Here is a 55,066-nt window from a genome sequence, read left to right on the forward strand (position 1 = left end):
TCCGCCCGACGGCGATATCGGCGCTTTCGTCGATCGGTTCGAGCCCGGTTTCCCCTCGGCTCCGCAGTCCGAGGGTGCGCTGTGCAGGCTGGCCCGCTGGTTCTATGGGAGGGGGCTTCGCGTCACCGGATCCGTTGTCCGTCAGCTGGAGCCCTGAGGGCCTCCGGCGGAGAGGCTGACGAGATTGACATTCTCGAACGAGGGCGACGGTGCCACCGTCGCCCTCGTTCGAGAATGTCTGTTTGGACGGCTCCTGTGCGGGCGGTGCGGTCCTCGCTTCATGTGCGGCCGTCGTCTCGCAGTTGCGCTTGGCAAAAAAATAGATATCATTTTGCTAGCCAACAAGGAGGCCCGCATGTCCACCAGCTCCACTGCTGCTAGTAATTCCAACGCGCCCGCGCTCTCGGACCCGGCGTCCAACGCGCCGGAGCGCTCTTCCGGCCGCGTCGACATCACAGAGAGGCCCGCGCGCGCCGCTGGCTCCGCAGTCGCCTTCCTCGCCCTCATCATCCTGCTGGCGGCCATAGCGGGCTCGGTCGTCCTCATCGGCACTGGCGCCCAGGCCGCCGACGCGGGCGAGCCGGGGGCGGCGGCCCGGATCATCGGCGGAGCCGCAGGAGTCGTGTTCGTGACCATACTGCTGTCCAGCTCCTTGGTGATCGTCGTCCCCGGCCAGACCAGCGTCCGCCAGTTCTTCGGCCAGTACATCGGCACCGTGCGCCGTACGGGGGTCGCCCTCGTCCCTCCGCTGACCACCGGCAAGAAGGTCTCCGTCAAGGTCCACAACTTCGAGACCAATGAGCTCAAGGTCAACGACCTGGAGGGCAACCCCGTCAACATCGCCGCCATCGTCGTGTGGCAGGTGGCCGACACCGCCCGCGCCGTGTTCGCCGTCGAGGCCTACGAGGACTTCATCAAGGCGCAGGCCGAGTCCGCGCTGCGCCACGTCGCCACCACCCACCCCTACGACGAGCCCGGCCCCGGCGAGACCTCCCTGCGCGGTGGCACCGACGTCGTCTCCGCCGAGCTGGCCGCCGAGGTCGCCGCCCGGGTCGCGCTGGCCGGCCTGGAGATCGTCGAGGTCCGCATCTCCTCGCTCGCCTACGCCCCCGAGATCGCCCAGGCCATGCTCCAGCGCCAGCAGGCCGGCGCCGTCATCGCCGCCCGCGAGCAGATCGTCGAAGGCGCCGTCACCATGGTCGACCAGGCCCTCAGGCGCCTGGAGGAGGGCGACATCGTCGCCATGGACGACGAGCGCCGCGCGCAGATGGTCTCCAACCTGCTCGTCGTCCTGTGCTCCGACCAGCGCACCCAGCCCGTCGTCAACACCGGCTCCCTCTACGCCTGAGCCGAGCCTGTGGCGGGGAAGGGGCGCAAGCAGGTCCTGCTGAGGCTGGACCCCGCCGTCCACGCGGCCATCGCCAAGTGGGCGGCGGACGACCTGCGCTCGGTCAACGCCCAGATCGAGGTCGTCCTGCGCCACGCTCTCGACGAGGCCGGCCGGGGCGTGCACGCGGCGCCCATGCGCGGGCGGGGGAGGCCCCGCAAGGAGGAGTCAGGGGAGTCTGAGGAGTCTGAGAAGTCGGGGGACGACGGCGGGGCCGGTTGAGTGGGCCGTCCGCACCATCGCTTTACTACCCTTTACTACGCTCCTTTCCCCCTTAGTGTACGGGGGCGAGGAGCGTAGTAAGGGGTGAACAGGCGTAGTAAGGCGGTAGCGCGGCGCGTGGGCGGGCGAGCGCGCGGGTGGGCGGCTGAAAGGAAGCGCGGTGGCTCAGGCGGCCGGTTGCGATCAGGAGCTCGCCGCAGCCGAGCTGCTTGCGGCCAGGACTGCGATCAGGGCCCCATTCGTCGCGTCCACCGCCCGGGAGACGGCGCTGCCCGCCGGGTTGGCCCGGGCGATCTCCTTGATTCGGCGTTTGAGGGCGCTCCTGCTCAGTCCGGTCTGCGCCCGGGGCAGGACGCGCGTTGCGACGCTGAGTCCCTGGAGGATGGACAGGATGGTGCCGTCGGCCTCCGAGATGATCTGCTCGCCGCGCAGCACCGCGTAAAGGTGGTTGCGCAGTTGCTGCTCGGGGACGGGGTCGACCGTGGGATACCGTGGTGAGAAAGAGCCGAGGAGACCACCGGTGTCCACCGCAATGATCCCCGCTGCGGACAGCGAGGTCACGATGTCCCTGGTGGGGTTGAGTTTGCCCCAGGGCACGAGCGAGGAGAAGCGCTTCCCGTTCTTGGCCGGGAGGATCTGCAGGGCTCGATCCAGGACCGGATGGCCGGTGGGGGCGGGGTTGACGATGTTGATTCGCGGATTGCGGTCCTCGTTCAACGCGACGCGACCGGCCAGGAGGAGGTCGACCAGCAGGGCGCCATTCAAGCCGTAGGCCGCGTCGGCCAGGCGGCTCTCGGGCGACCCGGAGTCCTTGGTCAGCAGCAGGAAGAGCTTCTCGCAGATGAGCATCTCTGTCATGCGACCAGTCAACCGCCTCGTTACCGATATGTGATCCCTCTGTGGGGCGAATTCGGATCCCCCTGGAGGAGGAGTCGGGCAAGGAGTCGGACGGTCGGCCGCTGGGCTCCGGACAATGCTGCCGGTGTGCTCCCCCGCGGAGGGGGCCTGCGCCGCGCACGTGTGGGCGCCACTGGGAACCCTGGCCGTGCTTCCCTGGGTGAGCAGCTGGACCGATATCGGATTCGGCGGTCGGGTTCATCGGCTCGGGTTTCCCGATGGAAGGGGCCGGATCCCCGTTGCCGGAGTTCCGCCTTCCGGATGCCGACCCGACACCGCCTGTGCAGGCTCTGCGGGGCGGTCGAGAGCGGTGGCTGTGAGAGGCTGATGCGGGCTGCGGGCTGCAGGCTGCAGGCTGCATGCAGTGCGGAAGTCGGGTGCGAGCCGTGTGCAAGTCGGGCGCAGGACGACGGGACGATCAGGAAGGCGGGTGACGGCATGAGCGCGCGGACGGCCAGAAGCGGGGAGCCCGCTGAGCCGGCACGGACCGAGTCGGTTGGGCCTGCTGAGCCGGCAGGGTCGGCTGGAGCGCCTGAGTCGTTGGGGCCGCCTGGACCGGTCGAGCCGGCGGAATCGGTCGAGCCGACAGGACCGTCCGGGGCCGCGCTGAAGGGCTTCGCTCCCGCGACCCGGGCCTGGTTCGCCTCCGCCTTCCCGGATGGCCCGACGTCGGTCCAGGCGCGCGCCTGGACCGCGATCCGCCGCGGCGAGAACGCGCTCGTCATCGCGCCCACCGGGTCGGGCAAGACGCTGGCCGCCTTCCTGTCGGCCATCGACCGGCTCATCCAGACCCCCGCCGCCGAGCGCGGAAGGCCCCGCGACAATGCGGCACAGCGCCCGGCCAAGACCGCGAGCGCCGACAGGGTGCGCCCGCAGCGAGCACGAACGGCCCCACGCGGTGTGCGCATCCTCTACATCTCCCCGCTCAAGGCCCTGGGAGTCGACGTCGAGCGCAACCTGCGACGGCCCCTGGCCGGAATCGCCGAGGCCGCCCTCGGCCTTGAGAAGCCGATCGCCCCGGTGAGCGTGGGCGTGCGCTCGGGCGACACCCCCGCCGCCGAGCGCCGCCGTCTGCGCACTCGCCCGCCCGACATCCTCATCACCACCCCCGAATCGCTCTACCTCATGCTCACCAGTACCGTGCGCGAGACGCTGCGCACCGTGGAGACCGTCATCGTCGATGAGATCCACTCCTTCGCCGGCGAGAAGCGCGGCACCCACCTGGCCCTCTCCCTGGAGCGCCTGGACGACCTCCTGGAGCGTCCCGCTCAGCGCATCGGCCTGTCCGCGACCGTCGCCCCGCCCGGGGAGATCGCCCGGTTCCTCGGCGGCACCCGGCCCGTCACAGTCGTCGCCGACCAGGGGCGCACGACGCCGGCGGTGAGTGTGGCCGTGCCCGTGGCCGACATGACCCGTGTGCCCGCCGTCGCCGACCGGCGCACCCGCATGGAGCGGGCCCGGGGCGGCTCACTCCGCAGAGACAACCGAGGTGATCGGGGACGCGCCGGCCGTCCCGGGCGGGGCGATCATGCGCAGGCCTGGCGTTCCGACCGCGCCCTGCGGCAGGCGATGGCGGGGGAGACTGGGGCCGCCGGACCCGCTGGGCCCGTGGGCCGTAGCGGGGTCGGGCAGATGACCGCCTCGATCTGGCCTCACATCGAGAACGCGATCCTCGACCGGGTGCTCTCCCACCGCACCACACTCGTCTTCGTCAACTCGCGCGGCGCCTGCGAGCGGCTGACCGCCCACCTCAACGAGGCCTACGCCATGCGCATGGCCGCACTCGGCGTCGACCGTGACGGGCACGTCCCCGCCGTCGTCGAGCCCGAGCCCGCCCGCCACCGCGAGTCCTGGGAGATGGGGGAGACCAAGCGCGCTCAGGGTCTCCCGGAGGAGGCTCCGGTCATCGCCAAGGCCCACCACGGCTCCGTCTCCAAGGAGCAGCGCCTGGCCGTCGAACGCGAACTGAAATCCGGTGAGCTGCGCTGCGTGGTCGCCACCGCCTCCCTCGAGCTCGGCATCGACATGGGCGCCATCGACCTCGTCCTCCAGGTCGCGCCGCCGCCCTCGGTCGCCTCCGGCCTGCAGCGCGTGGGGCGGGCCGAGCACCGCGTCGGCGGGCGTCCGCGCGGGACCATCTACCCGATCGAGCGCACCCAGCTCATCGACGCCGCCGTCACCGCCGAGGGCATGCGCGCCAGCGCCATCGAGTCCACCGCGCTGGTCGCCAATGCCCTGGACGTCCTCGCCCAGCAGACCGTGGCGGCGGCAAGCGTCGACGACCTGGACGCCGACGCCTGGTACGCCACGGTGCGCCGTGCCGCTCCCTACCGGGGGCTGTCGCGGGCCGCCTTCGACTCGGTCCTGGAGCTGCTCGACGGCGGCTTCGCCTCCGCGGACCTGGCCGACTTCGCTCCGCGCCTGACATGGGACCGCCGGGCGGGCGCGCTGACCGCCCGCCCCGGCGCTCAGCGCTCGGCCGTCACCGCCTCGGGGACCATCCCCGACCGCGGCGCCTTCCCCGTCGTCCTGCCGGAGGGCGAGACTGGTTCCGGACGGCGGCGCGTGGGCGAGCTCGACGAGGAGATGGTCAACGAGACCGCCGTCGGCGACATCATCACCCTGGGCACCACGAGCTGGCGGGTGCGTGAGATCGGCGCCGACCGCGTCGTCGTGGATCCCGCCCCCGGCCGCAGCTCCCGCCTGCCCTTCTGGAAGGGCGACGGACCCGGACGCCCCGCCGCCACCGGGGCCGCACGGGGCGCCTTCCTGCGCGAGGTCGCTGCGGAGTTGACGGAGGCGGGGTCGGCGGGGACCGGCGGACCGCCCGCCGGTCCCGGCGCGACGCCCGCCCTCCTGGAGCGCCTGACCGCTGCTGGCCTCGACGAGAGCGCCCGGGCCAACCTCATTGCTCTGCTGCACGAGCAGCGAGCCGTCACCGGCGTCGTCCCCAGCGACACCGCCCTGGTGCTGGAGCGCTACGAGGACGAGTCCGGCAGTCAGCGGCTCATCCTCCACAGCCCCTACGGGCGGCGCGTCCACGAGCCGTGGGCCATGGCGATACGCGAGCGCGTGCAGCAGCGGCTGGGCCTGGCCCCGCAGGTCGTCGTGGCCGATGACGGGATCGTCCTCCAGCTTCCCGCGGCGTCCACCGCGGCCGAAGGCGGACGGGACGGCCTGTCCGGCGGCGCTGAGCTCGTCGTCTTCGATGCCGAGGAACTGACCCGGCTCGTGCGCTCCCGGATCGATCAGACGGCCCTGTTCGCCGCCCGCTTCCGCGAATGCGCCGCCCGCGCCCTGCTCATGCCGGGGGCGGCCCCCGGGAGGCGCACGCCCCTGTGGCTCCAGCGCATCAAGTCCGGTCAGCTCCTGGAGGCCGCCCGTCAGTTCCGCGACTTCCCCGTGCTGGTGGAGGCGGCGCGCGAATGCCTCCAGGATGTCTACGACATGCCTGCCCTCGCCGCCCTCATGGAGCGGATCGCCGCGGGGTCGGTGCGCGTTGTCGAGGCGAGCGTCCCGGAGCCCTCCCCCTTCGCCCACCCGCTTCTCTTCGGGTATACGGCCGCCCTGCTCTACCAGGAGGATCTGCCCCATGCCGAGCGTCGCGCCCACCTGCTGTCCCTGGACCCGGATGCCATTGCGGCGCTGCTCGGAGACGACGGCGCGGCCGACCTGCTCGACGAGGCGGTCCTGGCGCAGGTGGAGGCCGAACTGCAGCGGCTCGCTCCGGGACGGCGGGCGCGCCCCGACGCCGAGGGGGTCGCCGACCTGCTGCGCGAGCTTGGGCCGCTGACGGCCGCGGAGGTGGCGCAGCGACTGGCATGGCCCGACGGCGAGGGCGATGACCCGGACCCGTGCGGCGCGGCGGCCTCTACGGCTGTCTCCTGGAGTTCCCCGAGCCCGTGCGGCGAGGCGGGAGGAGCCGAGTCGGCGGTCCGTGCGGCAGGCGCCGTCGGGCCGGGCGCCGGAGGGGCGGCCGAGTCGGCGGTCCGTGCGGCGCGGGGCTTCCTCGACTCGCTCGTGGAGGCTCGCCGGGCGGTGCCCCTGCGGATCGCGGGTCGTGAGTTGTGGGCGGATGCGGCCGACGCCGTCGGCCTCCGGAGCGTTCTCGGCGTCGAGGTTCCGGACTGGGCCGGAGGCGTGGCCTCGGATGCCGGAGCCCCGGGAGTCCGACGCGCCGAGGGCGCTCGCGGCCCGCTGGCCGAACTCGTCCTGCGCTGGGCGCGCTCGCGCAGCGCAGTCACCGCGGCGGGGCTCGCGGAGCGCTTCGGAATGGGCGCGGGGCTCCTGGAGGAGGCGCTGGAGGAATTGCGGGCGCGGGACGAGGTTCTGCGCCTCGGTGACGCGCCGGCGGACTCGATGGATCCGGAGGACCCGGCTCACGCCATCTGGATGGCGACGGTCGTCTTCCGCCGTGTGCGCCGTCGTTCACTCGATGCCGCCCGCCAGGCCGTCCGACCAGTGTCCGGTGATGCCCTTCAGCGTCTCGTGCTGGAACGGGCGGGGCTGGTAGGCGCGCAGGCGAATCGTGCTGAGCAGGATCCGCTCGGCGCCCTGGCCGAGGCCCTCGCCGTACTGGAGGGTGTACCCCTGCCGGCTGCCGCCTGGGAGGGGTATGTTCTGCCCGCCCGGGTGCCCGGGTACCGGCCGGGCATGCTCGACGAGCTCCTCGCCGATGGGGATGTTCTGTGGCGGGTCGTGCCCGAGAGGGCGGGGGAGCAGGTCGGTTCCGCGAACGGTGCGGGTGCTGAGGATAGGGCGGGCGGTGAGGCGATGGACCGCGGGCCGTCATATGGCGGCGCTCCGGCTCGAACGACGGCGGGCGGTGGTGCCTCGGGTCGGGGTGCTGCGGCTCGTGGCGCTTCGGGAAGTGGGGCGGCGCCCGTCGGCCTCATCGCCTTCTACCCCTCGGATTCGCCGCTGGCCCCCGTGGTCGGTCCGGTCCTCGCCGATGGGGATATCGGGTATGCCGACACGGGGACCGCCGGTACTGAGAGCACTGGAGTCGCCGGCGACGGGGGCGCGGGGCACCTGCCCGCACACCTACCCACAGCGGTCTTGCGGGGTCTGGCCACCGCCCCGACCTTCGCGCCGGTGCGTGCGGCCCTCCGGGCGGAGACTCCCGTACGACCCCGCCGTGTCTCCAGCAGGCGCCGCCGCGGGCGCACGACCGGCCTGGCGCGAACCGCAGCGTTCCCCGTGAAAGCGGCGGCGTCGGGCGCCGGGCGGGGGAGCGCGGTGGGCGCGGTGGGCGCGATGGGCGCGCCCAAAACCGCCTGGTTCCGCCTCGACCCGCCCGAGATCGGTGACGAGGAGCGGGCCCTGGCTGAGGTCGACTCCCTTCTGGACCGGTACGGCGTGCTGAGCCGTGACGTCGCCCTCGCCGCGGGACTGCCCGGCGGGCTGGCGCCGTTGTCGCCCGTACTGCGGCGCATGGAGGACGTCGGGGCGCTGCTGCGCGGGTCCTTCGTCGAGGGTCTCGGTCCCGCTCAGTTCGCGGCAGCGGACGTCGTGGACCGTTTGCGCGCTCTCGCCTTCTCCGGGAGCGGCCCCGATGCGTCGAGGTCGACATTTTCGAACGAGACCGACGGTGGCACCGCCAACCTCGTTCGAGAATGTCTATCTCGACGCATGACAGTCGGGGCCGAGTCCGCACCGGACGCCCTCGGTCCCGGGCGGGAGGGCGCGGTTCGACGTCCGGGCGCTGGGACCGATGTTGTCGTCCTCGACGTCAAGGACCCGGCCTGCCTCATCGGAGGCCTCCTGCCCTGGCCCGGGGCCGCGCTCCCGCCCGGTCTGACGCGCGGGACGCCCGGCGAGATCGAACGGCCCGTCCGGCGGGCCGGTGCCAGCGTTGTCCTCATCGAGGGACGGCCCGTGCTCCATGCCGTCGAGAACTGGCGGACACTGACCTCTTTCACGGCGGACACCGCCGAGTTGGAGCAGGCGCTTTCGGCACTCGCCGAGGCCGAGCACGCTGCTGCGGCACGGGGGACCGGCCGGATGCCGCGCCGCGTCGTCGAGCGCCTCAACGGGATCTCGGCACTGGACCCGGATGTGAGCAGGTTCCTGGGACGCGCCGGCCTCGTGCTGGACCCGCATGGTATGCATCTGCGCCTCGACCCCTACGGACGGGGCTGAGGCGCAGCATCGGCCGGTGGAGTGGATCTCACCGGGGTCGGGCGTCCGGGCAGGAGCGGGTGCTGTTGTCACCGGCCGGTTCGCCGCATTCGCTGCGGGACGGGTGTGTTATCGCCCCGCAGCGAGTGCGGCGAAAGATGCGCCTTCCGGCCTCGCTGCCGGGCGGGGGCCAGCGCCGTCGGGCGGACGGGGAGAAGATGTTCGCCTGGTCTTGTCCCTTCTGGCGCGTGACCGAGGCGCTGCCGGGACGGAGAGGAAGACGGGTTCTGACCGGCGGCCCGCCTGTGGTCGAGGCGCTGTCGGGGCCGCGCAGGAAGGGCCCGCGCCGCGCGATTTGTTGCAAGCATTGCATTGTGCGGGCGCTGTCAGGGGCGCGCAGGCGCGCAGGAAGGGCACTGCACATGGGAGAGCGGGGTCCAGACAGAGTGGGTGCGAGTTTTCCCTGTCATGACAGGGTTCTTGAGTTTCCGTAGAAATGTGTTGATGTGCTCCCATGTGCACCGACCCCCCTCGGTGCACATGGGAGCACATCAGTATGTCGTGACGGTGTAAGTGAATTACTGGAATAACAACGAAAAATGGCAATCCGCTCGCCGGTCCCCCATCCTCCCATGTGCGTATCACCTCCACAGGGCTGCTTCGCGTCGGCGGCCGGGGGTTTCGGATTCGACCTGGCCCCATTGCGGGGCTTGTCCCCGGCCGGGACCCGGCTCGCGCCTGAGGTCAAGGCTGAGCCCCGCGCCGTGCCCGCCCCAGCCCTACGGGACCCGGCTCGCGCCCGAGGTCAAGGGACGAGGTCGGCGCGCGAGCGAGACTCAGCATCGCCTACATCGAGAGAACCGCGGGCAAATGCTGAAGGGTGGTGTGGTGGTGCGGGGAGCCGGAAGTGCGTGGGCCCCACCTTTTTCGGATGGGCTCGGATGGGCTCGATGGGCTCGGATGGGAGTAGGAGCGGATGGAAGCGGATTCGAACGGGGCGGGAGGGCGCCGGGTCCGCCTGCGATCGGCGCGCGATAATTGGGGCGATGACAGAAGCGACAGGGGCGACCGATCCGCACCCGCTCACCGGAACGGGCTTTATCTCGCCCGTCCCGCCCGGAATCGGTTGGCCCGGTGACCCGGCCGATACCACCACCCCCGTGGCGCACTCGGCCGACGGCGTGGCGCGCCTGGCCCGCTCCGCAACCGATATTCCCGCCCTTGACGCCCGGGTCAGCGTGTGTCGGGCCTGTCCGCGCCTGGTGGCGTGGCGAGAGCGGGTGGCCACGATCGGCCGCCGCGCCTCCTTCGCGCATGAGCCCTATTGGGGGCGCCCGGTGCCGAGTATCGGGCCGGCCGATGCGCGCATCTACGTCGTCGGGCTGGCTCCCGCGGCCAATGGCGCCAACCGCACCGGTCGCATGTTCACGGGGGACAGGTCCGGCGACTGGCTGTGGGCCGCCTTCCACCGTGCGGGCATGGCCACTCGTGACACTTCGCGGCACGCCGGCGATGGGCAGGCGCCGATCGGCCTGCGCATGGGTGCGGCGGTGCGCTGCGCCCCGCCCGCCAACAAGCCGACGACGGCGGAGAAGGCCGCTTGCCTGCCCTGGATCGCCCGCGAACTCGCCCTCATGCCGCAGGTGCGCGTGCTGGTGGCGCTCGGTGGGATCGCCTGGGACACGGCACTGAGAGTTGTCCGACAGGCGGGCTGGAGCGCGCCGAGACCCAAACCGCGCTTCGGGCACGGCGCCGAGGCGGTGCTTGCGCGCCCCGACGGTGATGAGGCCACTCTGCTGGGCAGCTACCACCCGAGTCAGCAGAACACCTTCACCGGCCGGCTCACCGCGGACATGCTCGACGACGTGCTCGCGCGGGCCGCCGAGCTGGCCGGGCGGCGAGTTCACGGCGTCTCCTCAATCTCCACGTGAATAAGTCAGCACTGAAATATGAGGGCGATTCGCGCAACCGACGCCGGTGGGGTGACTGTGATCGTGATTCCGACAATCGGGGGCGGTCAGCGCGCAACCGACGTCCGGGCCCGGCCGGGGGCGGACTGCGAGCCGGTGCGGTCCGCCGTCCTGGAGTCCGGAATGTGAGGTGCCCTTGGTCAACCGGAGACGCTCTGGAACGATAATGGGACATTCGTCCCTCCATCAGGAAGAAACGAGACGCCATGTCCCTCTACCTCTTCGAGATCGTCCCTGCAGCATCCGATCGCGCCTCCGCCCGGGCCCTCATCGCCGCCGTGGATGAGGCCGCCTCCTCCGTATCCGCCGCCGTCCTGGAATCCCAGGTGACCTCAGGCCATGGGCGCGTGTTCACCGTCGTCGAGCACGACGGCGACCCGGACGCCCTGGGCGCCGCCGTCCGCGAGGGCCTCAAGGCCGTCGAGACCTCCGAGATCACCGGCCCCGACGAGGTGCGCCTGGTGGGCGCCGAGATCGAGGACATCCGCGGCCTGCGCGGATCGGCCGACTACCTCGTGGAGTGGGACATCCCCGCCGAGATCGACATGGAGACCTACCTGACGCGCAAGAAGGCGAATTCGCCCAAGTACGCCCAGGTGCCCGAGGTCAGCTTCCTGCGCACCTACGTGCGCGAGGACACGGTCAAGTGCCTGTGCTTCTACGACGCCCCCGACGAGGAGACCGTGGTGAAGGCGCGCGAGGCGGTCTCCACTCCGATCGACCGCCTGCACAAGCTGTCCGACTGACGGGCCGACGGGGCCGACTCACTCGCTCACTCGCAGACCGGCCCGAGGTGGGACACGGCCGCGACGAGTGAGGGGCTAGCGCAGTGACCTGAAGCAGCTCACCGGGGCGGACCGACGCGGCCGCGACGAGGACGGACGGGTGAGGGGCTAGTTCTTGCCCGATTTCCCCGGCCTCGGCGCTCCCGGCCGCTTCTTCGCCGCTTGGTCCTGAACCAGCACCGCCACGGTGCGCGCCGGCACGCTCACCGTCCCCGTGGACCGGTCGAAGCCGGTCTGCCGCACGACGTCGTCGGCCCCCTCGGCCTGGATCGGGGAGAGGTGGAAGTCCCGCCCCGCCAGCTCGGTCAGGGATTGGGTGAGCGTCTGCCCGGAGGCGTTGAAGACCACCAGGACGCCGTCCAGGGACGGGTCCACGTCCCGCTTCCCGGCGGTGTCATCGATGAGCATGACGATGATGCCCGGCGGGGCCGCGAAGCCCGAGCCCGGGAAGCTCAGCTTGTCCCGGATGAGGCCGGCGTCCCCCAGGCTGAACAAGGGCGTGGAGGAGCGCAGTCGCAGCAGGTCCAGGGCCTGCGCCCGGGCCATCGCGATCTCGTCGGGCGAGGGGCGCAGCCACGCATCCGCCAACAATGGCCCCTGAATGTGCCAGACCCCCTCGTTCTGCCTCGCCGGGGGCAGCCCTCGGCCGAATCCGTTGCGCTGTCCCGAGAAGTCGATGGCGTTGAACCAGTCCCCGGAGTTGTAGGAGTCCCGGTCCAGGGACTTGCTGCGCAGCAGCTCGGTGCCGGCGCACCAGAAGGACGGCGACTGCCCCAACGTCACCGTGGCCAGGCAGACGGTGTTCATCCGCACCCGTTCGGACACGGGCATCCCCCGCGGCAGCTTGTAGGCCAGCAGGTCGTACAGGGTCTCGTTGTCGTGGGCGTCGACGTAGTTGACGTTCTCCTGCGGACTGGAGGTGTAGGCGGCCGGTGCGCCGTTGTGGATGAGGTCGGCGCCCCGGCGCACTGAGCCGTCCGAGACCGTCATGACGTAGTCGGTCAGATTGCCCACCAGCCCCAGTCTCACCAGGTCGGTGCGGTGAGCCAGATCCGCCGACTGGTAGTCCCAGCTGCGCTTGTCGAGCCCGCTGGGCTGGGTGAGCAGGCCCGTGCCGAAGCCCTGGAAGATGCGGTGGTCGGCGTCGAAGGGCGCCCCGCCGTGGACGGCATCGCGCAGGCGGTCGTTGAAGACGCCGATGCCGGTGCCGTTCAGCTGCCCCTGGGTCGCCTGGACGAACAGGGCGTTGTTCGCGACCTCCCCGAAGTTCCAGCCCTCCCCGTACAGGTAGATCGAGGAGCCGTCGACGCCGTCGGCCTCCACGGTGAGCCGGTCCAGGGCGGTGCGCAGGCGCTCCATGACGGCGCGCGGGTGATGCCCCATGAGGTCGAAGCGGAAGCCGTCCACCCGGTAGCACCTGGCCCAGCGCACCACCGAGTCGATCATGAGGCGCTCGCACATGGCGTGCTCGGTGGCGGTGTTGGCGCAACAGGTCGAGTTCGTCACCTTCCCGACGGCGTCGAGCCGGTGGTAGTAGCCGGGCACCACCCTGTCCAGAACGCTGAGACGGTCCTGCCCGCAGGCCGCCATGTGGTTGTAGACCTGGTCGAGCACCACCTGGTAGCCCAGGGCGTGCAGGGCGCCGACCATCTGCCGGAACTCGACGATGCGCGCCCCGCCGTCCTGGTGGCCATCGGTGGCGTAGGAGCCCTCGGGGGCGCCCCAGTGGAAGGGGTCGTAACCCCAGTTGTAGGCGTCGCGGTCGGCCACGGCCGACACCGCCGCCTGCTGCTCGGTGGAGGCCGGCCCCAGCCCCTTGGGGATCTCCGGGGAGTGCTGACCGGCCCGGTCCTCCGGGATCGTGGCGATGTCGAAGGTGGGCAGCAGGTGGATGGTGTTCATCCCGGCACCCGCCAATTCCGCCAGGTGGCGCACACCGGTGGAGTCCTCCATGGTGAAGGCCCGGTAGGTGCCGCGCAGCTCGGCCGGGACGGTCTCGTCGGCGGCCGAGAAGTCGCGCACGTGCAGCTCGTAGATGCTGCGGGCGGAGTCGTTGCGAACCGGCGGGGCGGGGACGGCGGCCCACTGGTCGGGCGCCAGGCGCGCATCGGCGAGGTCGACGGCGACCGAGCGGGTGGAGTCGGTCGTCAGCGCCGTCGAGTAGGGGTCGGTGACGATGTTGGTCTCCACCCGGCGGGTGGAGGGCACGTACACCTTCACCTCCCACAGGTACTGGCAGCCGACGCCGATCCGGCCGTCGGCGTTGGGCACGCACCAGCGACCGTCATCGCCCTGGATGGCGGGGGTGCGCGTGGCGGGGCCGGGCATTTCGGGCACGGAGCCGAGGGGATCGCCGGTCTGCCAGGTCAGCAGCGTGACGGTCTTGGCGGTGGGCGCCCACAGGGCGAAGGAGGGGCGGTCGGTATCGACGTTGTCGGAACTGTCGTCGTCGGGGCCTTCGGAACTGCCGTCGCTGAAGGTGACGCCCAGGTCGGCGCGGGAGGCGGCCTCGGTGTAGAGGCGGTCCAGGACGATGGCGGTCTGCACGCCGGTGAAGGCGTCCAGGCGCCCCCCGTTGCCGTCCGTGTTGGCGTCCACGTGCTGGGCCACCGCCACCTGGCCGGTCAGGGCGGCGGCGATGGCGTCGCCGTCGAGCAGGGGCGTGCCGGCGGAGTCGGTCGGGCTCAGGGCGATATAGCCCTCCAGGTTGGGGTGGGCGGTGCGAACGCTCTCGGGCAGATTGCCGACGACGCGCAGGGGCGTGAGCGTGGGGGCGGCCAGGCCGTCCGCGCCCACGATGCGTCCGTGGACGGCGGCTGCACCGCCCTCGGGGGCCGTGACCAGCTGGAAGGCCAGGCCGGTGCCGGGGACGGGCCGGCCCGAATCGGTGACGACTTTCTCGCGGTTCATTCCCCTGGGCAGCAGGGACATCGGCCAGGCCAGGAGGTCGGGGGCGACCCAGTAGGCGCGCTGCTCCTCGCTGCCGGCGACGGGTGGGAGGGACGTGACGGTATCGAGTGTGAAGCTGATCGTGTAGGTGAAGGTCATGATGGTGTCCTACCGAACAGAGGCGTGGTGCTGATGCTGTGGCCTGAGCCGCAAGCGACTCCGCTCACGCCGTAGTCTTCTCCTCCTGGCCGCCGGGTGCTACCCCCGGGCGGGAGGCAAAAGTTGGGGAGGGCTGCCCGGTCCGGTGCGACCGGTGCGATGGCAGACTGCGGTCATGACGTTCCCCCCAGTGCCCGAGCACCCCTCTGATCAGGGTCTCGACGGCGATCCCGGAGTCAGTGGAGTCAGCGGAGCTAGCGGAGATGAAGCTGACGGAGGTGACGGGGCGCATCGGTCGGCTGAGCTCGCCGGGTCGGCCGGGGGTGTTGGCGCCTACGCGGTCAATGGCACCCCCGGGACCGTCCCGGGCTCGGCGTCCTCCGCTCCGCTGAGCGGTTATCCGGGCGGGATGCCTTCCGGTCCGTATGGCGCCTCGTACTCTGCAGGAGCTCAGGCGGGCCCTCAGGTCCCGGGAAGCGCGCCGATCGCATACGCGCACACGTATGGACACCAATACGGGCCCGTGCCCGGACGCAGGCCGATCCCCCGCCAGCCCTCCAGGGCCGGCCTGTTCGTGATTCTCGCTGCGCTGTTGACGTGTCAGCTGGCGTTTCCTTTTCTCAGTTCAATAGGGAGTTATGCTGGGTTTAGTCTGATCGATATGGTGTACCGGTTCGTATTCAGCTCGATGACATGGATAGTCGTTGTGGGGATTGTTCAGGCTGTCAAGCGCCGGCCGATTCCGAGTTTTATCCCCGCTGCGGCTATGTCGGTCGCCTCTTCAGTGTTCGACCTTGTCCTTGTCGTCGCTTATGCGGGTGGGCATACATTCCTGAGTGCAGTCACGAACGCCTCCTTCTTCCTTATTTCTTTGATCGAGGTCTGCCTGTTCATGATTGCCGGCTGGATGAGTTGCACGAGGCTTCGTGGTCGGCCCGGCTCACCACCGATTTCTGTGCTGCTGTCGTCTGGGGCAGCGCAGTTCCTGCTCGTTCTGGCAGCAGGGAGGCTGGTCAATGCGCCCGTTCTTCTGCTTATGAGTGGAGTCGGCGCGCCGTTCGACCAGTATGGAGCTGATATGAGGCTCGGGTACGGCCTGTACTGGTATGCGAATTCCCAGCCTGTGGGTGGTGCGGTGCCCTTCGGTGTGGGGCTGGCGATTCTTATCGTGGTGGGGCTGGCGGCGGCGGGAGCCGTCGTCATGTCTCGGCCGGGCGGGTCACGGGTCACACTCGTGGCGGGATCCGCTGTGGCTTCGGGGGTCTTCTTGCTGCACTCCCTGTACGCTACGATCCTGACTTTTCTTGCAGAGTCGCACAGCCCTGGCGGCTCGTTCGAGGATCTGGGGTATGCGGTGCCGCTCGTGATCGCGGCTGCGCTCATGATCGGCATGTCCTTGGCGGGGCTGGCGCCGAGCGCCCGCGCATGGTTCGCCGGCCAACGATGGTCTTCGTCTTGAGTATTCCACCCTCTCGTCGAGGTTGACATTCTCGAACGAGATCGACGGTGGCACCGTCGCCGTCGTCCCGAAATGTCGACCTCGTCGCGCGTCCGAGTTCGCTCAGGACAGGTCTGAGTAGGCCTCCGGCACGTCGGCGACCGCCTGGGCGATGAGCGTGCCGCCGTCCCGGAAGGGGATGACTCTGCCGATGCTGGCAGGCTCGCCGAGCACCGCTGCGATCACCCGGGCCACATTTCCGCGGGAGGTGGGCGCATCGGTTGAGGACTCGCCGGCCCCCACGCGGCCCACGGTGATGGCGCCGGTGGGCTCGTCCTGCGTGAGCAGGCCGGGGCCGAGGATCGTCCAGTCCAGGCCGGTGGTCTGCAGGTGGCGGTCCGCGGCTATCTTGGCGATGGCGTAGGCGCGCAGCGGGTGGTCGTCGGCCACCTCGCCGTAGGCGGTGATGAAGGAGACCATGATGTAGCGGCGCACGCCCGCCGCCTCGGCGGCCTCCATCGAGCGGATCGCAGCGGCGCGGTCGACGGCGTCGGTGCGCTCCGGCCCGCCCTTGCCGCCGGCCCCCGCCGACCAGACGACGGCGTCGGCCCCGGCGAATGCCTGGGCGAGCTCCTCGGTGCCGGCGTCCTCTACGGACAGGACCAGGGGTGTGGCGCCGGTGGCGGCGACGTCGTCGGCCTGGGCGGGATTGCGGATGACGGAGATGACCTCATGGCCGTCGGCCACGAGCAGCGGGGCGGCCAGAAGCGCGATCTTGCCGTGGCCGCCGATGATGACGATGCGGGACGTGCTGTGCGACATGCTGCGACCGTACTCCGTGCGGGCGGGGCCGGGCGAGCGCTTACAACGCTCATTTACCCCTTCCTGTACGGCCGTAAGGGGCGTAGCAAGGGGCAAACAGGCGTAGTAAGCTGCTGAGGCGTGGTCAATGGGGAGGCTGGTCGTATGTCGCCCGGACGGTTGGAGGCATTCAGCGATGGCGTGATCGCGATTGCCATTACGCTGCTGAGTCTGGAGATCAGACTTCCCGACGACGATGCGCTCACCAGCGGGTTGCTCTCCATATGGCCCAGCTATGTGGGCTTCGTGCTCAGCTTTTTGCTGATCGGGCAGGTCTGGCTCAATCATCACGCCATTTTCCAGAAGATCCGCTATGTCGATCAGTGGGTGCTTGTCTGCAATCTTCTCCTCCTGCTCGACGTCGCTTTTCTCCCCTTTGCCACCACCGTGCTCACCCGCGCTCTCAAGACGGGGGAGGACGCGCGGATCGGTGCTGTTTTCTACGGCATGGTCATGGTGGTCGGGGGTCTTTTCTTCAATGGGCTGTGGCGGGCCGCCATTAGGAATAGGCGCTGTCTGAAGCCGGAGGTTCCCGACGACGTCGTGCGGGCCATGACGCGGCGCTTCGCCATGGGGCCGCTGCTCTACGCCATCGCCGCCGCCGTGAGCGTGATCAGCGCCTGGCTGAGTGTGGCCACCTACCTCCTCCTCATCGTCCTCTACACGGTGGAAAGCAGTTGGCGCCGGAATGCGGGGGAGGGGGATGACGAGGATCGGGGGCCGCGGCTGCCTGCCGATGGCGAGCGGGCCTCGGAGTAGTCGGAGTAGGCGGAAGTAGATGGGCCGACTGCGCGGCCGGTAGTCGGGGAGTTCTTATGTATATTATTTTTATCTCTGTTTTCGTGCCGATTGTTCTCGCCGCGGTGGTGCCTGCGGTCATGCGGCGGGCGGGGCTCGCTGAGGAGCGCCGCTGGCGCTGGTGGCTGTACGCGGCGTGCATTCTTTTCTGGGTGTCGTGGTACTTGCCGTCACCGCTGATCGAGGGGCGGGATACCAGCTTCACGACTCATTTCGTGGGCGGCGGTATATTCACGGGATTTCTGTGGTACTACGTGAAGCAGTCTCTTGGGTGGCGCAGCCGCTGGCCGGTCGAGTTGTTCTCCCTGTTCGCCCTGGTGTCGGCGCTCGGATGCGTCAATGAGCTGGTCGAGCTCGGCGCGGTGAAGGCCGGTATATCGCGACTGACTCTGGAGGACACGAACTGGGACATCCTGGCCAACTCATTGGGGGCGCTGGTGGCGTATGCCGGTTATCTGCTGGTCGGTCGCCGGATCGACCGGCCGAGGCGCTAGCCAGTTGTGCTCCATTGATGTGCCGTACTGAGCGATATCCAGGAAAATTAAGGAAATAGCGTCGCTATGCTTAATTAAGCTTAATCCATTTTTTGGCCGGCCATGCTGGCTTCTCATGCGCAGGTGTCGCCCGTTCTCCTTAGCTGTTCTTCAACAATCCTTACGAGGAAACAGTTTATGGTGTTGCTTAGGGCGTTGCTACTGGAAGCGGAAGCCAAAGAGGCCGCCCTCTTCACCCGCATCCGTTAAAATGGGGTCGATAACGTATTTACGCCTTTCGAATCCTTCTGCCTCGGCGGCTGTGAGCCTGTCTGAGTTGAGTGTGACAATGTATTGAAATCCAATGGTGTCCGCTAAACGTGCCCCAATGTTAAGGCAGGAGGCGACCTGTCTATCATCCATTGAATCAAAAAGAAAACTGTCGTGCACAAGGAGACGGGGGGCGCGGTCAGCTTTAATGGCCATCACTAGACAGACGATGTCCAAAAGGAAGGTCTTCACGCCTAGGATGCCGGCAGAGGCGTCGCCGTCAATCTTCGGAACAACTTTGAGTACTCCCTTGTTGGTAGCCTCAATGAGTAGAGAAACATCGCGATCGTCGTATATTTCTTCACCAAGTTGGTGGAACAACGAAATTACTTCTTCGAGGGAGGCTTCTTTTTCAGTCATCTCAGTTCGTAGACTGGACTCGGCGTCGGCCGTAATCGAACGAAGGCGGAGACCTGTATCATTTATCGACTGTACAAGTTCTAACTTTCGCTCCAAATCTGCTGCGACTGAATCCAGCTCAGTGAGTTCCCGTTCCGCATCCCGGAATGTTTCGAGCGCCATTGACTCGTTCAGCAGATTCATCACGGCAGCTCGACGCTGGTCCAAGTCCGAGCGCTCCGCTTGAACTGCCCCAAGTCGATCAATGACTAAGGCCAACTCTGATTGGAGATACATTCGCCGATTTCGTACTACGGATGAATGGAAGTCTGAGACTTCGTCAAATCGTCGTGCGACAACATCGGGGAGTATTATGCCGATCTCGGCGTACATCGATTCCAACTGCTTGGTCACTTCACCATTCGAAGCTACTGGACTCTCGTCTTGGAATGCAAGTTCGAGATCGCGCTTTCGCTGCTCTAAAGCAAGACCTTCATCATTTAGATCCCTAATGGCATGGGTGAGGCTATCAGCCTCTGCCTGATGTTCGGCGTACTGATCATCGATACGAAAACCTAACAGATTCTTTTCGAGGCGCGATCGCCGCTGACGGGTCTGCGCTAAACGTGCGCGAAGTTCGGCCTCGTTAAGAGGTATTGATCCAAGGGCGCCATCTGAAATTAACTTTCTGAGTGTTTTTCTGTTCTTTTCCAGAGCGGATGCTTTACCGCCCTTCATGAGGATCTCGGGCGAGAAACCCAGAAGATACCCGATTCGTGTTCCAGATTCCCAGGCGGACTCCGCTGGGTATGTCTTGAGAGGATCGCCAAAATAATCGCGAATGAGTTGACCAATTAGCTGACCAACTGTGGGACGATCCACGTCGGCAGGGAGTCCGAAGATGTTACCGACTTCCAACTTCCACTCGTCGACAGTGGTCACTTCTCCATTAACTTGAATTTTCGTTCGGGGCGACATTGAACGTTCGACCCGAGTTACTTCGGTGCCGAAAATCTCTAGATCTGACCAAAAGTAAAATGAAGTAAGTTCGCTTGACTTGAGGCCATCTCTGAGGCTACCGCCGAGCAAGTATCGGATAATGTGAATGAAACTCGTCTTACCCGCGCCGTTTCGGCTGTCACCAAGTCTGGACTCTGTCGCCTTGTCCGCTAGAAGGATGTTCATGCCTTCGTGAAAACTGAGCGTTTTAAAACGCTCATCGGAGGAACCGATATCATGCAGGAACATGAGACCTCACCAACTGACCCGAGGCATTCCAATTGATCGCTTGGATGGCAAACAGCATGGACAGGGCCATGGCGAACCAATCGAATGTGATTCGGGCGAACTCGTCATTCGACTTCGTTTTCTGTGAGAGTCTTTCCCATAGTCCGGAGACGGTGGTAGGCGAATCTAACAGGGATAGTAATGCTGCGCCCACCGTCAACAGGGCTCGGTCTGCGGTAATTCCCTTAGTTGGGAGAAGCATTTTATGATTTACTCCCGGTGTAGTCTGAAGGTGGTTCCTCAAAAATATCGCATGAATCAAAGAAATACGCCGTAACGGCGTACACGGCATTCGCACGTTTCGTAGACATGTCGAAATCAGATCCTCCCAGGGCGCCATATATTTGTCTTACGATTTCGCGCACATCAGTCGTAGTCCGGCGTGCTTCGCAATAAATTTCGTGAAACTGACGAGCTTTATTGTCTCGAAGAAGGGGATCCGCTTGCTCCGAAAACCATTTTTCGATCCGCGGAGTCAAGAGCCTTCCTTCGTTGAACTCTAGCCTCGTAGTTGTTGGAAGTTTATTAAACTCCATTTTCGTTGAAGGAACAGGATTGATGGGATGAAGATGATCAGTGCCTTTGTCATTGACTGCCGTAAGTGATTCGATAAGTTCTACCATGTCGCTGAGTTTTACGTTCTGCGCATGCGGAACGCCTGGCATTATTTCATCGAGCTGCGATGTGTTCAATTTATTGGCGGCTTTCCACCACAGGTCATCGGGTGCTTTCCAGAGTTCCAAGGTGAGCGGGCGTTTAGTGCCCGCCTCATGTTGTTTTTGCAATTTAATCAAGCTATTGGTCGGGGCTGGACCGAACTGCGCGTTGGTTACGAATCGCCATGTTGTAAAGGTTGTCCAGGTGGAATACCCTCTGGCGAAGTCCGCTTCCAGCTTTTCTTTAGTTTTTTGGTCGACTCCTGTAGTGGCACGCTGACCATAGCAGGCGTAGAGGATGGAGAAGTTCTCTGCAAAGCCGTCACAACCGCCATCGCCACGGCTGCCCATAGAATCGGGTTTCATATAGTCGGTGTGAAGACGTTTAAGAATCTTGGTCACGTAGTCTTCGAATTCTTCACCAGAGGTGTTGCATCGACTGTCGTGCTGTGCACGGTACCACGTCTTCCACGCTGAGTCGATCATGGCTGCGGATGCTCCTCTCCATTGTGGTTGGCGCTTGACGGTTCGCCGAATGTTATGGTTCTAGCGATGCCCAATATAGATACAACCTTACCGGCTTGTTGCTGCGACATTCTAGGGTTAGGTGAGTGATGCGAGCACTCATCGCCCGGCCTCCCGGGTGCTGTTGATGAACGAGATCATCCGGTCCAGCCCGTGGGCCCAGAACAGGGTGAGGCCATCGGCCTGGGCGGAGATGAGATTGCGGGTCTTGAAAACGCCCGACAGGACTGCTGCGGGCACGCACGTCACCGTGCCGAACTCCTGAATCCAAGTCCGCGCCTTCACCGCTGCATCGTTGTTGAGGCGCTTGACCGAGTTGGTCGAGGAATTCGAGACCTTGCACTCGGTGGGCATGACCCGGCCGTCCCACAGGCGCACGATGAGGTCCGCCTTGCGGCTGCCGAAAAGGGCTTCGGCGCAGAACTCGCCGTGCGCGGGCAGGTGCGACATGTTCGTGACCGCTCGGGTCGGCACCTCGGTGAACCCGGCGGCGCGGAGCGCATCGGCGACAGCGCCTTCCTGGGTCTTCTTCGCCTCGTTGCGGCGACCCGTCTGTACCTTCTGCGTGGCGATCAGTGCTGCCGTGGACACGACGGCGGTCGCCCGCTCGCCCTCGGTGGGCTCGCGGCTCTCCGCCACCCAGGGGAAGCGCTCTCGGTCGAGCCCCATCAGGACCGTCTCAATGACGCGGCGCGCCATGTCGGGATCGGCGTTGAGGCGCTTGGGGGTGAGCGCGGCGTCGGCGAGGACCTTCAGGTCGTCCTCGCTGATCGCGGGGGAGGCCAGGTACCGAATAGCCGTCAGCCGTTGAGGATTCGTCAGAAGCTCGACGGCCAGATTGCTCAGCCGCGTGAGATCAACGGTCTCTTCAATGAGAGTCTCGACCTGCCGGCGGTATTCCTCAACGTAGTCGAGATAGGCCTCCAAGGGCTCGTGCATGCGGGTCTCGCGGAAGTGACGAATGGCCTGGGCGGCCTCCCGCTCGAACTCCTCTGCGGTCCATTTCGGAGGATTGATTCCCACTTTGCTACGCCCCCTCGGTGAGCATGTCCGGGCCCGGCACCGGAATGCGCTCCATCTCCCGGGGCTCGAACTTCACCAGCCCGCCGGCATAGGTCCGCCCCTGGGCGAGCGTGACCGCTGCCCGCAGGTGGTCGGCGAGGCGATCCAGAACCGCGTCGGTCATCTCCTCGCGGGGATAGAGCCCGTGGGCGATGTTGATGTGCCGCGCACCGGCGTCGTTGCGGACGAAGGCCGGAGGACGGCGAGCCATGTACGTGGCCAGGATCGGTGCGGCCGCCCGCAGGCCGACGCTCCACCAGGCCCTGCGGTTCGAGGCGATGTAGCCCTCGGGCACGCCCCTGGCCCGGGCCTCGCGCAGGAACCGGTCGATCTGCCTGCGCTCGGCGGCGTCGAAGACGTCGAGATCCACCGGCAGGTCCACGACGCGGCGCAGGGCGTCGAGGCTTCCGAGCCGCGCACCGGCCCCGAACAGCTCGCGGGCCCTCGTGATGCTCGGGAAGAGCACCCGCTCGGGCAGGTCCGGATGCGCGTCGCGCCTGACCCACACGGCGTTCGCGCCGGTCACAGTCCCCCGGTGGACCCGGCATAGCTCCCCGAGCTCGACGTGACCCTCGGGGAGCGCCGGGGTCACGCGGGTCAGCACGGACCAGCGATTCGTCTCCGTGAGGCGCTGCCTGGAGACGCTGCGCCCCTTGGCCAGGCGGCCGAGGTCCGAGACCGACTCGACCCGGCGGACCTTCATCGCCGGGACCGTGTCGCCTATGCGGAAGCAGGTGATCGCCCCCGTCGTCGTCGCATCCGAGAACGGCTGCGCCTCGGGCGCGAGGACGTGGAGCGACTGGCCGCCCAGCTCGTCGAGCAGAAGCCGGCGCACGAGTGCGCCGTAGTTGACGTCCAGCCACTCCGAGGAGGTGATGAACGCGCCGAAATCGCCGCGGCGCCCGTACTCGGCGGTGGCGAGGAAGAAATGGACGTGCAGGCCCGCCAGGGCGCTCGCGTGCAGGCCGTGTCGGCGGGCGGTCTGCAGGAGCCAGGCCTTCCACTCCGGCGCGATCTGGTGGTGGCGCACGTAGGGCGGGTTGCCGATGAAGAGCGTCGGGCCCTCCGCCTCGGGAAGCGCCAATGCGCGGTAGTCGCCGAGGTGGATGCGGGCCCGGCCGGCCAGCCCCGCCGCCGCCAGGTTGGCGCGCAGCATGAGGGTGGCCAGCGGATCGACGTCGGAGCCGTGCAACTCCGCCTCGGGGAACCTTCTCCCCGCGGCGAGCAGGTAGCGCCCCGAGCCCGCACCGGGGTCGACCACGCGGGTGGGGGTCCCGTGGTCCGACGCCCAGCGCAGCATCGCCTCGATGATCGGATGCGGCGTGTACGTCTGGCCGAGCGGACGGCGCTCGCCGGGGGAGCGGATCGCGCAGTAGGCGTCACCCAGCGGATCCTCGCCCCGACGGATCAGAGACGAGGCTCTGAGGACGAGTTCCGCTGCCGGGGCTGCGTCCTGGTCCTGCTCGTCGAGCAAGCGCTGTTCGGCGGCGCTCAGATCGCCGGTCTCCTCGGCGCCGAGGGCGGCGGCCAGAGCCACCAAGGAGGGGATCGTCCTGATGTTCATGTCGTCCAGCGTCTCAGACGGCACCGACATGATCGCCCCTATCACTGGGCCGCAGCCGGAAGACTCCGCGCGAGACCCGCTCGAAGTAGCGCTCGTCCTGGAGTGCGCTGCGGTAGGAGGAATCCGGCGCGGTGCCCACTACGGGGCGGATCGCCTCCTTGATCTCCGCGATGGAGGCGTGACCGCCGTCGAGGGTCGCCAGGAAGGCCCGCATGGCGTTCTTCAGCTCATTGTGGGGACGGCGCGAGCGCTTGCTCATGTCACCTTCCTCGGGTCCTGGGCAAGTCGACGTTATTGCGTCGACTTTAGCACACCTGCTGGGTGGCGAGTTACGGCATTTGCTTCTCGAGATCGGTCGTACTCCGTGCCGAGATCGGTCCGTTTCCGCCGCGAGATCGGTACATCTCCGCGTCGAGATCGGTCGTATTCCGCGTCGAGATCGGTCCGGTTCCGGTTGGAGTTTGTGGTGGGTTGGTTGTGTGGGGTGTGGTGTGCCTGGTGGGTGTGGTTGTCGTTGGTGTTGCACATGGGAGGGTGGGGTCCCTGCAGGACGGCGGCTGGTTTTTGTTGGAATGACAGGCTTTTCTGGTGGGCGTGGTGTCTGGTGGTCGGGCTCCCATGTGCAATGAGGGGGGGTCTGCGCACATGGGAACCCGACCATGACCGCTACGGACAATGCTGTTCCTCATGATTCCGCGGTTCCCGCCGGTGTGGGGCGTGCGCGAGTGTGCAACATCAACTGTGGCGGCATGCGCGGATATGGGGATGGGGCCGGGAGGGGGCGGCGTGCCCCTCCGCGTGCCGCCTGCTTGGCACATGCAGGCATCAGTCAGAGCCGGCTCACGGCGGTGCGGCCCGACTCATCCGGCCTTCAGCCCCGAGAACCACCCCACCGAGGACCACGCCCGAAGCACTCACCCCTGTCTCAGATGTCCTGACACACCACAATCTCGACGCAGAACCGGACCGATCTCGAGCCGGAACTCGACCGATCTCGGCACGGAGTGCGACCGATCTCGGTGCGGAACCGGACCGATCTCGGCACGGAGTACGACCGATCTCGGCGGTTGTCGGCGGTCACTCCTGTCCGCGGTGGACGGCCTCGAGCATGAGGGAGGCGACGTCGGTGACCCGTACATCGGCGCCCTGGCTGGCCACGCCGTCGGAGAGCATGGTGGTGCAGAACGGGCAGGCGGTGGCGACCACCTGTGCGCCGGTACCGATGGCCTCGCGCGAGCGCTCCACCGCGATGCGCGTACCGATCGACTCCTCCATGAAGGCTTTCGCCCCGCCGCCGCCGCAGCAGAAGGCGGTCTCCCGGTTGCGCGGCATCTCGACCGCCTTGGCGCCGGTCGCCTCCAACAGCTCGCGCGGCGGGGAGTACACCTGGTTGTGGCGGCCCAGGTAGCAGGCGTCGTGGTAGGTGACGGTCGGGCCGGCCGCGCCGGCTCCCGCTCCTGCGCCGGCCCCCGCCGCCGGCCCGGCTTCCGCTCCTGCGCCGGCCCCCGCCGTCGGCGCCCGTCCCCCTGCGGCGCCACCGGCTTCAGCCGCCCCTCGCGCACGAGTGTGTTGAGCAGCTGGGTGTAGTGCAGCACCTCGAAGTGCCCCCCGATCTGCGGGTACTCCCGCGAGATCGTGTTGAAGCAGTGGGCGCAGGTCACCACAATGCGCTGGGCCTTGGCCTCGGTGAGCGTCTCGACGTTCTGGGAGGCGAGCATCTGGTAGAGGATCTCGTTGCCGGCTCTGCGGGCCGGGTCGCCCGTGCAGGACTCGGCGTCGCCCAGCACCGCGAAGCTCACCCCGGCGATGTGCAGCAGCTCGGCCACCGCCCGCGTCGTCTTCTTGGCCCGATCCTCGAAGGCGCCCGCACAGCCCACCCAGAACAGGTAATCGACCTCGGAGGCGTCCTCGACGTCGGCCCCGATGACCGGCACCTCGAAGTCCAGCCCCTTGGCCCAGTCCATCCGCTTGCGCGGCGCCAGCCCCCACGGGTTCCCCTTGGACTCCATCTTGCGGAACATCTGCCCCAGCTCCTTGGGGAAGGCCGACTCCATGAGGACCTGCTGGCGGCGCACGTCGATGACGTGATCGAGGTGCTCGATATCGACAGGGCACTGGTCCACGCACGCCCCGCAGGTGGTGCACGACCACAGCACGTCGGCCGGGATGACCTCCCCGGCCAGCGGTGCGGGGCGCGTGGCCACGCCCGTCTCGGCGGGGGCGGCCTTGGCGGCCAGCAGTGCGCCCAGCACGTCGCCGGTGTGGGCGCTGCCGGGGGCCAGGCCCAGGCGGTCGTTGTTCTCCAGCCCGTCGGTCATGCCGCTCAGGCGCCCGGCGATCCCCCCGCCGTCGCGCCGCTGCGCCAGCATCTCCTCGGTGACCTCCTCCGGGGCGACGCCGAGCGCATCGGCGGCCCGCAGGTAGGGGGCGACGGCGGCGTGGTGGTCGCGCAGCGCCAGCACGAACAGCTTGGGGGACAGGGGCTTGCCCGTGTTCCACGCCGGGCACAGGTCCTGGCAGCGGCCGCACTCGGTGCAGGTGGAGAAGTCCAGCAGCCCCTTCCAGGTGAAGTCCTGGATCCTGCCCACGCCGAGCGCGACCTCCTCGCCCGACTCCTCGGCGGCCTCCATGGCGGCGTCGAGGTCGTCCATGGTCTCGGCGGTCAGCGGCTCGCCGTCCGGCAGGAGCAGCGGCCCCACGGGGCCCAGCGACTTCGAGCCGTCGGCGTCGCGGCGCGCGTAGAGATTGACGAAGGCCAGGAAGCGGTGCCAGGCCACGCCCATGGAGGGCTGCAGCCCGACGACGACGAACCAGCTCATGGAGATGACGACCTTGATGGTGGCCACCACGGTGATGGCGATGGCCAGGCCGGTGGAGCCCAGCGGCTCCAGCAGCGGGCCGCTCCAAGCCGTCAGCGGGAAGTGGGTCCAGCTCGCCAGTGCGCGCTCGGCGGCGTCGGTCGAGATCGCCAGCCGGGCGTGCTCCAGCATGCGCAGGATCAGGACGCAGGCGACGACGCCGGTCACCACGGCCTCGACGAAGTGCGCCTGAGCGGCCGAGGAGCCGGCGAAGCGGGGGGTTCGGGGGCGGGTGGCGCTCTCCTCGGTCTCGGGGAAGGGCGGGGCGGCGGCGCCGCGCCGGGTCTTCCTGCGCCGGATGGCGATCATGTGGAGGATCCCGGCCGTGCTCAGCCAGGCGATGAGCTCCACGACCCAGGCCCACCAGGCCTGGTGGCCCAGCCACGGCAGCTCCCAGGCGGGGTGGGCCAGCACTTGCCCGTAGCCGGTCACCAGGGTCAGGAAAAGCAGTGGGAAGCTGACCATGACCAGCCAGTGGGCGGCACGGATCCAGGGTCGGCCCTTGAAGGCGGTGTGCCCGACGACCTCGGCGACCATGCGCACCAGGCGGCGGCCGACCGGTCGCAGGCGCTCGCGCGGCACGGGCCGGCCCACGCGCATGCGGGCCACGATCGTGCAACAGGCGCGCGCAAAAACGGCCACCCCCACCACGGTGGTGAGCGTGACCACGACTGCGCAGACGATACGCACGATCGCAAGGGACGTCATGCCGTCAGCCTACGCGGACGGTTGGAAGGTGCCCCTTGGGGCCGCGCTCGGGGCTCGTGCCGGGCGTGGAATCAAGGCCCGCATAGTGGAACGTGACGGCGAATACGTTCTAGGAGAATGACGATAAGTGTCTGCTCTGCGGTGTGAGCGGATCTATGGATCCGTGGAGAGAAGACCCCAGTGTGGCTGCTCGGCTCCGCTCATATCCTGCGTGCATGAGCGCCACTGACCCCTCTCCTCCTCGTCCGCAGGACGGAGGGCGGCATCAGCGACCGGTCTCATCCACTCCGGTGCCGCCCACGTGGTCGGGGCCCGGAGGGTCGGGTTCGCCGGGTTCTGGAAGGCCGGCCCAGGGCTATCAGGTTTATCAGGGTCAGCCGGGCTATCAGGGCTATCCGCCTCCTGCCGCGGGTGCGCCGTCGTCCATGAGCAGATCGCCGCATCGGGGTGCATCGCTGGCTCATGGCGCTGCGCTGGTTCCTCGTGGCGGTCACGATCGTGACCGTCGTCGGCATCGTCGCCATCGGGGGAATCACCATCACCGCCATCGCCGGCTCGCCGTTTCTTCTGACGCCCTTGCTCGCCGAGGTCTCGCTGGTCTTCCTGCCAGCGACCACAGTGGTGGACGCCTTCCTGATGATTGCCGTGATGCGCATGATGATCATCGATACGCATCGCAGGGGGGTTCGGGCCTCGAGCCTCCTGTGGAGTGCCGTCGTGACTAGCCGAACCGGGCGGACGCGATGTCGCCGTGGATTCGGAGCAGTCCGGAATCGCCTCGTGAACCGACTGAGTCGAAGGACGGACCGGGCAAGCGGAGATGGGGGAAGCTGGGAATGCTTGGAAAGCTGGGGCTGCCGGGAAACCTGCGGAGGACGCCGGGCCGGGGCTCGGGGTCAGGCCTCCAGGGTTTTCATGGCAGTGCCGCGCCTGCCGGCCAACCGGATCTCGCGCCCTTCGCGCCATTTGGCGGCCTGACGCAGGGTGAGCTGGCGCGTCAGGGACATGACCGCGCCCGACACGATCGCGAAGGCGGCGACCTCACCGAGCTGGTAGCTCAACAGCTTGTCATCGTCCTTGGGGGCCGGCCTGCCGGTCATGGTCTGCCATCCGACGGCGACGATCTTCTCGGCGACGACGCCGGAGGCCAGCATGATCAGGGCCGAGGCGGCCGTCCAGGCGAGATCGTTGTGCTTGTCCGTGTCATTGCTCATGGCGACTCACTCCGTTTCTTCGATTCGTGGGCCGACGACGGCGTGCGCCGCAGGGGCTGTGAGCGTCGTCGGGACGTGCCGCATCCGATCATGCCTCACTTGTGGCGCCGACGTCGGCTCATACGAGGCGGGGCGCGGGCGATGGCGGTCATCACTGGGCGGCGCAGCCGGCAGCGGGAACGGCATGACGGGCGTAAGACCACCGGAATCGCCTTGTCCGAAATTCATCATCTATGCTTATTCCCAACGACAGGGGAGCGCCCCGTCGTCGGCCCCGGAGCCCCGGCTCCGCCCGGCGAGTCCGGCGCTGAGAGTGCGGGCGACCGCAGACCCTCGAACCTGCTCCGGTCAGTACCGGCGAAGGAAGTCGAGCAGAATCTCCCCGGGCGCGATCAGGCGCGTCCGGGCCCTCCCGGCACTCATCCAGGAGGAACCATGAGAAACCGCCTCACCAAGGCGTCGTCCCGCCGCGAGATGCTGCCCCGCACCGACCGGCTGTCCCGCCGGACTCTGCTGGCGGGCTCCGCGGCCACCGCCGTCGGACTGGCGCTCGCGGCATGCGGCTCCAAGGGCTCCGGGGGATCGGGGTCGGCCGGCGGCGAGACCGTTACCGTCGTCACCCACGACTCCTTCTCCGTTCCCGACGCCCTCATCTCCGCTTTCAAGGAGGACACCGGCTACGCCCTGGAGGTGGTCGCCTCCGGGGACGCCGGCGAGCTGACCAACAAACTCGTCCTGACCAAGGACGCGCCCCTGGGCGACGCCTTCTTCGGCGTGGACAACTCCTTCGCCTCCCGCATCCTGGAGGCGGGGGTCCTCGACACCTCCGCCACCGTCAGCCTGCCCGAGGGCGCTGACCAGTACATCATCGACGACACCCCGGCGCTGACCCCCATCGACTTCGGCGAGGTCTGCGCCAATATCGACACCGCCTGGTTCACGGATCACGGCCTCACCCCGCCCGCCGCCTTCGAGGATCTGACCAAGGCCGAGTACAAGGACCTGTTCGTGGCCATCAACCCCTCGACGTCCTCCACCGGCCTGGCCTTCCTGCTGGCCACCGTCGGGCACTTCGGCACGGCGGACGCCGGCGGCTTCGCCGACTACTGGCGGCAGCTCGCGGCCAACGGCATGCGCGTCGATGAGGGCTGGACCAGCGCCTACTACACCGACTTCTCCGGCGGCGGGGAGGGCGGCGCCTACCCGATCGTCGTGTCCTACTCCTCCTCGCCCGCCGCGACCCTGACCGCCGACGGCTCGGCCTCCACCACCGCCTCCCTGCTCGCCACCGCCACCCGGCAGGTCGAGTACGCCGGAGTCCTCGCGGGCGCCGCCAACCCCGAGGGCGCCAAGGCATTCCTGACGTGGATGCTGTCGGCCGACGTCCAGAGCTCCATCCCCGAGAACATGTACATGTACCCGGTCAGCCCCGAGGCCGCGCTGAGCGAGGAGATGACGAAGTTCGGCGCCACCTCCGACAAGCCCGTGACCGTCCCCGCCGACGAGATCGCCGCCAACCGCGATACCTGGCTGGCGGCCTGGACCGAGGCCGTCGGGGCGTGAGCGACCGGCTGACTGGCCGGCTAAGCGGCCGGCTGAGCGGCCGGCGCGCACAGCGCATCCGGGACGCCGCACGCCCGGACGCGCCGCGCCGTCGGCCCCAACCGATCTCGGCGCGGAAGTGGACCGATCTCGAGCCGGAGTACGACCGATCTCGGCGCGGAAGCGGACCGATCTCGGCGACGGCGCGGGGACCGCGGGCCGGGGCGGGCGAGCGCGCCGCCTGGGGCCTCGCCGTCGGGCTGCCGCTGGTCTTCCTCGCCGTCTTCTTCGCCTGGCCCGTGGCGGCCCTGGTCGCGCGCGGCCTGGCCCCCGACGGCGATCTCGGCCACCTCGACCTGTCAGGCTTCGCCGAGGTCCTGGGGCGGGCGCGCACCTGGAGGATCATCCGCGCCACCCTCGTCCAGGCGACCGCCGCCACCGCGGTGTGCGTCGTGCTGGGCGTGCCCGGGGCCGCCGTGCTCTACCGGCGCGCCTTCCCCGGCCGCGACCTGGTGCGCGCCCTGGTCATCGTGCCCTTCGTGCTGCCCAGCGTCGTCGTCGGCGTCGCCTTCCACGCCCTGCTCACCACCGGCGGCCCCCTGGGGGGCAGCGGCCTGGACGGCACCACGACGGCGATCGTGGCCGCCATGGTCTTCTTCAACTACGGCCTGGTGGTGCGCACCGTCGGCACCATGTGGTCGCGCCTGGATCCGCGCGCCGTCGAGGCCGCCCGGGCGCTCGGGGCCTCTCCGTGGCGGGCCTGGCGCACCGTCACCCTGCCCAGCCTCATGCCCGCCATCGCCTCGGCCGCCTCCATCACCTTCCTGCTGTGCGCCACCGCCTACGGCGTCGTCCTGGTCCTGGGCGGGCCCGGGACGGGCACCATCGAGACCGAGATCTACGTGCTGACCGCCAAGGACCTCGACCTGCGGGCCGCGGCGGTCCTATCGGTCCTCCAGCTGGTCGTCATCGCCGTCGCCCTGGGGGCGGTCGAGCGGGCCCGCCGCGCCTCCCAGGCGCGCCTGGCCCTGCGCCTGGACGTGCCCGCCCTCCGGCTGCGCCGGGGCGACCTGCCGGCCCTGATCCTGACGCTGGCGGTCGTGATCGGCCTGCTCATCGGGCCGGTCGCCGTCCTGGTGGTGCGGTCCCTGCGGCGCGCGGGGCAGTGGACGACGGCGAACTACACGGACCTGTCGACCACCGGCGGCCGCAACGCCCTGACGGTCACCGTGTGGGAGGCGGCCGCGAACTCGCTGCGCGTGGCGGTGGTGGCCACCCTCATCGCCCTGGTCGTGGGCGCGGCCGTGAGCCTGGCGGTCTCGCGCAGCCCCCGCAGCCGCCTGCTGGCCCGCGGGGTGGGCATGCTCGACGCCGCCTTCATGCTGCCGCTGGGCGTGAGCGCCGTGACCGTCGGCTTCGGCTTCCTCATCACGCTGACCCGACCGCCGCTGGCGCTGACCCGCAGCTGGTGGATCCTGCCGCTGGCGCAGGCCGTCGTCGCCGTCCCCCTGGTGGTGCGCACCCTTCTGCCGGCGCTGCGCGCCATCGACCCGCGTCAGCGCGAGGCCGCCGCAGCGCTCGGTGCGGGACCGGGCCGGGTTCTGGCCACTGTCGATGGGCCGCACCTGCTGCGCGCCGGGGGTCTGGCGGCGGGCTTCGCGCTGGCGACGAGCCTGGGCGAGTTCGGGGCGACGTCGTTCCTCGTTCGGCCCCGCACCGACACCCTGCCGGTGGTCCTCTACCGGCTCATCGGCGCGCACGGCGCCCAGAACCAGGGCATGGGGCTGGCGGCCGGTGTTGTTCTGGCGCTGGGAAGCGCCGCGATCATGCTGATCTGCGAATGGCTGCAGACCGCCCGCCTGCGCCGCGTCCGGGAGGAGACCCATGACTGACGATGTTGACGATGCTGATGATGCTGACATGACTGATGGCGTGGCTGATGGCGCTGATGGCCCCTCCGGGGCACTCGGTGACGAACCGGCCCCGGAGGGCCTGAGCCTGCGCGGCCTGCGGGTGGTCTACCGTGCGGCGGGCGGTGCTTCGGTCACCGCCGTCGACGGCGTCGACCTGGATGTGGCCCGCGGTCGGACTGTCGCCCTCCTGGGGGCCTCGGGCTGCGGGAAGTCCTCGCTGCTGCGCGCCGTTGCCGGCTTGGAGGATCTGGCGGGCGGGACGATCGCGTGGGATGGGCGCGACGTCGTGCGCGTGCCGGTTCACAAGCGGGGTTTCGGCCTCATGTTCCAGGATGGTCAGCTCTTCCCCTTCCGCGACGTGGCCGGAAATGTGGGCTACGGGCTCACCGGGATGCCGCGCTCCGAGAAGCGGGCGCGCGTCGAGGAGATGCTGGAGCTCGTCGGCCTGCCGGGCTATGGGCCGCGCGAGGTCACGACCCTGTCGGGCGGGCAGGCGCAGCGCGTGGCTCTGGCGCGATCGCTTGCTCCCGGGCCGCGGCTGCTGCTGCTCGATGAGCCGCTGAGCGCCCTCGACCGGGCGCTGCGCGAGCAGCTCGTCATCGACCTGCGGGAGATCCTGGCCAGGCAGGGGACGACTGCTCTGTACGTCACCCATGATCATGGGGAGGCCCGGGCCGTGGCCGATCTGGTGGGCGTGATGGAGGCCGGGCGACTTCTGCGCCTCGACGCCCCCGAGGCGCTGTGGGCGGATCCGGGCAGCGAGAAGGTCGCCCGCTTCCTCGGCCTGTCTACCGCCTAACGCCGAGATCGGTAGCATTCCGCGTCGAGATCGGTCCAAACTCGCGTCGAGATCGGTCGTACTCCGTGTCGAGATCGGTCGCAACCCGCGTCGAGATCGGTTCTGCGTTGAGGTTGTGGTGTCAGGGCGTCTGAGACGGGGTGAGTGGGTGAGTGCGTCGGGTCTGGTGGTTCCCGGTGTGGCTCTTGGGACTGAGGGTCGTATGAGTAGGGCTGGACAGCCGTAGACCGGACCTGCTGGTGCCTGCGTGTCCCCGGGTGGTGGGTGTTGCACACTTGCGTGCATTCGGCGTCGGTGGGAACCGCGGAATCATGCGGAACAGCAATGTCGGTAGCGGGCGCGGTCCTGCTCCCATGTGCGTAGACCCCCTAGGTGCACATGGGAGCAAGACCGCCGCGCACAATGATCGCCGGAAAATCCCGTCATTCCAATAAAAAACAGCCCTCGCCCCGCAGAGACCCCAGTCTCCCATGTGCAATACCGACGACAACCACACTCGCCAAGCACACCGCAACCTCGAGCTCGAACTCGACCGATCTCGACGCGGAGTGCAACCGATTTCGGCGCGGAACTGGACCGATCTCGACGCGGAGTACGACCGATTTCGGCGCGGAAGTGGACCGATCTCGAGCCGGAGTACGACCGATCTCGGCGAGGAGGGGGAGGAGGGGATGGGACGTCAGGGAACGGCTGGGGCGGAGTGGACTGAGAGGCCCCCGGGTTGCAGACTTCACGGTGAGGTCACGAGGCGGTCACGAGCCCGACGCGAAGGAGACGCGATGAGCGCACAACCAAGGGTCACGATCTCCCGGGTGGAGGCGTGGCTCAAGACCGAGCGGCTCGACTACGAGATCGCGGAGGACGGCGCCGCGATCACCGACCTGGACAACTGCGAGATCTTCGTCATCGACGCCGACTCGGAGTTCCTCGTCGTCGGCAGCACGTGGCACAGCGAGTTCGCCGCCGTCGATCCCGCTCTGATGGCGTACGTGGACGAGCACAACTCGACCATGTACGCCCCTCGCGTCATGCTGAGTTCCTTCGACGACGGCGCCGTCTGCCTCCAGGCCGACATGACCGCTTTCACGGGTGAGGGGATGAGCGATGTCCAGCTCCAGAGCTTCCTGAACTCGTCCTTCACCACACTGCTCAGCTTCTACGAGACGGCGGCGGACGACCTGTCCGCATTCGTCGTCTCCACGGAGGAGGACTGATATGGCCTGGTGGAATGAGCCCGTGGGCGACCAGACGCCCCAGGTCACGATCGACCGGGTCGCCGCCTGGTTCGACGACAACGGTTTCACCTACACCCGCAAGCAGGACGACAGCGCGATCGTCGCCGGTTTCGACGAGTACTCCTACGTCGTGGCGATCGTGGACGAGAACCTCCTGGCGATCTACGCGCGCTCCTGGCTGAACCTGCCCGAGGACGCCGACGTCACCGTCACGCTGCGCGATCTGCTCAACACGCTCAACCGCTCTCAGGCGATCCCCTCCCTGAGCAGTTTCGTCGATGACGACGGGCGCCAGGTCGCAGCAGAGGTCGCCGTCTCCGTGGCCGAGGGCCTCAACGACGCCCAGCTCGCCAACATCCTGGACACGAGCCTGCAGGTCATCATCGCCAACTTCGAGGAGCTCGGCGAGATCGTGAACCGTGGGCAGAACATCCAGGGGGCAGGCCAATGAGCGCGACCAGTGGCACGCGGGGCGCGGTGAGCCCCGCCCCCGACGATGTCGCCCCGACCGCGCGGCCCTCCGGGTCGCCCATCCAGAAGGAACTGCGCAGTGACTAGCCGAATGACTAGCCGAACGACTAGCCGAGACGACGTCATTGGACGCCTGGCCACCGCCTCCGGCCGCCCGTGGGGCCGGACCCGCTCTCGTCTGACAGCCGAGGCCGTGGCCATGGCCGACATGGCGGGGGACGACCAGCTGGCGATCGACGCGCGTCTGGCACTGGCCGAGGCGCGCTACCGGAGCAACGAGGAGTGGAGGGCGCTGGGGCCCTTCATCTGGCTGCTGTCGCGTCTTGACAAGCGCCCCGATCTCTTCGACTCCGGCCGTCTGCGCCGGATGGGCTGGAGCTACGAGCGGGCGGTACCGGTGGCCGCCGACAATCCGGCCGTCAGTACCGGCCAGCTGCGGGAGCTCGAGACGGGCCTGAAGAAGTTCGCCCGCTTCATGGGCGGCTCGATGCACGCCGTCCACGGCAGCCTCCTGCATGCCGCCATCATGCTCGGGCTGGAGGAGGAGGCCGCCGCGGAGTTCGACGCCTGGCGCTCGACGACGGCGCACGACGGCGCCGAGCCCGGGGAGCGCGACACCGTGCGCGCGATCGAGTGGGCGAGCATCCACCAGGACTGGGAGGCGGCCGTGGCCGCTGCGGAGCCCGTGCTCAGCCGGGGGTCCGAGGGATTCGACGGCGAGGAGCAGCCCGGCCTCGTGCACGGCGAAGCCCTCCTTCCCCTGCTCGCCTCGGGCCGCTCGCAGACGGCGTGGGAGGCCCACGTGCACGCCTACCGGGCGCTGCGTTCCGATCCGCGGGTCATCGGCCGCCTGGGCAAGCACCTGGAGTACCTGGCGCTGTCCGGGCGGGCGGCCCGCGGTCTGAGGCTCATGCGCGGATACGTGGGGCGGGCCGATGAGGCCCAGTCGGCCAGGGCGCTCATGGACCTCCTCGCCGGCGCCGTTCTCGTCCTGCGCGAGTCCGAGAACGACGGGCGCGGTGAGGAGCCGCTGGATGCCGGCATCCCGTCCGCCTCCACATGGTGCCCCGGTCCCGACATCGGTCCCGGCATGCCCCTGCGAACCGCTCGCGAGCTGATGGAGGACTGGGTCCGCCAGATCGCCGCCCGGTACGACGCCCGCAACGGCAACACGGCCGTGTCGACGCGGTTGGAGGTCGGGCTCGCTCGGCAGCCGTTCGTCAGCGCCGGGGAGGTCGTCGGCCGCCATGCGCGTGCGGGTGTGGGTGCGGTGCCCGCCCGCACCGGGGAGATGCCGCCCGTGCGGTCCAGGCGGTCCAGGGAGGCTGAGGGCGCCGAGGATCCTACGAGCTCTGGGGGCGCTGCGGACGCTGCCAGTTCTGCGGGCGCCGCGGATCCTGCGCGCCCTCAGGGCATGACGGGCTCCGAGAGGCGCCGGCGGTCCGGGGCCGCTCGGGAGCCTGAGCCGCCCTACCGGCCCGGGGCGCCCGAGGGGCTTGGCTCTGCTCGGACGGCCGGGGAGGCTGAGGAACTGGCAGGGGATTCAGGGGACTCAGGGAGTACCAGGGGCTCCCGGCGCTCTACCCGGGCGGGGCTCGCCGCGAGCTCTGCGGATCCCGAGACCTCCGAGAGGGCCGAGCAGTCGGAGGCGTCCGGGGCGTCCGAGCGGCCCGGGGCGCCCGGGGCCGCCGGGGATGAGCGCCTGAAGCCGGTTGAGGCCGTTGCGCATGCTGCGGATGCTCAAGGACCGCCTGAATATCCCAGGACGGTCCGGAAGCCGGCGGGAGGACCGCGAGAATCTCGAGGATCTACTGAGGCGGACAGGATCTCCAGCGCACCCGAGAGGATGCTCTGGGAGACCCAGGTCATTGAGCCGATCAGTGACGAGCCCGAGGACGCCGTCGAGCCCGGGGAGCCCGGAGAGGTCGAGGCGCCCGAGGAGGGCGGTGTGCCCGGTGCGCCGCCCGAGGAGGTCCTGCCAGTCGAGAGCGGAGACTCGGGGGAGGCCGGGAGGCCCGAGCGGATGTCCCGGACCGGGGGAGTCGGCTCTGCTCAGGCGCCCGGGGAGGCTGAGGAGCCGCAACGGCGTCGAGAGTCCGGCGATGCCGAGACGCCCGAGGCCGCCGGCTCCGCTGCCAGGCCCGACAGCCCTGACCGGCCCGACAGGCCCGGCAGGAGCGGTGGCGATGACGGCGTCCCCGCTGAGACTGAGGCTCTGTCCGAGGCTGCCCGCATTGGTTCCGCGCCTACAGCGTCCACCGCGTCTACCGCGTCTACCGCCACCGGTCCTGGCCATCGAACTCCGAGCGGAAGCGGCGCCTTCGAGCCGATGGCTGAGGCCGCACCGGCCGCACCGGCCGCATCGACAACATCAACGGCGAATCGGGGCGAAGGCGGGCCATATTCAGCCGAGTATTCAGCCGAGTATTCAGCCGAGTATTCAACTGAGCATCCGGCCGAGTACCCGGCCGAGTTCGGCCCCTACCCGAGTGTCGACCTGCGCACCCCTCCCGCCGTCGGCGATGCCGATGACCTCCTGCGCCGTCTGGAGATCGAGCTGTGCCGCCCCGGGCAGACGCTCGAGCACGCCTTCCTGATCGCCCAGGCCATGAGGCGGGGGCTCACCCCCGACCCCGAGCGGGTCGCCCCCGAGCTCATGCGCGCGGCGCACTCCCTGCGCTACAACGTCGCCGACCGCGGTTGGGACTACGAGCGGGCGGCCGACGAGATCGCCTACCTGCGCGCCCACATCGACGGCGTCGCTCATCCCCTGCGGGTCATCGAGCTGGACCTGGAGGCCCTTCAGGCGGAGGGCAAGGCCGCTGACCTCCACGGCCGGGCCACCGAGCGCACGCGCGCCGACCAGCTCGCTCACGCCAGAGAGCTCGCCGAGCAGCTGACGTCCCTGGCCGAGCGTCTACTGGACGCCCCGGCGGGCCGCCAGGCCGAGCTCGTTGACGCATGCAGGTCGGCCGTCACGCTGGTGCGGATCCTGTCCGGCCGCGACGACCATCAGGGGGCCGCCGAGTTCCTCGAGCTCGCCCGGCTGATCGCCCCCCACGTGGCCCATCTGCTCGAACCGGACGATGGCGCCCTGGACGACCAGCTGACTCTCCTGGAGGCCGATGTCCTCCTGGCGCGCGGCGATGCCCACGGCGCCCGGGCGCTCGTCGATACGGTGCTCAGAGGGTACGACCCCTGCCCGGTCGTCCTGGCGGAGGCGGGCCGCAGCACCCTGGTGCGGGCCTCGATGAGCCTCGGCGAGACCGAGGAGGCGGTGTCCCAGTCGCGCGAGCTGCTGGACGTCCACCTGTCCGTGGGGCTGGACTCGCTCGCCGGGCCGCTCTTCGGGGCGCTGGCCGCCTCTCTGATCGCATCGGGGCGGCCATTGGAGGCGGCCGAGGTGCTCGAGACGTCGTTGAGCGCCGATGCGCCCCCGATCCTCGCCGAAGAGCTGCGCCGCACTCTCGTCTCCGTCCTGGAGAGGCTGGACGATGCGGAGGGGGTGCGCGACAACTGCCTGATCGTGGCCGAGACCTCCTTGAAGCGCGGCGAGACGCAGCGGGGCGCGGACTACCTCCTGCGAGCCGCCTCGGCCTGCGAGAAGCTCGGGGAGAGCCCTCGGGCCTCGCGCCTGTTCGAGCGCGCAGCCGAGCTGGTCGACACCAGTGACGACGCCGGACGGGTTCGCTGCGCGAGGTACCTGCGGCGCGCCGGACGCGCCGCCGTGGCCGAGTCCTCCGACCCGACGGCGCCGGTCCGCCCGGACGACGCCCGAGCGCTGATGTCCCGGGCGTGGGATCTCGTCGAGTCGGTTCCCGATTCGCGCACGTACTCCCGGGCCTTCGAGTTGGGCGACTGGCACGACGACATGGCATGGATCCTGTGGCGCACCGGCGAGCACGTCGAAGCGCTCGAGCACTGCAAGCGGGCCTTCGCCTGCTACGTCAGCGCCAAGGACCGCGGTACCGCCTCCCACCCGCTGACCCTCATGGCTCTCATCCACGCCGAGATGGGCGAGACCGATGCGGCGCGCGAGGACATCGCCCGTCTGCGCCGACTGCTGTCCCACAGCCGCTGGGAGGGCCACCCCGCCCTGACACGCATCGCCAGTCTGGAGGAGACGCTCGACGGGGCCTCCTGAGGGCGCCGAGGCGGTCACGAGGTCGACATTCTCGAACGAGATCGACGGTGCCACCGTCGCCCTCGTTCGAGAATGTCAACCTCGACGCGTGCCCGTCCCTCAATGGCTTGGAGTGCCCATATCCGCGATGCGAGAAGGCGCTTGAGAAGGCACTACGGTAGGCCCGTGACAGCACTACCGACCGTTTCGCCCATGCGTATCGCCGCCTCGGCCGGCCGCCGTGGTCTGCCCTGCCGGCAACCGGAACCTGAGGACCGCGATGTGCTCGTCGGGGATGATCCGGCCGTATCCGTCAGCATGAGCACCACCTCGCTCTCGGTGCGCATTGACCTGGCCGGGCAGCTGCACCCCGAGCCTCAGGAGATCGAGGCCGCCCGCGACCTCGTGGATCGTCTTCTGGCGAGTGAGCCGGCCCCGACGATCAGCCTGGCCCAGGTGGACGCTCCCAAGGAGGGGCAGGAGGAGGCGACTGACTCGCCGGAGGGGGCTTCCGCCGACGCCGGCCGCCTCTATGTGCGCATTGAGGCGGTCACTCCGCTGGAGCAGGGCATGACCGATACCCAGCTCGACGGCTATCTCGCCTGGGCGACCTTCCTGGTCGACCGGTGCGCGGTGGCCTTCGAGAACACACTGCCTCTGACCCGTGTCCGGAAGGAGGACTGACATGCCCTGGTGGACCGACCCCGACTCCCTCACCCCGCCCGTCAGTCGTGCGCGCCTCCTGTTCGTGCTCGCGCGCTTGTTCGATCAGAATCTCAAGCAGATCGCACTGAACAAGTGGGCGGCCTCCGCCTGGCACCACCCGGTGCGCCTGTCCGTGCACGACGACGGGGACCTGCTGCTGCACGTCGAGTCCCTCTACGGCCCCGCCTTCGTCACGGATGCCGCGGCACTGCGCGCCCACATTCAGGCCACCAACTTCGCCCACTGCCTGTCCTCCATCCGGCTGGTTCCCACCAGCGCCGGTCACCGCATCCTCGCCTCGTCCTGGACTCCCCTGATGCTCGGGGCGGAGGACGAGCAGCTCCGCGACATCCTGAGGATCGTCGTCGGCTCGACCGTCGGTCCTCTCAACGACCTGGCGGAGCAACGGGGACTGCCCGCGAGCGAGCCCGTCGACGACCCCACGGCCGCTGCCGCCGTCTGGGACGCCTTCGAGGCCGAGCGCGCCCAGCCCGATGACCGCACCGGGAAGGAGAGCTGAGGCATGTCCGCTTTTCAGGTCGACCTGCGCGGCATGGTCGACCTCCTGTCCCGCAACCTCTATTCGGGTCCGCGCGTCTACGTGCGCGAGCTCCTGCAGAACGCCGTCGACGCCATCGCCGCCCGCCGCGCCATCGAGCCCGACTGTCCGCAGCGGGTCACGATCGAGCTCGGACGCGCCGACGGCGCCGCCACCCTGACCTGCACGGACACGGGCGTCGGGCTGACCGCCGACGAAGTCGACGAGCTGCTGTCGACGATCGGCGCCTCCTCCAAGCGCGACGAGCTCGGCCTGGCCCGTGGCGACTACCTGGGCCAGTTCGGCATCGGCCTGCTCTCCTGCTTCATGGTCAGCCCCGAGATCGTGGTCACCTCCCGCTCCGCCCGCGGCGGCGGGTCAGCCGAATCAGCCGGGTCGGCCGACTCAGCCGCGCCGGCCGTGCGCTGGCGAGGAAGGACCGACGGCACCTACTCCGTCGAACCGGTCCCCGACTCCGCCGCCGACGCGCCCCGCGAGCCGGGCGCCGCCATCGCCCTGCGCGCCTTGCCCAGCGAGGACTGGCTGGCCCCGGAGACGGTGCGCGCCCTGGTCGAGGAGTTCGGCCACCTGCTGCCGGTCGATATCGAGGTGTGCTCCGACGACGGCGCCGTCACCTATCACGGCCGCGGCCGAGGCCCCTGGGAGATGCCCCGCGGCCAGGCGGTGCAGTGGTGCACGGACGAACTCGGCTCCGAGCCCTTCGACCTGCTCGACCTCGACGTGCCCGCCGCCGGGCTGCACGGGACGATCGCCATCATGGGGCGGGCCGCCCCCACCGCGGAGGCCCGGCACACGGTCAGCGTCAAGCGCATGCTCGTCACCCGTGCGGCCGAGGGCCTGGCCCCCGACTGGGCCTACTTCGTGCGCGTGATTGCCGACGCCGAGCACCTGCACCTGACGGCCTCGCGCGAATCCCTCGTCGACGACGACCTGCTGGAGACCGTCCGCGAGACGATCGGCGGGCAGGTGCGGGACTGGATCGAGCGTCTGGGGCGCGCCGCGCCCACGCGTCTGGACGCCTTCGTCGCGGCGCACGCCATCGGCCTGTGCTCCGTGGCCGTCGAGGACCCCGAGATGCTCGGGCTCGTCGCCCGCCATGTGCCGTTGACGACGACGGCCGGCGAGAAGACCCTCGCCGAGCTGGTCGCGCTGGCGGGCAGGGGCACGCGCGTGCGCTGGACCCGCACGGTCGATCAGTTCCGGGCGCTGGCCGACGTCGCCGCCGCCCAGGGGATCGTCCTGATCAATGCGGGCCACGCCTACGAGGCCGAGATCATCGCGGCCCTCGCCCTCCACCCCGAGGCGCTCGACAATGCCGCCGGCATCAGCGAACTGGCGCTGGTCGATCCCGACGAGATCCTTGATGCGCTCACGCCCGCCACCCCGGCGGAGGAGGCCGAGGCCATCGACTTGCTCCGTCTGGCCGGCAGCGCCCTGACCGAGGTCGACGTCGAGGTGGTGCTGCGCCGCTTCGACCCCGCCACCACTCCGGCGCTCTACCTGCCGGATCCGGACCTCGCCGGACGTCGCGCCCAGGCCTCCTCCGCTGCCGGCGCGGCCGCCTCCCGGGCCGCCGCGGTCGGGGCCTGGTCCCAGGTTCTCGGCGTCACCGATCCCTTCGCCGCGGCGCCGCGCCCCCGGCTCGTCCTGAATCGGGCCAGCGCCCTGGTCGCGCAGCTCGTCGCCGTGACGGGGACGAGCTGCCCAGCCAACCGAGCCGACCCAGTCGGCCGAGCCACCCCAGCCGGCCCGAGACCGGATGAGGCCACCATCACCCGGGTCCTGCGCGGTCTGTACGTCCAGTGCCTGCTCACCGGGCACCACTCCCTGACCGCGAAGGAGCGCGCCTGGGCCGCCCAGACGCTCTCCACCCTCCTGACGAGCGCTCTGACGCCCTCCGCACCCGCCTTGGAGGATGACAGTGCGGCCCCGACCTCCCGCCAAGAAGGAGCTCCCTCATGAATCGCGAGGACATCATTGAGCGCCTGCGCTACACCTACACCCTGCCGCGCGGCCCCAGGCGCTCGGCGCTCGTGGCGGAGGCCGTCACCTGGGCCGACGAGATCGGTGATGAGCAGCTCCAGGTCGATACCCGCACTCAGCTCGTCGCCGACTACGCCTGGGGAGGAGAGGAGTGGAAGGGGGTGGCGCCCTTCGTGTGGTGCCTGGCCCGGCAGGCCGAACGGCCCGACCTGTTCGATGAGCGCGTGAGCCACCACCTGCGCTGGCACTACAAGTGGGCGGTGACCGCCGCCGCCCGCAACCCGTCGGTCCCCCTGGAGCAGGTACGCGCTCTCGAGGACGGCATGGAGGCCTTCTACCGCGAGCAGGGCGCCTCCATGCACACCGTCCACGGCCAGCGCTTCTACGTGGCCCGGCGTCTGGGCCTTGCCGAGGAGGCCCGTGCCGAGCTCGCCGCTTGGAGGGCCACGCCGCGCGACGACTCCTCCGACTGCCTGGCCTGCGATCCCGAGCGGCAGGTCGTTCAGGCGATCGCCGACGGCGACGACGAGCTCGCGGTGGCGACCGCGGTGCCGGTACTCGCCGGGGAGATCGGCTGCCCCGAGCAGCCCGCGAATATGCAGACCAATGTGCTTCTGCCCCTGCTGCGCACCGGTCGTACCCGGGCCGCGTGGGATACCCACGTGCGCGCTTATCGCGCCTACCGGCACGATCCCCGTCATGCCGGTGGGCTGGAGGATCACTTCTACTATCTCGCCCTGTCCGGGCATGTCGACCGGGGTCTGAGGATCCTGCGCCGCCATGCGGCCTGGACGGCCCTGTGCGACTCCGCAAGCGACCTTGAGGCCTTCACCTGCGGCGCGGCTGTTCTTCTTCACCAGGCGACCCGGGACGGGCGCGGCGATGAGCGTCTCGGCGTCGATCTGCCGGAGAACCGGACCTGGTGCCCCGGCGTGAGCGTGGGCGCCGGCTCGACGCTGGCCGAGGCCGCCGAGCAGTGCGAGGCCTGGGCGCGCCGCATTGACGCCGCCTACGACGAGCGCAACGGCAATGACTGGTGGACGCGAGACCTGGAGAAGGCGCTCGGCTGGCGCCCGTACATCGAGCGGGCGCAGGACGGCATGCGCGTCGAGCTTCTTGAGACGCCCGAGGCTCTTCCCGAGGCCGCTCCGATCAGCGACCTGGACGGTCTGGACGGTGCCGACAGTGCTGACGGTGCCGATAGCGCCGATAGCGCGGATGAAGACGCCCGTCCGGGTGCGGGTTCCGCTGGAGCTGCCGGTGCCCCTGAGGTTTCTGAAGACCCGGAGCAGGCGGGCTCGCGCGACGGGGCATCGACCGGCTACCCCGCCGTCGGCATGCCGGTCCTCATCCCGCCGGCCGGCGCCGCCGAGGCCCTGAACCGCCTGTACGCACCCGACGCCCGCCCCGATGGCGCCGAGAGGGCCATGCTGCGTGACTGGCTGTGGGAGCAGGGCGCACTGGACGCCGAGCCGCCGGCGGGTCTGGAGGCCGAGGCCGCCATGGCGCGCGCCGTCGAATACAGCCAAGCCGAGGAATACGACCGGGCCTTCGAGGAGCATCGTGCCGCTCGCGACCTCCTCGCCGCCCGCCCGGTTCCCGACGGCGGTCAAGCGCAGCGTCGTGCCCGTCTGCTCCGTCTGGACATCGAGCTCCTGTGCGATGCGGGCGCGGCCGACTCCGTCGCCGGTCGGGATCCCGCCGACGATGATCGGCTCGCCCGCCTGGAGGAGCTGGCCGCGCAGGTCCATGAGCTCGCCGACCAGCTGCTCGCAGCGACCGACTCGACCACAACGGCCGATTCGCCTGACTTACCGGAGCCGGCCGCGGGCGCTGGAGCGGCCGACCCCGACGCGCTGTGGGAGATCTTCGCCGCGCTTTACTGGGAGGCCTGCACTCGCGTGCAGATGATCCGCCCCCAGGCCGCACTGCCGGTCATCGAGACCATGCGGGTCGTCGCCGACCATCTGGCCGGCATCGGCCATGACCCCGATTGGGATCGGCGCGACAGAGTCGACAATTTCGCCGCTTTCATTCACGCCAGTGCCGGTGATATCTACACGGCGGCGCGCGAGCTGGATTCGCTCATGCGCAGGCGCGACCCGGCGTCGCTGTCCACGGTCGTCGAGGCCCGCAAGGCGCTCGGCCGGCTCTCCCGGCACTACGAACAGACTGATGAGGCCGTCATCCAGTACCGGGAGGCCTCCAACCTTCTCCTCGCCGCCGGTCTGCGATCCTGGGCCCTGGATATCCTCGGGTCGCTCGCCAATGCCCTGGGCGCCTCGCGGCGGTTCCTGGAGGCCGCCGAGGTGCTGGAGATCGGCATCGATCTGGCCGAATCTGCGCGCCGTCCCGGTATGGTCCTGCGCCTGCGCGAGATCCTCGTCCACGTGCTGACGGATCTGCAGGAGCACGCAGGGGTCCTGGAGGCCGCCTGCGCACTCGCCGAGGTGCAGCTGGGCAGGGGGCAGGCGGACGGGGCGCGCGCCTACTTCGAGCGGGCCGCCGACGCCGCTCAGAACCTCAAGCGCCCCGAGGAGGCCTGCGCCCTGCTGCGGCGCTGCGCCGAGCTGTGCCCCATCGGCGAGGAGCCCGACGCGAATGACGGCACCCGCCTGAAGTACGCCCGCTTCCTGCGCCAGGCGGCTCGAGCGCTCGTGACGCAGCCCAGTGTCCAGGCCTCACGCCTCCACGAGGAGGAGGCTCTGGAGCTCATCGCGGAGGCTCGGCGCGTCCAGGAGACCGTTCCCGCTCAGGAGGACTACTCCGACACCTGGGAGGCGGGGAGCCTGGAGCGGGATCTGTCCGATGTGCTGTGGCGCTGCGACGACAACATGAGGGCTGTCGAGGCCTCGCAGCGCGCTATCGAGGGCTTCATGTCGGTCGGGGACCGTGTGACGGCCGCCCGTGAGTACGCCTTCATCTGCCGTCTGTATGCGGAGAACCGCGAGGCGCCGGGGGCGCGCGAGGCGGCTCAGGACGCGTTGGACAAGGGGCGCGAGCTCCTGGCGGATCTGCGCTGGGACCACCCGGACGAGGTGCGGATCCTCGACGCAACCGAGGAGTTCCTCAACCGAGAGGAGTAAGGAGGCCGGCCCCCGCGCCCCGCCCTTTCGTCGAGATCGGTCCGGTTCCGCACCGAGATCGGTCCGGTTCCGCACCGAGATCGGTCGCGGATGGCTGGGCGGGCCCGCATCGTCGCGTCGCGGAGTCGGACGATGCCGTAGGTTCGCCTGGGGTGAATGAGGCGGCGCGCGCCTGGTGCAGGGGCGACCATTGGCTTGAGACGCTGTGCTGCTCACCTGCCGCTCATCCGCCGCCCACCTGCCGCTCATCCTCATTCGCCGGGAGGCCCTTATGCCCATTGCCATCTCGCACCGTTTCAGCGACGACGACCTTCCCGTCGATGCCGGCCGCTATCGACTCATCGCCTCCGGATCGTGTCCATGGTGCCGCCGCGTGCTCATCGCGCGGCGTCTACTGGGCCTGGTGGAGGCCCTTCCCGTGTCCTGGACCTACGGCCGCGGTGAGGACGGCTATTGGGAGCTGACCGGGGCCGACGGCGAACCCGGAGTCGACCCGGCGCTCGGGGCGCGCTCCCTGGCCGAGGTCTATGCGACGACGCCCGGATACACGCCTCCGCCCACGGTCCCCGCCCTGGTCGATACGACCACCGGGCAGGTCGTCTCCGATGATTCCGGCGACATGCTCTTCGACCTGTCCACCGCTTGGTGGCGACTTCAGCGCAAGGGCGCTCCCGATCTCTACCCGATCAACCGGCGCAATTCCACCGACGCCTGGGACGCCTGGCTGGCCGAGCACGTCAACGGCCCTCACGGCACGGCCACGCACAGCAAGGATGAGGAGGAGGCGGTCGAGGCGGCCAACTCGGTTCTGATCGCCTTCGACGTCATCGACACCCTGCTCGCCCGCGCCACCCGCATGGAGGCCTCCCGCGAGGCGGCCCTGACGGTGCAGGACGTCCCGCCGCTGTCCGCCGTCGTCTCGGTGGAGCAGTTCCTCTGCGGCGTGGCGCCCACCGGCAGCGACATCCGCCTGTTCACCACCGTGCAGGCCTACGAGTACGGCGGGCGCAGGCACTACCCGGGCGGCGAGGCGCCGTCGGTCGCCTTCTGGCCCGCCCTGGCGCGCTGGTTCCACGCCCTGGAGGGGCGTTCCGGCTGGGTCGGGTCCGAGGAGCGCAGCGCCCTCGGCCTCTAGCCCGCGCCCCGTACCCCGCCCCCCGCCGAGATCGGTCGTACTCCGCGTCGAGATCGGTCCGCTTCCAGCGCGAGATCGGTCGCAACCCGCCTCGAGATCGGTCCAGCAGGGCGGCGCAGTACGGCGCAGCGCGATGTGAGTCGGTACTCAACCGTTGAGCATTCGGCGGACCTGCTTCATCGGCAGTAGCAGGTGCACCGGGTCGGCGGGCGACGCGAGAAAGTCGCCGTTCGCACGATAGAAGGCGCGTGCAGCCTCGTCGCGGCAGTGGACGAGGAGGGCTGCGGCACCTACGACCTCGCTGAGTCGGTAGCTGCGTTCGATCGCATCGCGCAGGAGAGCGGCCCCGAGCCCCAGACCTTGAGCGCGTCGCTCGACGGCGAGGCGCGCCAGAAGCACGCAGGGCAGTTGTGCAGGGCGGCTGCGATGGCCTAGCCCTCCGGGCGCCTCATCGCGTGCGTATGAGGCCATCGCGATGGCGTAGTACCCCAGGATCTCGCCGTCCTGGGTGGACACGTAGGTGACAGTGTCCCTCGATCGTTGGTTCTGCCACGCGAGGCGAGCGAGCCAGTCATCCAGGTCCTCCGCTCCGCTGTGGAAGTTCTCCGTCGCATCATGGCGCTCGAGTCTTCGGGGGGCATGAAGCCCGTCACCGTTCATGATGCGCTCTCGTCACTCCTCAGGCTGCAGCTCGAGGCGTGTGCCGAAGGGGGACGGACGAGACCAGAGCCGCTCGAAGCGGGATGTATCGGTCAGCGGGGCGTCGAGAATGGCTTCGACGGCCTCGTACGTCTGCGAGTCCAAGAGAAAAGAACGACGCTCGGCCAGGACGCGCTCGGCGGAGCGGGTAGCTGCGGATAGGACGAATTCGCTGACGGTACGGTCTGTATGAGCGGCGGCCTGCTGGATGAGTGCTGCCTGGTGCGGTGTCGTACGCAGATCGAGTCGTCTGGTCTTGGCAGGTGTCATGTCTCCCCCTTGGTGTACGTACGTTATACGTACGTCAAGGGGGAGACAAGAAGCGCCTCGAGATCGGTCCGCTTCCGGCGCGAGATCGGTCGCAACCCGCGTCGAGATCGGTCGCAACCCGCGTCGAGATCGGTCCAGCGGCCTGATCCTCAGCTCATCAGCGTCCCAGCACGGGGTTGTACAGCAGCCGGTTGGGTTCGCGCGGACACTCCTCGCCCACGGTCATCGGCGCAATGAGGCGGTCGGCCCGCAGATCCTCCAGGCGGGCGACCACCCGGTCGCGCAGCGTCCACGGATCGATGGTGTTGAGATAGATCTTCGTGCCGCCCTCGAAGCCGGCCAGAGTCGAGACCCGCCACTTGAGCGTGATGTGCCACGGCATCGGCTGATCGACATCGATCGGCTTGTGGTGCCACTCCTCGTTGCTGGGCACATCCGCCCCGGTGGCCGCGTGCAGGGCGTGCACGAGGTCCGCCACGGCGTCGACCTCGGCGCGGCTCATGAGCCAGGGCTCGCAGGTGGCCGACGTCGAGTACACCTCCAGCGTGGGGTAGCGGTGCCCGAAGCCGGCGAAGGCGACCGCATGCTCGTTGGAGGCCACCAGCAGTCCGTTGTAGGCGGCGTAGTCCACGCCCATCTCGTTGTAGAGGTTCGGGTTGGCCCGCACCCGTTGGAGCTCCAGCACGGACGACACCCCCCGCTCGTCGATGCCGACCAGCTGCTTGTGCAGGTGGTCGAAGCTCGCTCCGGCGGGCCGCAGCCAGTTCTGGAAGACCGCCACATAGCGCACCCACCGATTGGCCCTGTACAGGTCCGTCGTCGCCGCCACGGCCAGGCGCATGTAGGCGCGGTGCTCCTCGGGGGTCAGCGTGCCCGAACCGGCCAGGCCGCTGGTGTCGATGGCGGCGTCGGTGAAGTGGCGCCGCGCGATGATGACGTCGTGGCCGCCGGCGAAGAAGGCGGCCAGGAACTGGTGGCGGGCGTCGTCGTCCATCGACTCCCACGAGGCCGGGTCCTGCCCGGAGGCGCGCAGTTTGCTCCGGGCCACGCGCGCGACGTGAGCGGCGCCGGCCGGATCGGCGAGGTAGGCCTCCATGCGCTCGCGGGCGGCGTCGGGGATCTCGTAGCCGTGGTTGGCGTGCCAGTAGTCGTAGGACAGGATCTCGAAGAGGTTGGGCACGCGGCGGAACTCGGCGACCGTGTCGAACAGGGCGCTCGCGGGCAGGCCGTCGATCTGCTCGAAGCCGCCGTCCGGGCGCGCGACGACGCGGCTCTTCTCCGGCGGCGTCTCGGTGTAGTGGGCCGGGCAGAAGGCGCAGGCGCGGGTGCGCTCGGCGGGGGTCAGCGGGTGGATTTCGGCGACCGGGTGGGAGATCGGCCGGTTGCCGCGGCCCGGCACCGTCCACACCTCCGTACCGGTGAAGGGGCTGATCTGCTTGATGGTCCCGTCGGCCATGCGAGTCAGTGGCTCGGGGCCCGGAGAGTAGGGCATGAGCATGAGCCCATTATGTCGTGGACGACGTCGGCGTGCGCGGCGGTTCGCGGTTGTCCTGCTCCGCAGCCGCTTTCCGGCTGCTCGACGACGGCGCGATGCCGAGGATGCTCGCCCGGATCAGGACTCGGGCGGTGGGTTCTATATCTTCATCTTTGTGGCGGACGGCGGCCGTGCGTCTGGCGCTAGAAGGGCGGCAGCTGCGCGTAGCGTCGGGAGCATTCCTCACAGTAGGGCAGATCGGTGGGATCCGTACGGGGTACGAAGAACACGCCGCAGAGTGCCCGGACTGCCGTTCCCTGAACAGCGGCGTCACCGATGTGGAGTCTGTGGGCCCGGTGCGCTACCTCTCCGGGGACTGATTCCAGAAGTTGGCTGTTCTTCACGGCTTCCTGGAGCCGCGCGACCTGGCGGTTGCCGTGCCCGGGCGCCTCCATCGCGGAATAGATGCCTCCTGCAACGTCCCAGTCCTGCTGTGGCGGAGCGATGCTGGTGAGCAGCCGCCGTTCCAGAAGGTAGGCGAGTTGTGATCCCCGCTGAGTGTGATCGATGAACGAGAGAACGAACTCCTCAATGTCGTCATCAGCCGAGAACTCAAGGTCAACAGTGGTCAGTGGCGCTGGCTCCGTCGGGTGAGGGACGGCCAGGCGAGAACGTCCGTTGTGCATGGCCTCCTCCAGCAGTCTTCTTGCCAGCTCCTGCACCAGCCGTTCCCAGTCGGTGAGGATCTTGGCAACGGTTTCGCGCCTGAGGAGCCGGAGGTCGCGTGAGCATGCAATGGTGCGATTAGCGGCAGGGGCGTCCGAGGTGGTCGTGTTCAGAAGATCGCGGCACTTGTCGAGAATCGGATGAGAAAGATGGGAGAGCGGCTGTACAGCGTCCCATCGCTCGTCGGTGATGGCTCGCCTCTCGTGCGGGTCCTCCCACCCCTGCGTGAGCTCCGCGAGGAATCTCAGAGTGGGACGGGCGGTCGGGTCGTGCTGCACACCTGCATTGTGCAGTACGACCCAACCGCGAAGCGGTGCTCGCAGAGAATGCGGGTCAAATCTGCTCGACGAGTTCGTCGATTGCGCCGCGCTGGATGGCTTCGGGGTTGCTGAAGCGCTCGGCGAGAGCGCGGCGCTCCTCCTGGCGGCGACGCTCGAAGGCGACGATATCGCGTCCGGTGATGCGACGATCCCGACCGACGCGGTGGGACGGGATATGCCCGGAGTCGAGCAGCTTGTACAGGTGAGTACGGCTCATCCGCAACTGTTTAGCCACCTGGGCGGGTGTGTAATCGGCGTCGACGTCGAGCAGGGCGACGGTGCAGCCGGACGCGAGCGAGTCGGACAGGGCGAGGAGAAGATTACGCAGTGCGCCCTCGCCGAGGTCGCTGGCGAACCTGGTGAGTGAGGCGCGCGTCTGAGGATCAACGTTGGATGGTGCTACTTCAAGTAGGTCAGTCATGGTGGTCTCTCTGTCACATCTGACGCAGATGTCATAGATGACACTACGTTTCGAGGTGGCGTATGTCCACCTGTGTCACCCTCGAATGTCCACCTGTGTCACCCTCGAAGGGTGAGAGGTGAGGTTCAGGCTCAGTGGTCGCTCGATAACGTTGCGGCTCCGCGGATTCCTGTGCGAGTGCGGGTTCGGGTGGCGGATCCTGGTCTTCGTGGTGGGTGCGGCTTATCGACACGTTATAGACACGGCCTGGGGCTTTGGCGCATAATTCTCGCGAGCCTCCTGATTGCCTCCAGGCGGCTCCCAAGGTTTCAAGAAACCGAGGGTCCTGACGAGGCAGTCGGAACCCCGACGTCGGTTGTGGTCGTGCGAACGACTCACACCGCGTCGGGGTTCTGGTTTGTGCGGGTTTGTGCGGAGGCGGTCGGGTCCGCCTCCATCTCAATAGCCGTCTCTAGCCGTCTCCCGGGTGCGCGCGGCCGGCTGCTTCCCGGCCGCCCGGCGACTCGGAGTGTCTTGACCCGATTGCGTCGGCGTCTCTATGCTCCCTTGTTGCCCGGGCGGGCCGAGGATGATCGGTTATCGTCTGTTAAACGGACCAGCAGGTTCGGGGTTCGAGTCCCCGCCGACATGGCGTCGATAGCTCAATGGCAGAGCGGCTGGCATCCGGTCATCACCACCATGACCGTCCGGGCTCCTCTTCTTCTCTCGTGCGCACCAGGGTGGAGTGCGCTCATGACGTTCTCGCTCCTCATGCATCGAACTGCTTGCGCTGCAGCTGTGTAGGGGTCTACACTCTTGCTCGTCGGCGCAGCCGGCACCTGCACGGAGGCCGTGGGCGGGCCGGAGGCTCTTCGGTTATTGATATGGCACACGGGTTCGATTCCCGATCCTCTTCGGAGGTTCCGGAGGGCCACTCACATGCCCGCTCCCGATATCCGTGCAGGTACTCGGGGTGGCCGGGCCGCCCCGAGTGGGCCGGAGTCTGTCGGTTATCACGTGCGAACGGCATGACTGACACCGTGCCGTCCGGCGGGCGCGCCTGACCGGTACTGATCGGTCCTGACCGGTTATCCGGTCGGCTCATGCCCGCCGCCTGCGCCACCCGAATCAACGAGTCGTCCGGAAGGGGAGGACATGGACATCCTGAGCGACATCAGCACCCGGCTCACGCCGCAGAGCCAGAGGGCCGCCGCCAACCAGGAGCCCAACTCCGCCGGCGGCTACACCTTCACCCTTGACGACGCCGCGCGTCTGCGCCGATTCCTCATCCTGGGGGTGGACGGCGGCACCTACTACACGAGTGCCCAGGACCTGGCCATCGACAACCTCGAGGTCCTCAAGCGGATGGCCGTCGAGGCCCCGCGCACGCTTGTGGACATGATCGTCGAGGTCTCGACCAGCGGGGCGGCGCCGCGGCAGAACCCGGCCCTGTTCGCCCTGGCCTACGCCACCTCGGTGCCGCAGACTCGCGAGGCCGCCCTCGCCGCACTGCCGAGGGTCGCCCGCACCGGGTCCCACCTGTTCACCTTCGCCGGCTACACCGAGCAGTTCCGCGGATGGGGGCGCGGTCTGCGCCGCGCCGTCGGCTCCTGGTACACCAGCCGCACGGCCGACCGGCTCGCCTACCAGGCGGTCAAGTACCGTCAGCGGGAGGGCTGGACGCACCGTGATCTGCTGCGCCTGGCGCACCCGCGCACTGACGACGCCGGCCTGGGCGCCACCTTCGACTGGATCGCCCATGGTGCGGTCGGGGAGGCGACCCCCTCACTCATCGAGGGATTCATCAAGGCGCAGGAGGCGACCATCGCCCGCTCCTGGGCGCAGATCGTCCGCGACTACCGCCTGACCTGGGAGATGCTGCCCGATGCCGCGCTGGCTCGGCCCGAGGTGTGGGATGCGCTGCTCGACGTCGGCGTGCCGATGACCGCGCTCATGCGTCAGCTGCCGCGCCTGACCCGTCTGGGGATGCTGCCCGCGATCGGCGGCCGCACCAGGGAGGTCTGCGCGCAGCTGACCGACGCCGACCGCCTGCGCAAGGCGCGTGTGCATCCGGTGAGCGTGCTGGTCGCCCAGCGCACCTATGCGGGAGGCGCCTCGCACCGCGGCACCGCGCAGTGGGAGCCGACGGCGAAGGTCGCCGACGCGCTGGACGCGGCCTTCTACGCGGCCTTCGGTGCGGTCGAGCCCTCAGGGAAGCGCACCATGCTGGCCGTGGACGTCTCCGGATCCATGACCATGCCGATCTCGGGCATGGCGATCACCGCCCGCGAGGCGTCGGCCGCGCTGGCCCTGGTGCAGCTGGCGACCGAGCCGGACGCGACGGCCTACGGATTCTCCTCGGCCGGCGGCTGGTACAAGCCCGCCCTGACCCCATTGGGCATCTCGCCGCGGCGCCGCCTCGACGACGCCCTGGCCGCGGTGAGCTCAATACCCATGGGCGGCACCGACTGCGCACTGCCGATGCTGCACGCGATCGAGCAGGGGCTCGAGGTGGACACGTTCGTCATCTACACCGACAACGAGACCTGGTCCGGCAAAGTGCACCCGCATCAGGCGCTGCGGCGCTACCGGGAGTGCAGCGGCATCGATGCGCGGCTCATCGTGGTCGGCATGACATCGACGGGCTTCTCCATCGCCGATCCGGATGATCCGGGCATGCTCGACGTCGTCGGCTTCGATGCCGCGGTGCCGAGTCTCATCACGGAGTTCGCGCGTGGCCTCTGACCCGTTGCGCGGCCTGGGAGCGAGGAGGGCGACCGCCCCGACAGGGGATGGTCGCCCTCCTCGCCCTGTTCGTACTGTGGGCAGCTCCGATCCCTTGGCGGCGCGCGCGGCCGAGCTGCATGCCAAGGCCCTCGAGGCCGACGCCGTCGCCGCCCAGTACCGGGCAGAGCGCGACGAGCTCATCGACCGGCTGCGGGCCGATGAGCCGAAGCGCTGGTCCTACACGGCGCTGGCTCAGGCCCTGGGCTGCAGCCGCGAGCTCATCGCCCAGATCGTGCGCCGACGGCGGTAGCGGGGGTGGCAGTCGCTGCCGCGGCGCATCACGATCATGTGGCAAGGCGAATGCGGCTCAGCGACGTCGTAGTGACGTCTCAATGAGGCTGTAGTCTGAATGCGTCGATGCTCCCTGCCCACAACGGTCGTCCTCCAACGGTGCAGCGGTCTCCCAACCGAGGTGCCGGGGAGCGGCTTTCCCTCTGAAAACCGCTGAAGTTCGCTGAATCCCTACCCGAATCCCTTTGATTCCCCATGAAGCTCAATAATCGCGATCTCGTCCTGCGAGGACTCCTCGGCGTCCTCCCGCCCCACCTGGAGCGCTACCTGCGCGCGACCCTGGGCAACCGCTGCACGCCCGAGAGGCTGCGTCTCCTGCTCGGCGGCAATGGCAGCGGCAGCGCCTCGGACCTCCCCGACCTGGCGGACCTGTCCACCCAGATCCGCATCCTCACTGCTCGCGGCGCTGACGGACGCTACCTCGTCACCCTGCCGCGGGGTCTGGGGAGCAAACTGCACGAGGTCCGCCACGTCCGCAATGAGGCGGTCCACGGCGGTGATTTCGACGCCGACAGGACGCTGGCCGCCCTGGTCGCAGTCAACGAGGTGCTCCGGCTCATCGGCGCCGACTCCGGCCGGGCCGAGATCCGTGAGCTCATCGCCGCCATCGACAGCGGCCGGGGCGCCGGCGGCGACCCTCTGGACGCCGTCGGCATTGAGGTCGAGTGCGTGCCCGTGATCAGTTACGCCCACGCCGTGGCGGGTGCCGCACCCATGGTGTCGGTCCGCCTATCCCTCACGAAGGGCCCGGGCCCGCGTGATGCCGGCTCGAACTCGCCCGTGCTCGCAGCCGATGACCAGCAGCGTCAGACCCTGGCAGTCGGGGCGCGCGTCTCCCAGGCGACGCCGCCGGGGGCTTTGGAGGTGACGCTCACGCTCATCGAGGACAACGGCGGTCGCCAGATCGCCGAGCCCTGGCACCTGACCTGGGACACGTCCCACCAGGTGCTGAGTGCCACGTGCGACATGACACTGGATCGCGCGAGCCTGCTTCAGGTCGATCAGTCCGGGGCGGCCCATGTGCGGATCGACCTGCGCACTGCCGACACTGCCGACGGCGCAACCGCCGTTCGCATACTCCCGGGCCTGACCGTGCTGCCCCCGCGGCACTGGCGGCTCGACGGCGGCGGGCGCTGGGCGGGTGCGGCGCTGGCGACCTTCGTCCAGCCCGACCAGGTCGTTGTTGGCGCCCTGGCGGCCGAGGCGCTCCGTCTCGCCCCGCCCGACGAGAATGCCGGGCCTGCCGGCCCCGCCGACCCGGATGCCCTCGCCGCGGCCGCGTGCGCCGTCCTGCGCCGACGTCGCGTGATGATCAAGACCGTGAGCGACCCGTGGCAGGCCGGTTCGCACCCCATTCGCACCGCGGCCGGGCTGCTCGATGCGCGCACCGGCAGCGTCCTCGACATCGCGGTCCTGCTCGCCGGCGTCCTGGAGCGGCTGGGCGTGGCCGCCACCCTTCTGCTCACGCCCACGACCGTCCTCGTCGGCTACCGGCGGCGCGAACAGGACGGGAGCGCGCCGATCTCCCCGCAGGAGGCCGTCGACCTCATCCAGCGCGGCGTCATGGGCATGATCGACCCCGACCTCGCGGTGAGCGCATCGGCGGCGACTCTTCACGGACTGCCCGCTCCGGCGCGCAGCGCGGCGCTGGCGGCGCTTCCCGACATGCTTCTGGCCGTTCCGGTGGACGCAGCCCGGGCCGGCGGCGCAGCCCCCCAGCCCATGCTGGAGCGCAATGAGGACGACGTCGTCCGTGAGCTCGACGCATCTGACGGCTCTACCGCGCCCGGCGATGAGCCTCCCGCCGCCTCGGAGTCCGCTGTCGTGCCGGACACGGGGTGGTTGCCGGACGACGACGGGCCCGCTTCTGATTCCGACTCCGCTCCCGGCTCTGATTCCGACTCCGGGCCCGAGCCGGAGCCCACCTCGGCCGTCGAGGTCCTTCCCGCTCCGGCCGCCGCCCCGGCCGGCGCCGAGCTGGAGCCCGCCCCGGCCGCCGCCGAGGC

The 55,066-nt window shown here is 69.1% G+C and carries 38 protein-coding genes and 1 pseudogene (1 of these 39 only partly in view); 23 read left to right on the forward strand and 16 right to left on the reverse strand.

The genetic code is table 11. From position 1 onward, the window contains the following. From W5W_RS0103050 to W5W_RS0103060, 3 genes are all read left to right on the forward strand, one after another. Window positions 1–157, forward strand: the 3' portion of a protein-coding gene (locus tag W5W_RS0103050) for a hypothetical protein (RefSeq protein WP_154650227.1). Its footprint begins 263 nt before the window's first position; only the last 157 of its 420 coding nucleotides appear in the window; its start codon lies off the left edge, out of view; its stop codon occupies window positions 155–157. 198 nt (window positions 158–355) lie between these two features. Further along, window positions 356–1,348 (forward strand): SPFH domain-containing protein, encoded by a 993-nt coding sequence (locus tag W5W_RS0103055; RefSeq protein ID WP_008729918.1) that lies wholly within the window; start codon window positions 356–358, stop codon window positions 1,346–1,348. A 9-nt stretch (window positions 1,349–1,357) separates the two neighbouring features. Further along, window positions 1,358–1,609, forward strand: a complete 252-nt coding sequence (locus tag W5W_RS0103060) for a type II toxin-antitoxin system antitoxin (RefSeq protein ID WP_008729934.1) — start codon at window positions 1,358–1,360, stop codon at window positions 1,607–1,609. Between the two features lie 183 nt (window positions 1,610–1,792). On the opposite strand, the gene W5W_RS0103065 is transcribed toward W5W_RS0103060, so the two are convergent. Next, a complete protein-coding gene (locus W5W_RS0103065) occupies window positions 1,793–2,458 on the reverse strand; it encodes a GOLPH3/VPS74 family protein (protein WP_008729929.1) in 666 nt (221 codons plus the stop codon). 486 nt (window positions 2,459–2,944) lie between these two features. On the opposite strand from W5W_RS0103065, the gene W5W_RS0103070 reads away from it, so the two are divergent. The 3 genes from W5W_RS0103070 to W5W_RS0103085 all read left to right on the forward strand — a co-directional run bounded on the left by W5W_RS0103070 (window position 2,945) and on the right by W5W_RS0103085 (window position 11,342). Beyond that, window positions 2,945–8,647: a DEAD/DEAH box helicase gene (locus W5W_RS0103070; RefSeq protein WP_238533235.1), complete on the forward strand. Its 5,703-nt coding sequence runs from the start codon at window positions 2,945–2,947 to the stop codon at window positions 8,645–8,647. A 1,025-nt stretch (window positions 8,648–9,672) separates the two neighbouring features. Beyond that, complete coding sequence (locus W5W_RS0103075) at window positions 9,673–10,557, forward strand: uracil-DNA glycosylase (RefSeq protein ID WP_017194302.1); 885 nt, start codon at window positions 9,673–9,675, stop codon at window positions 10,555–10,557. A gap of 245 nt (window positions 10,558–10,802) precedes the next feature. After that, window positions 10,803–11,342, forward strand: coding sequence for a DUF4242 domain-containing protein (locus W5W_RS0103085; RefSeq protein WP_008734105.1), 540 nt, complete (start codon window positions 10,803–10,805; stop codon window positions 11,340–11,342). A 147-nt stretch (window positions 11,343–11,489) separates the two neighbouring features. On the opposite strand, the gene pulA is transcribed toward W5W_RS0103085, so the two are convergent. Then, on the reverse strand, window positions 11,490–14,429 hold the full coding sequence (gene pulA, locus W5W_RS0103090; RefSeq protein WP_017194304.1) for a pullulanase-type alpha-1,6-glucosidase: 2,940 nt from the start codon (window positions 14,427–14,429) through the stop codon (window positions 11,490–11,492). 661 nt (window positions 14,430–15,090) lie between these two features. On the opposite strand from pulA, the gene W5W_RS0103095 reads away from it, so the two are divergent. Beyond that, entirely contained in the window at window positions 15,091–15,888 is a 798-nt protein-coding gene (locus W5W_RS0103095; protein WP_017194305.1) for a hypothetical protein, read from the forward strand. Window positions 15,889–15,990: 102 nt separating this feature from the next. Here W5W_RS0103095 and W5W_RS0103100 read toward each other — a convergent pair whose 3' ends face one another. Next, window positions 15,991–16,689: an SDR family oxidoreductase gene (locus tag W5W_RS0103100; RefSeq protein ID WP_017194306.1), complete on the reverse strand. Its 699-nt coding sequence runs from the start codon at window positions 16,687–16,689 to the stop codon at window positions 15,991–15,993. A gap of 144 nt (window positions 16,690–16,833) precedes the next feature. On the opposite strand from W5W_RS0103100, the gene W5W_RS14485 reads away from it, so the two are divergent. Both W5W_RS14485 and W5W_RS0103110 read left to right on the forward strand, forming a co-directional pair. Further along, window positions 16,834–17,487, forward strand: coding sequence for a TMEM175 family protein (locus W5W_RS14485; RefSeq protein ID WP_017194307.1), 654 nt, complete (start codon window positions 16,834–16,836; stop codon window positions 17,485–17,487). A gap of 83 nt (window positions 17,488–17,570) precedes the next feature. Further along, on the forward strand, window positions 17,571–18,020 hold the full coding sequence (locus W5W_RS0103110; protein ID WP_238533236.1) for a hypothetical protein: 450 nt from the start codon (window positions 17,571–17,573) through the stop codon (window positions 18,018–18,020). Window positions 18,021–18,218: 198 nt separating this feature from the next. Here the strand turns inward: W5W_RS0103110 and W5W_RS0103115 are convergent, their stop codons facing one another. From W5W_RS0103115 to W5W_RS0103140, 8 genes and pseudogenes are all read right to left on the reverse strand, one after another. Continuing rightward, window positions 18,219–19,916: an ABC-three component system protein gene (locus W5W_RS0103115; RefSeq protein WP_029574041.1), complete on the reverse strand. Its 1,698-nt coding sequence runs from the start codon at window positions 19,914–19,916 to the stop codon at window positions 18,219–18,221. Next, complete coding sequence (locus W5W_RS16850; protein WP_338009599.1) at window positions 19,903–20,247, reverse strand: ABC-three component system middle component 6; 345 nt, start codon at window positions 20,245–20,247, stop codon at window positions 19,903–19,905. The genes W5W_RS0103115 and W5W_RS16850 overlap by 14 nt, the downstream gene beginning before the upstream one ends. Next, the gene (locus W5W_RS15510; RefSeq protein ID WP_238533237.1) at window positions 20,159–21,097 is read right to left on the reverse strand and encodes an ABC-three component system protein; all 939 of its coding nucleotides are present in this window, start codon (window positions 21,095–21,097) and stop codon (window positions 20,159–20,161) included. The genes W5W_RS16850 and W5W_RS15510 overlap by 89 nt, the downstream gene beginning before the upstream one ends. A 138-nt stretch (window positions 21,098–21,235) precedes the next feature. After that, the gene (locus W5W_RS0103120) at window positions 21,236–22,159 is read right to left on the reverse strand and encodes a XamI family restriction endonuclease (RefSeq protein WP_017194310.1); all 924 of its coding nucleotides are present in this window, start codon (window positions 22,157–22,159) and stop codon (window positions 21,236–21,238) included. Window positions 22,160–22,163: 4 nt separating this feature from the next. Further along, window positions 22,164–23,792 (reverse strand): Eco57I restriction-modification methylase domain-containing protein, encoded by a 1,629-nt coding sequence (locus tag W5W_RS0103125; RefSeq protein WP_008734087.1) that lies wholly within the window; start codon window positions 23,790–23,792, stop codon window positions 22,164–22,166. Then, window positions 23,776–24,021 (reverse strand): hypothetical protein, encoded by a 246-nt coding sequence (locus W5W_RS0103130; protein WP_008734100.1) that lies wholly within the window; start codon window positions 24,019–24,021, stop codon window positions 23,776–23,778. The genes W5W_RS0103125 and W5W_RS0103130 overlap by 17 nt, the downstream gene beginning before the upstream one ends. 818 nt (window positions 24,022–24,839) lie before the next feature. Beyond that, window positions 24,840–27,328, reverse strand: a pseudogene (locus W5W_RS14490) (heterodisulfide reductase-related iron-sulfur binding cluster). Window positions 27,329–28,224: 896 nt separating this feature from the next. Then, entirely contained in the window at window positions 28,225–28,542 is a 318-nt protein-coding gene (locus W5W_RS0103140; protein WP_017194311.1) for a DUF4235 domain-containing protein, read from the reverse strand. Between the two features lie 435 nt (window positions 28,543–28,977). Here W5W_RS0103140 and W5W_RS0103145 point away from each other — a divergent pair, with 435 nt between their 5' ends. The 11 genes from W5W_RS0103145 to W5W_RS0103195 all read left to right on the forward strand — a co-directional run bounded on the left by W5W_RS0103145 (window position 28,978) and on the right by W5W_RS0103195 (window position 46,093). After that, window positions 28,978–30,105 carry a thiamine ABC transporter substrate-binding protein gene (locus W5W_RS0103145; protein WP_017194312.1) on the forward strand — a complete coding sequence of 376 codons (1,128 nt, stop codon included), beginning with the start codon at window positions 28,978–28,980 and terminating at the stop codon, window positions 30,103–30,105. After that, the gene (locus W5W_RS0103150; protein WP_017194313.1) at window positions 30,102–31,976 is read left to right on the forward strand and encodes an ABC transporter permease subunit; all 1,875 of its coding nucleotides are present in this window, start codon (window positions 30,102–30,104) and stop codon (window positions 31,974–31,976) included. The genes W5W_RS0103145 and W5W_RS0103150 overlap by 4 nt, the downstream gene beginning before the upstream one ends. Next, window positions 31,969–32,796 carry an ABC transporter ATP-binding protein gene (locus tag W5W_RS0103155; protein WP_017194314.1) on the forward strand — a complete coding sequence of 276 codons (828 nt, stop codon included), beginning with the start codon at window positions 31,969–31,971 and terminating at the stop codon, window positions 32,794–32,796. The genes W5W_RS0103150 and W5W_RS0103155 overlap by 8 nt, the downstream gene beginning before the upstream one ends. A gap of 779 nt (window positions 32,797–33,575) precedes the next feature. Continuing rightward, the gene (locus tag W5W_RS0103160) at window positions 33,576–34,010 is read left to right on the forward strand and encodes a YbjN domain-containing protein (protein ID WP_008733973.1); all 435 of its coding nucleotides are present in this window, start codon (window positions 33,576–33,578) and stop codon (window positions 34,008–34,010) included. Window position 34,011: 1 nt separating this feature from the next. Next, window positions 34,012–34,482 (forward strand): YbjN domain-containing protein, encoded by a 471-nt coding sequence (locus W5W_RS0103165; protein WP_017194316.1) that lies wholly within the window; start codon window positions 34,012–34,014, stop codon window positions 34,480–34,482. Window positions 34,483–34,593: 111 nt separating this feature from the next. Further along, a complete protein-coding gene (locus tag W5W_RS0103170) occupies window positions 34,594–38,646 on the forward strand; it encodes a hypothetical protein (RefSeq protein ID WP_034498289.1) in 4,053 nt (1,350 codons plus the stop codon). Between the two features lie 165 nt (window positions 38,647–38,811). After that, on the forward strand, window positions 38,812–39,309 hold the full coding sequence (locus W5W_RS0103175; RefSeq protein WP_232611881.1) for a hypothetical protein: 498 nt from the start codon (window positions 38,812–38,814) through the stop codon (window positions 39,307–39,309). Between the two features lies 1 nt (window position 39,310). Beyond that, complete coding sequence (locus W5W_RS0103180) at window positions 39,311–39,850, forward strand: hypothetical protein (RefSeq protein WP_008733977.1); 540 nt, start codon at window positions 39,311–39,313, stop codon at window positions 39,848–39,850. Between the two features lie 3 nt (window positions 39,851–39,853). Beyond that, window positions 39,854–41,851 carry an HSP90 family protein gene (locus W5W_RS0103185; protein ID WP_017194318.1) on the forward strand — a complete coding sequence of 666 codons (1,998 nt, stop codon included), beginning with the start codon at window positions 39,854–39,856 and terminating at the stop codon, window positions 41,849–41,851. Continuing rightward, on the forward strand, window positions 41,848–44,958 hold the full coding sequence (locus tag W5W_RS0103190) for a hypothetical protein (RefSeq protein WP_017194319.1): 3,111 nt from the start codon (window positions 41,848–41,850) through the stop codon (window positions 44,956–44,958). The genes W5W_RS0103185 and W5W_RS0103190 overlap by 4 nt, the downstream gene beginning before the upstream one ends. Before the next feature lie 271 nt (window positions 44,959–45,229). Next, window positions 45,230–46,093 carry a glutathione S-transferase family protein gene (locus W5W_RS0103195; protein WP_029574045.1) on the forward strand — a complete coding sequence of 288 codons (864 nt, stop codon included), beginning with the start codon at window positions 45,230–45,232 and terminating at the stop codon, window positions 46,091–46,093. 147 nt (window positions 46,094–46,240) lie between these two features. Here W5W_RS0103195 and W5W_RS0103200 read toward each other — a convergent pair whose 3' ends face one another. From W5W_RS0103200 to W5W_RS0103220, 5 genes are all read right to left on the reverse strand, one after another. Next, on the reverse strand, window positions 46,241–46,753 hold the full coding sequence (locus W5W_RS0103200; protein WP_017194321.1) for a GNAT family N-acetyltransferase: 513 nt from the start codon (window positions 46,751–46,753) through the stop codon (window positions 46,241–46,243). A gap of 12 nt (window positions 46,754–46,765) precedes the next feature. After that, window positions 46,766–47,062 carry a type II toxin-antitoxin system TacA family antitoxin gene (locus W5W_RS0103205; RefSeq protein ID WP_008733997.1) on the reverse strand — a complete coding sequence of 99 codons (297 nt, stop codon included), beginning with the start codon at window positions 47,060–47,062 and terminating at the stop codon, window positions 46,766–46,768. 157 nt (window positions 47,063–47,219) lie between these two features. Next, on the reverse strand, window positions 47,220–48,560 hold the full coding sequence (locus W5W_RS0103210; protein ID WP_017194322.1) for a DUF4921 family protein: 1,341 nt from the start codon (window positions 48,558–48,560) through the stop codon (window positions 47,220–47,222). A 179-nt stretch (window positions 48,561–48,739) separates the two neighbouring features. Beyond that, window positions 48,740–49,540, reverse strand: a complete 801-nt coding sequence (locus W5W_RS14495) for a DUF3039 domain-containing protein (protein ID WP_017194323.1) — start codon at window positions 49,538–49,540, stop codon at window positions 48,740–48,742. A gap of 55 nt (window positions 49,541–49,595) precedes the next feature. Next, a complete protein-coding gene (locus tag W5W_RS0103220; protein ID WP_017194324.1) occupies window positions 49,596–50,003 on the reverse strand; it encodes a helix-turn-helix domain-containing protein in 408 nt (135 codons plus the stop codon). A 1,134-nt stretch (window positions 50,004–51,137) separates the two neighbouring features. Between W5W_RS0103220 and W5W_RS0103225 the strand changes: the two genes are divergently transcribed. The 3 genes from W5W_RS0103225 to W5W_RS16290 form a co-directional block, all read left to right on the forward strand. Further along, window positions 51,138–52,727 carry a TROVE domain-containing protein gene (locus W5W_RS0103225; RefSeq protein ID WP_017194325.1) on the forward strand — a complete coding sequence of 530 codons (1,590 nt, stop codon included), beginning with the start codon at window positions 51,138–51,140 and terminating at the stop codon, window positions 52,725–52,727. Between the two features lie 76 nt (window positions 52,728–52,803). Further along, window positions 52,804–53,019, forward strand: a complete 216-nt coding sequence (locus tag W5W_RS14500) for a hypothetical protein (protein WP_017194326.1) — start codon at window positions 52,804–52,806, stop codon at window positions 53,017–53,019. Window positions 53,020–53,255: 236 nt separating this feature from the next. After that, window positions 53,256–55,066: hypothetical protein (locus W5W_RS16290; protein ID WP_034498294.1), on the forward strand; the 1,811-nt coding region annotated here is incomplete at its 3' end.

Origin of the sequence: Actinomyces massiliensis 4401292 (assembly GCF_000269805.1) — a bacterium.
Lineage (GTDB): Bacteria > Actinomycetota > Actinomycetes > Actinomycetales > Actinomycetaceae > Actinomyces > Actinomyces massiliensis.

Coding starts and splice junctions, on each gene's coding strand:
- W5W_RS0103055 (WP_008729918.1), top strand. CDS start 356: ATGTCCACCAGCTCCACTGCTGCTAGTAATTCCAACGCGCCCGCGCTC.
- W5W_RS0103065 (WP_008729929.1), bottom strand. CDS start 2,458: ATGCTCATCTGCGAGAAGCTCTTCCTGCTGCTGACCAAGGACTCCGGG.
- W5W_RS0103070 (WP_238533235.1), top strand. CDS start 2,945: ATGAGCGCGCGGACGGCCAGAAGCGGGGAGCCCGCTGAGCCGGCACGG.
- W5W_RS0103075 (WP_017194302.1), top strand. CDS start 9,673: ATGACAGAAGCGACAGGGGCGACCGATCCGCACCCGCTCACCGGAACG.
- W5W_RS0103085 (WP_008734105.1), top strand. CDS start 10,803: ATGTCCCTCTACCTCTTCGAGATCGTCCCTGCAGCATCCGATCGCGCC.
- pulA (WP_017194304.1), bottom strand. CDS start 14,429: ATGACCTTCACCTACACGATCAGCTTCACACTCGATACCGTCACGTCC.
- W5W_RS0103095 (WP_017194305.1), top strand. CDS start 15,091: ATGGTGTACCGGTTCGTATTCAGCTCGATGACATGGATAGTCGTTGTG.
- W5W_RS0103100 (WP_017194306.1), bottom strand. CDS start 16,689: ATGTCGCACAGCACGTCCCGCATCGTCATCATCGGCGGCCACGGCAAG.
- W5W_RS14485 (WP_017194307.1), top strand. CDS start 16,834: ATGTCGCCCGGACGGTTGGAGGCATTCAGCGATGGCGTGATCGCGATT.
- W5W_RS0103115 (WP_029574041.1), bottom strand. CDS start 19,916: ATGTTCCTGCATGATATCGGTTCCTCCGATGAGCGTTTTAAAACGCTC.
- W5W_RS16850 (WP_338009599.1), bottom strand. CDS start 20,247: ATGCCGTGTACGCCGTTACGGCGTATTTCTTTGATTCATGCGATATTT.
- W5W_RS15510 (WP_238533237.1), bottom strand. CDS start 21,097: ATGATCGACTCAGCGTGGAAGACGTGGTACCGTGCACAGCACGACAGT.
- W5W_RS0103125 (WP_008734087.1), bottom strand. CDS start 23,792: ATGTCGGTGCCGTCTGAGACGCTGGACGACATGAACATCAGGACGATC.
- W5W_RS0103130 (WP_008734100.1), bottom strand. CDS start 24,021: ATGAGCAAGCGCTCGCGCCGTCCCCACAATGAGCTGAAGAACGCCATG.
- W5W_RS0103140 (WP_017194311.1), bottom strand. CDS start 28,542: ATGAGCAATGACACGGACAAGCACAACGATCTCGCCTGGACGGCCGCC.
- W5W_RS0103145 (WP_017194312.1), top strand. CDS start 28,978: ATGAGAAACCGCCTCACCAAGGCGTCGTCCCGCCGCGAGATGCTGCCC.
- W5W_RS0103155 (WP_017194314.1), top strand. CDS start 31,969: ATGACTGACGATGTTGACGATGCTGATGATGCTGACATGACTGATGGC.
- W5W_RS0103160 (WP_008733973.1), top strand. CDS start 33,576: ATGAGCGCACAACCAAGGGTCACGATCTCCCGGGTGGAGGCGTGGCTC.
- W5W_RS0103165 (WP_017194316.1), top strand. CDS start 34,012: ATGGCCTGGTGGAATGAGCCCGTGGGCGACCAGACGCCCCAGGTCACG.
- W5W_RS0103170 (WP_034498289.1), top strand. CDS start 34,594: ATGACTAGCCGAACGACTAGCCGAGACGACGTCATTGGACGCCTGGCC.
- W5W_RS0103180 (WP_008733977.1), top strand. CDS start 39,311: ATGCCCTGGTGGACCGACCCCGACTCCCTCACCCCGCCCGTCAGTCGT.
- W5W_RS0103185 (WP_017194318.1), top strand. CDS start 39,854: ATGTCCGCTTTTCAGGTCGACCTGCGCGGCATGGTCGACCTCCTGTCC.
- W5W_RS0103190 (WP_017194319.1), top strand. CDS start 41,848: ATGAATCGCGAGGACATCATTGAGCGCCTGCGCTACACCTACACCCTG.
- W5W_RS0103195 (WP_029574045.1), top strand. CDS start 45,230: ATGCCCATTGCCATCTCGCACCGTTTCAGCGACGACGACCTTCCCGTC.
- W5W_RS0103200 (WP_017194321.1), bottom strand. CDS start 46,753: ATGAACGGTGACGGGCTTCATGCCCCCCGAAGACTCGAGCGCCATGAT.
- W5W_RS0103205 (WP_008733997.1), bottom strand. CDS start 47,062: ATGACACCTGCCAAGACCAGACGACTCGATCTGCGTACGACACCGCAC.
- W5W_RS0103210 (WP_017194322.1), bottom strand. CDS start 48,560: ATGCTCATGCCCTACTCTCCGGGCCCCGAGCCACTGACTCGCATGGCC.
- W5W_RS0103220 (WP_017194324.1), bottom strand. CDS start 50,003: ATGACTGACCTACTTGAAGTAGCACCATCCAACGTTGATCCTCAGACG.
- W5W_RS0103225 (WP_017194325.1), top strand. CDS start 51,138: ATGGACATCCTGAGCGACATCAGCACCCGGCTCACGCCGCAGAGCCAG.